Consider the following 53,980-nt stretch of genomic DNA (forward strand, 5'->3'; position numbering starts at 1 on the left):
GCCGACCACGACAAGAGTAAAATCCCGCCCGAAAAGTTTTGTCTGCATAAACTACCTCCATTATTTCAATATTAAACCGACCGTCGGTTTGATATGTGTTTAAAATGAACTGCTCATTGAGAGCAGCTCATTTTAGGGAATTAGGCCGTGTGCTGGGACTTGCAGTAGCTAATATAGCCGTCTATCATTTCGTCGTCCAAAAGTTGGTTGATACCAACGCCTTGTAACAGGTCATTGAATGTTTCGCAACGATTACGCATACCAGCTTCATCCGTCATACTAACCAGCGGATTGAGCCATACATTGGACAAGACCATGATGGCCTCTGCCAGTTCACCGGGATTTGTCGCTTGAATGGAACCATCGTCAATCCCCTGTTGCAAGATTGGCTGGATAAACTTCGGAGCAACAATCTGATAGAGTTGGGCAATCTGCATTGCCAAAAAGCGCGGATTATCCAATAGACAGGGCGTAACAGTCAGCATTAGGCTCTGGTTAGAGTTAAACAAAGCAGCCTTAAAGATTGCTCGCAGCTTTTCCAATCCATTCAAAGATTGGTCGTCCCGTACTTTTGCCAAAGCACTTGTGTTTTCTTCCCCTATACGGTGAAAGATCGCTTCAAAAATTTCTTCTTTGGACGAAAAGTGATGGTAAATTGCGCCTTTTGAAAGATTTGTTTCGTTGATGATGTCCTGCAAAGATGTTGCGTCATATCCTTTTTCAACAAACAGATGGGTGGCAACATCCAAAATCAGTTTCACGGTTTCCTCCGGGTATTTGTTTCTTGCCATCCCGCACCTCCATACAAACCAACGGTCTGTAAAAAATATAGCAGAAATTTATTATCTTGTCAAGTCTATGCCAAAGATTCGTGATCGTGAAAGACTGACTATTGGGAAAAACAATACGCTTTGTTGCCGCGGGTATTTCGACAAGAAAATGTAACAGAACGTAGGCAAGGGCAGCATCGCAAGAATGCTGCCCTTGTCTTCACTTATTCAGCTAAGAAGCTACGAAGCCGGTGAAAGGCTCTCTGAAGCAGAAGCGTGACTGCCGCCGGGGAGCAATCAAGGATGACTGCAATCTCCTTGTACTGATATCCTTCCCAAAAGGCCAGTTCTATGGCGTGCCGCTGCCGGTCTGTCAAGCGGCGCAGACCATAGGCCAGCTTTTCATTTCGGACAGTATCAATAAAGTCCTCCTCCAGCAGTTGCTCGATGAAATCATTCTGGATATGGATAGACCGTTCCCTGTATGTAAGTTCCTCGCTCATGTTCTCCAGAGAGTAGCAGTGATACCGGAACCGGCGGTCAGAATTTTCTATGATACGATCCTCCTCTTTGAGGATCGCAGTCCAATCTTTTTCGGCCATAAGCCTGTTCTCCTTTCTGATGTTTGTCTGCATGGGCTGGAAGACAAACGGAGGAGAACGGCACCCGACCGGAACACATAGTGAGCAATAAAAAGCGTCTGGCTGTTCAACTATCAGCCAGACGCTATCAAATGTATTTTGATGTAGTGCTTTGTACTTGCTTCCCTGTTTAGGGGTTGGGCTTTTTTTGGCAGGTCAATTTCTGCCGGATTGTATCGAAGCAGTGTTCGCTTCACGGCGACTCCCTCCTAAAGCCGCCGTGATCTTTAGCGTGTGGTCATCATTTCTTTGAGAAGTAAAGGACGGCGGCTCTGATTTGTTCAAAGCCGCCGTAAAATGTAATGATGGCATGGTGATTGTCTGCTGAACGACGGCTTTTTTTCTTTTGCCGTCGCCCGGCAGATGAAAAGTTATATTTTGATGTGTTATGGCATTTTTATATGGTTATGAAATCATCTCCATTCAAATTTAGCTTTTCTTCTGAATAAGCGTTTTCCGTTCCCAACCCTTACTTTGAAAATAGAAAAATCCTACAATAGCAGGGAGGATTGGAGAAAGGGCCTGCCCATAATAAATACCAGAAAATCCAATATCGAATGTAAAGGCAAGAAGCCAGCTTACCGGTAGACGTACAATCACCGCATCTAGCAGCGCATTGAGCATAGCGATATTTGCAGCGCCTACCCCAATCGCAAAAGAGTCCAACGTATACATGCCAGCATAAATTAGGCTGTTGACACCACAGCAAACCCGCAGATAGTACACACCGTCATTGATTACTTCAGCACTGGTACTGCCGAAAAGCAGGATCAGTTGTTCGGCAAAAATCTGAACGCCGATTACAACAACAAGGGTTACAGAAATATTCAGCAACAAACCGATCTTAACTACCTTTCGCGCCCGTTTTATCTCCCCAGCACCTATGCACTGGCCTACCATCGCTGTAACCGCTTGTCCGATAGCCCAACAGGGCATACCGGCAAAGGTATTGATCTGCAATCCGACACCAGAAGCAGCAGATACGGAAGTACCAAATTGATTTAACATACCTGTTACAAGCAAATAGGCCGTATTTACTACTACCATTTGAATTGCCGTAGGTAGACCAACTTTAAGGATAGAAACTAGTTTATCCATTTGGAAAGTAAACTTCTTGTGAGCATTAGCAGAGAAAAATACTTTGTGCTTTCTTAAATAGAAAATGGAAATCACAAAAGAAATCCCCTGGGCTGTGATAGTGGCATAAGCGGCCCCGGACGTTCCCATTCCAAAGGGGCCTACCAGTAAAATGTCCAAAACAATATTGATGATTGTGGCGATCCCTACGAAATAAAGAGGGGATTTAGAGTCACCTAAACCTTTGAGCACGGAACACACAGCGTTATATCCAAAGACAAATATTGTTCCCCAGCAAATGATCTTCATGTAATCGCAGGCATCTTGATATGTGTCTGCCGGAACATTTAATACCCGAAAAAGCGGCTGGTAAAATGCCAAACCGATAACAGTTATAAGCAGAGCAGAAACAAAAGAAAGTACAGCCAGCGTTTGAAAAGTTTCAGTTTGTCCTTTTTTATCATTTGCCCCTTTGTATTGAGCAATCAAGACGGCTCCGCCCATTGTCATACCAATACAAATGGAGTTAATAATATAGCATAGCTTCGATGCGTTATTGATGGCTGCCAGTCCCGTATCACCTACAATTTGTCCGACTACCAGCATATCCACTACGTTGTAGAATGATTGCAGGATATTTGCCAGAAGCAGCGGGAACGCAAAAGCAGCCAATTTCTTTGGTACGCTCCCGCTTAATAGATTTTGTTCTTCGGTCATATCAATTCCCCTTTCAAAAAAGAGGACACACAAAACCGTGTGCCCTCTGCATAGTTGCCCTAAAATGGGTATAACAAAAGGCCACAAACAAAACATTGTCTGTGGCCTAAACAGTCAATCTTTTATTGTTGATCCATTAAAAGGGTATAAGAACCAAAGGCAGCCTATATCTGCCTCGGCCTCTCCGTTTATAGACCAACTTTCCGAAAAGGCTCCGCACAATGTTTCGTGGTATAAACTTGTTTGGAGCCGAAATCAATGCCAACTTTTCCGAACAACATCATGCTCACCTCTTTCTTAGTAATACGCTTTTAAGTATAAGCATTTTTGCCCTCTTTGTCAAGTTGGAGTGGGTATCGTTTCCCATTGTAAGGCTTCAAAGAATGGCGTCATTGGCTACTCAAAGTAGCTAACAAAAAGCTACTCATAAATCATTTTGAATACCTCATATTCAAAGTACAATACTATATGTGAGGTGACGGAGCGTGGCTAAGAAAAAGCAACAGACCGTTTATTCCTTTGGTTCCTCGCTCCGGCGTGCAAGAGAAAAACGGGAATATACCCGTGAACAAATTGCCGAACGAGCGGGGATTAGTCCTCGTTTTGTTTCTGCGATAGAGAATGATCGTCGCAAGCCAAGTTTGGATGTGTTAATTCGGCTTGTTCATGCTATTGGAGCATCTTTTGATGAAGTGCTTGCACCGCAGTCGATTCCAGAGGATTATACAACCGATAGGATCAAACGTCTTATTACACAGTGCAGCCAACGAGATCAAGAACTTGTTTTGGCTCTTATTGGAGTTGTTGACAAACCCCATCGAATTTTTCGTCTGACCGACAGAAGATTGACAATTTGAAAAAAGAATAAAAAAGAACGCCATTTCCGGCGTTACTCCAAGCATTTTATCATCCGTTTGAGATTAAAAGCGGTCGCAGACAAGAGACAGTGATCCTCCGCTGCCTCTAATCCTCGCCGATACAATTTTCGCAGATTATGTCTCGCTTTTTGAGCGGCAAAACTGCCCTCGCACCATATCTGGCGCAAATTCAATATATGAGTATGCGCGGGTGTTCCTTCTGTTTGCCGATGTCGCTGCACCGCTTTTTCAAAGATGTTCACGCGAATGGTGCGACTCCGGTGACTACTGCTAACACATCGACTTGCTATCGGACAAGAAATGCAGTCCTTGGGAGCGGCACGGTAGACGCGACAGACATTAAAATTTCCGCGTTCCAGGCTGCGAAGTGGCAGGCCTTTTCCTGTAGGACAGATAAATCGCTCTGTCTCTGCATCATAGTCAAATGCTTCTCGTGTCAGTTCCACCTTACTGGTCGTGCCGCCACTGACACCTGGTGTGTAAAACGTGACTCCCATATCCTCCATCGTCTGACAGATAAGGCTCGTACCATACGCGCTGTCTGCCCCGGCTGTGCGAATATCCAGCCCCAAATGATTGCGCATATAATCAATACGTTCCAGATATGGTACTGAATCGCTGACATCTCCGGGCGTTACCGCTACGTCTACAATCATTCCGTTTGCGGCATCAATGCTTTGATGGTTCAGATAGTGCATTCCTTCCGGCTTTCCGGGTCTGTGCATCATTCCGGCATCCGGATCGGTGGTACTAACAGTCTTTTCTACCATCACTTTTCCTTCTGGGCGTCGGCGTTTCCGTTGCGGCTTGATCATGCCCATTTCTTCCAAACGGCTGCGCTCTTGTTCTTCGTATGCATCCAAACGTTCCAGATAACTCCCGGCCTCCTTTTCCACCATAACTTTGATGTTTTTTCGGGAAGAAGCGTTTGCTTTAATATGTGTAGAGTCAGTCAGGATAGTATGTCCTGTTATAAGCCCCTTGTTCATGCATTGCAGCAACACCTGCTCGAAAAGTCGGCGAAACAGGCCAGTCTCGCGAAACCGTCTGCGTCTGTTCTGCGAGATCGTGGAATGGTCGGGTACCGTATCGTCCAGATCCAGTCCCAGAAACCACCGATAAGCCACATTTACACGGATCTCCTGTTCGAGCCGTCTTTCAGATTCGATTCCATACAGAAAGCCAATGAGCAGGTATTTTATCAAAATAATTGGATCAACGCTTGGTCGGCCGGTCTTTTCGCTGTAACAGCCAGCGGTGTCGTGATAGATAAAAGAAAAGTCTATATGCCGCTCCAGCTTACGCAAAAAATGATCTTCCGGTACCAAATCTTCGATCGTGATCGTGTGAAGCCTGAGTTGCTTACCTTCTGTCCGTGTCAGCATATCCGTCCCACCCTGTCTTTTCTTCTATTTTATCACGCAGTTTAAAAATTGGGTAGGGTTTGTCAACAGCTCCTTATTGACCAAATGTTAGATAGCAGAGAAGAAAAGCAGTAGCACAGGTATGAGTTTGCTCACCTGTGTTGCTGCTTTTCATAATGCAACGGAAATATTGAATTTTGGGGCAGTTAAAGGAAAGCGGAGTATCTATGACCTTTTTTGCAAGCAATGGAAAGGAATATCCTTTCCCGCTTGTTGGGGGGTTCCCCAAACCCCCGGCCCGACAAAAATGTGCGGGCCGAACACCATACGGGGCATGGTGGCTTGCGCGTCCAAAAGGACGCTTCTCTGCCGGAGGCATAGCAAAAGCCGGAGGCCGCGTCAAGGGTAAATAAATGCGCTTCGCGCACCCCTGACACAGCCCCCGGCTTTTCCTTTTGGGCAGACAAGGCGGCAAACCCGCAAAGCGGTTTTACCGGCCCTGCTCCTGATTGTTTTCTTTCTCCTGCTGGTACTCCTGCACCTGCTCAATCCTTAACAGTGCGTCCACATTGGCTTTCACCGTCTGCAATTCCTGGTTCTCTTTCCTAAGCCGCTTATAATCTTCATAGGCGGCCTTTTTCTTCGCCAGCAGGTCGTTGTATTCCGCCTGTAAGGTCTTGACCGTCGGCAGCTTCTTTTCTCCAAATTCATCAAAGGCTCGTTTGGCAGCTTCGTGTAAAAGCAGTTCCGCTTCATGGGCTGCCCGGAACCGTGCCTTTTCCCTGGGGCTAGCTTTCCGGTAGGCCACATAGGTGTCGCGTGTTTTCGCATAATTGATGATGTGCTTTTTCAGATCAGCGATCTGCTCCATCCGGTGTTCGTATTGCTTGATAGCCGTTGCCGTTTTTTCAAAATTCTCTGATACGGAAGCGGTCCGTGCTGCCAGTAAATCATAGTCCGTGATGTTATGCTCGGTCAGATAATTCAGCGTTTTCGCCGCTTCCTTCAGGTTGTGGATTTTCAGCCAGCGTTCATAACCTGGCCCGCGTCCCTGCAAGCGGCTCTGAATGTCCAAAAGCAGATTGACCCGCCCATTCTTTTGAAGCGGTGCGGCTCGCCGGCGTGGGCGTTTTACAGGCTGTCCAATGCGCTCTTTTATGGCCTCCGGCGTGTAGTCGGCTCCCAGCGTTTTTGCACGGGTAAACCGTTCCTGCCCCTCGCTGGCCAGACGAAAACTCAATGCTTTCCGTGTGGTCTGAATCTCATATCCTTCCCGGCGCATGGCCGCCAGAAATTCATCATAGCTGGACACCGTAGGCAGCACCCGGTCAATCGTCCGGCGCAGCTTATCCTTCCAGCTTGTACCGCGCCGTGCGTTCGCCCACTCTGCATAGTGTTTGCCCTTTTCTTTTGGCTGTTCAATCACAGACAGGCCGTGTTCCCGGCATAATCGGTCATTGATTTTCCGGATCGTCTGGTAGGTATTCCGGTAATTATTGAATTTGTGTGTGCAATCCAGAGTAGTGCTGTTAAATTCGATGTGACAGTGGATGTGCTTTTTATCCACATGGGTAGCAACAAGGAACTGGTGCTGCCCGCCGGTAAACTCTAAAGCCAACTGATACCCCAGCTTGTTTGCATCCTCCGGCGTGATTTCCCCAGGCTTAAAGGACTGGATAATCAGATAGGAAATCACATCGTTTTCCGGGGCGCGTTTCCGGCCGGTTTCCGCTTCATAGATCTGCTTGCTGAGAGCAAATTCCTGCCATGCGGTATCTGCGCCGCACTGATAGGAGGACACCAGTAGCCCGCCTTTTGTCTTATCCGGATTCTTGTCATAGTCAATCCGGTCTTTCAAGACTGCCGCAATACTCCGTCCTTCACTGGCGTGGCGCGGTTTGATTTTTGAAATTGCCATCTGCTGGCCCTCCTTTCATACTGTAGTTATGTTTTGAAATTAGAATAGACAGTGTTATTAAATTGCATTAAAATAAGGGCTAAGGACAGGTGATATAATTATGGGAAAAGGAAAAAAGAATCGTAAGGCGAAACGAGCAGAAAAAGCTAAACAGCGCAGGGAAATCAGGATAAAAATGGGAAAACCAACTTATCTTACACTAATTCGTTGTCCTCGGCCAATAACAGAAGTCGCAAATCACTATACATACAAAGCAACCATTTACCGAACCTCCTATAAAAAAGCGAATATTCATAATGTACGTTGGCAGGCATCTTCTTTAACTTATTGTAATTTTAGTAGTTCACATTGTTTAGGTGTTGATTTTTTGAATTCAAACTTGAAAAAGAGTTCTTTTAGAAATGCAGTTTTAGAGGATGTAGTATTTTGCAACTGTAATCTAAAAGACGCTGACTTTACTGGAGCCAAATTTAAACGAGTTGCGTTCATCACCACAAACACAAGTGTTGCCAAAAATCTCATTTTAAACGAAGAATGTCATGTTTATAGAACATATCCAAAGTTAGAACTGATGCCAGAAACTGAAAAGGCATTACTTCAACTTAGCGAATATTCTTCTCTATATAAGTATGGTGTCTTATTTGTCAACAAGAATAAGTTAAACAAGTGGATTCTTCAATTTTTGATTGACATATATGGTTATGCTTCCTTACGAGCGTTGATTGCGCTGAAAGGGAAAAAGAACAAGCGCTGCTTATATTCAGTTCACTCATATATGAAACATATTGAAAACTACTTAAAACTGTGATACACTGACTTTGTCCTGCTCCGGAGCCAGAAATGGTGTATGCTATTTGTATAATCGAGGACATAAAACAGTAGCAAGTATTCGAGGGGGGATGTCTATGATAAATGATGTTTTAGCGTTTGTTTCTTTTGGAGCATTTTTGTTGGAATTATTGTTTAGTAGTAGCGTCCTGCCCCGATTACTCGGGGTTTATTTGAATTTTAAGTCTATGCAATCTGTGTGAACGAGTTGCATAGGCTTTTTATATTAAAAAGGGGCGCAGCCCTCATAAAAAGAACTGCGCCCAATGGAACATGGATTAGATTGATTTTAACATCCGGTTAAAGTCGGCCACCCGCTCTGTCAGCCAGGAAGCTGCCATCGGCAAGCCGTAGGGACTGACCAGCCATGCCAGTATCATAAACCCGACAAAGCCATCCACCCGACCGGCAAACAACACCAGCAGCCCGATCAGGAACAGCAGCACCGCCACGATACCGAGTATCATACCGGAGAACAGGCAGACGAAGCGGCAGAAGGCCACCAGAACCGTCAAAACAAGAACAACAGGGAATAGCAAAATTTTCAGAAGTATTCTCATAGGGCGCGACCTCCTTTGAAGCTGTTTACAGGCTCACTATATCACATTAAAGCGCGAAAGTAAAGGCGTGATTCACAAATCAGACAGTTTTCCCAGGAGGGTACTGACCGCGCCCCAAAGTTCCCGGTATCGTTCCTGCAGGTCGGCTACATCCTCCTGATAAAGATTGCCCGTGCTGTTCACCCGTTTGGCGATCTGGTTTAAGTTATTGGCGCAGTTTCGCAGCAGGGACACCAGGGCTTTGAAGTCGGACATATCCACCTGCACCGCATACCCGTCTACCGCCATTTTCCGTAAGTAGGCCCGCTGGTTGTGAATACCAAGCTGCGCCATCTTTTTCTCAATGATTTTCTTTTCCTCCGGCGACACCTTGAAATAAAGCGGAATGGTGCGCCCACTGCGTGGTTTCATCAGATTGCCACCTCCATATCCTTGCCTTTTTGTGGGGTGGAAGCGGTAGCCGCAGCTTCAACCCCAAGGCGTTTTAACATTCCTTTGATAGAGGGTTTTCCTCCGTCCAGTTCCTCTTTGTCCCGTTCCCGCTTGCCAGTGGATTTCCCATCCATATTCAGAGCAATCCGCAGCACATTCAGGCGGGATGTCTTTTCAGCCAATTCCTGCTCCTGGGGGAAGGGACGCTTCACTTCCAGTTTTGCTTCTTCCATTTGCGCGTTCAGGTTTTCCAGCTTACCACGGTTCTGCTCCAAATGATCCGCGATGGCGGCCAGAGCATTTTCCAGACGGGCGATGTTGCCCACCGGGTCGCTTCCCAACTCAATCGTATGGGAAAGGCTGTGCTTCATTGTCACCTGGAATTTCTGTGTGGAAGTATCGGCCCATAGGGTCATGGGAAAGCCGCGATACTCGCCCAGGGGCACCCGCTCCGCAACATCGGTCATTTTCGTACAGGCATCAATGATGGCCTGACCTGCGGCCTTGCGCTCTGTGTAGGTCTGGCCTGCCACCGTGATGGAGAAATGCTCCTTATCCGGCAGAGGGTGGGCCTGAACGACGGCCAAATCCTGTTCCAATCCCGTGATCTGTTCCTGTGTGCGGCTGATTGCTTTCGGGAAAAACTGAATCAACTGATCTTCCAGTTGATACCGCTGTCCCTCATGGTTGGCTTTCAGAAGTTTCAGCTTCGTCACCTGGCTGTCCAGATCGGTCATCTCAATAATGCGCGGGTCACCGGAAGCCAGGGCCTTGACTTCGGCATAGCTTAAAGCGGCTTCGTCCACGTCCTCACAGGAACGGGAGGGATTTTTGCCGCTCATCAACTGGCCGATGAATTTCTGCTTGTTCTCCAAAATGCTCCAGTTATACGCGTCAAAGGTATTCTCCGTAACGTACTTATATATCTTGACCGTTTTATTGATATTCCCTTGCCGCAGGATACGACCTTCGCGCTGCTCAATGTCGGCAGGCCGCCAGGGGCAATCCAGATGGTGCAGCGCAGCAAGACGGGTCTGGACGTTGGTGCCCGCGCCCATTTTTGCCGTGGAGCCAAGCAGCACACGCACCTGGCCTTTCCGTACCTTTGAGAAAAGTTCCGCTTTCTGAACCTCTGTCTTTGCGTCATGGATAAAGGCGATTTCCTCCGGCGGTACGCCCTGGGCCATCAGCTTTTGTTTCATATCGTCATAGACATTAAAGGAACCGTCCCCCTTTGGGGTGGACAGGTCGCAGAATACAAGCTGCGTCCCCTTGATTTTCTCCGTATCCCGCCATACCTGCAACACATTCCGGACGCAGGTGTTGACCTTGCTTTCCGGATCGTCCGGCAGCGTCGGGTCAGACAATCGCTGATCCAGAGCAAGTTTACGGCCATCCGAGGTGATTTTTAACATATTGTCCTCGCGTGGCTCCACCTCACGATTGCGTACTGCTTCGGCCCGTTCTCCCAGGTCGGCCACCAAATCCCGCTGGAAGTCGCTGGGGGTGGTGACTTCGGTGATTTTCTCCGCCTCCGGAACCGGCAGTCGCAGCATATCCGCCGTTTGAATGTCAGCGGCCTCCCGCCACATGGCCATGAGTTCCGGAAGATTGAAAAACTTTGCGAACCGGGTTTTACTGCGAAAGCCGGTTCCCTCCGGGGCCAACTCAAGGGCAGTGGTGGTTTCGCCAAAGTTTGCCGCCCAGCTATCGAAATGCTCCAGGCCGCTGGACTTTAACAGGTCATATTGCAGGTAGCGCATCATGGTATAGAGTTCCACCATTGAATTACTGACAGGGGTGCCGGTGGCAAAGACTACGCCGCGCCCGCCGGTGATTTCATCCAGATACCGGCACTTTGCAAACATATCAGAGGACTTCTGTGCTTCAGACTGGCCGATACCCGCCACATTCCGCATTTTCGTTGCCAGGAACAAATTCTTGAACCCGTGTGCCTCGTCCACAAACAGCTTATCGACGCCCAATTCCTCAAAGGTAATCACATCATCCTTGCGGCTCTGGTCGTTCAGTTTTGCCATCCGCACTTCCAGGCTCTTTCTGGATTTCTCCAACTGCTTAATGGTGTAGCGTTCCCCATCCTGGGCTTTTGCTTCCTGAATGCCGTCGATCACCTGGTCGATCTGCTCCTGAAGGATGGCTTTCTGACGCTCCGGTGAAAGCGGAATTTTTTCAAACTGGCTATGTCCAATCACGACCGCGTCATAGTCGCCGGTGGCAATTCGGCTGCAAAACTTTTTTCGGTTCGCCGGTTCAAAATCCTTTTTGGTGGCCACCAGCACATTGGCTCCGGGATAGAGCCGCAGAAAATCCGCGCCCCATTGTTCGGTCAGGTGGTTTGGAACCACCACTAGGCTTTTCTTTGCCAGCCCCAGGCGTTTGGACTCCATTGCTGCCGCCACAATCTCAAAGGTTTTGCCCGCGCCCACACAATGGGCCAGTAGGCTGTTCCCTCCGTATAGCATCCGGGCCACCGCATTGCGCTGGTGGGGCCGCAGGGAAATTTCCGGGTTCATACCGGAAAAACGGATATGCTCCCCGTTGTAGCTGCGGGGCCGGATGGCGTTATAAAGTTCATTGTATTTCTGGCACAGGTCGGCTCGGCGGGCCGGGTCTTTCCAAATCCAATCCTTGAATGCCTCCCGGATCTGCTCCTGCTTTTGCTGGGCCAGCATGGTTTCTTTGGCGTTAAATACGCGGGTGGTGCTGCCATCCGGCTCATGGATGGTATCATAAATCCGGGTGTCCCGCAGGTTCAAACTGTCCTCGATGATCGCGTAGGCATTTCGCCGTTTGGTTCCATAGGTCACATAGGCCAGGGAATTATTCAGGCTGTCCCGTGATTTCCCGCTCACATTCCACTCGCCGGTGGCCGGGGAATAGCGTACCTGTATGTCCTTCTTGTAGCTGAACGGGGTTTTTAAGAGTTCATGGACAAATTGGGTGTAATACTTCGGGTCAATCCAGGTAACGCCGATCCGCACGTCGATCTCCGCTGCGGAGAGGTCTTTGGGCTGGGCTTGCTCCAGTGCGGCCACATTCTCTGCAAATGCAGGGTCAATCTCTGCCGCCGCCCGTGCAGCGGCCAGCTTCTTCCGGACGTTGCCGGATAAATACTCGTCTGCCGTTTCCCATCCATCTAACGGGCCGCCACCGGCTTCCGGATTTTTGTAGATGACCCCTTTCAGGTCACGGATGATGCTGTCGGTTTCGCCTGGGGTGCCAAAAAGGGAGGACATATACCCCAAATCCACACGGGCACGTTCTCCAATAGAAACGGCCAGGGCTTCACTGGCGGTGTCCACATGGTCAATCGTCACCTGTTGGTTGATGGTGCGTTTTGTGAACATATCCGCCTTGCGCTCTAGGTTTCCGTCCTCGTCCAATACCTCCAGGGAACACAGCAGGCAGTAGGACGAATCCTGTTCAAAGGCCCGCTTGTTTCCAGTGCTGTTTAAGAGGCCGTACTCTGCGGTATAAGCGTCGTAGGCTTGATTCAGTTTTTCCTGAGCGGCCTTGATGTTCTCATCAGTGCCACCGTGAAGCTGCAACTCAATGAGATTTCGGGTCAGTTCCCGGAGGCTAATCATCCCCCGGATACGCTTTTCGGTGGTGGCGGGAACCTCTACCGGAATCCGTTCGCCGTTCTCCACAAAGTACAGCTTGCCGCTGACCTCCGTGTAGCTGAAATTCCGGGCTTCCGGATCGGCGGTTTCCATCCGTTCTAACAGCTCCGGGACTTCCACCGCACCTTTTTGGGAAAGAAGCTGCTGATCCGGCGGGGAGAGTTTTAACAGGGCTTCCCCAAGCTGGTCGGACAGCACAGCTCCCGGCAGCGGGGCGCAGGTAGTTTCCCGTTCGTTGCCGTACATACTCTTATCCCAGGCCATCATGCCCAGCACCATATCCGGGTGGGTTTCAAAATAGCGGTTGATAGGGATGCCGTCTGCGGTCTGTCCCAACTGCACCCAATCCGGCACCTGCTCCGGCGGCTGCGCCCGTTTTTGCAGGAACAACATATCCGTCGTCACATCCGTACCGGCGTTCCGGGAGAAGGCGTTGTTCGGCAGACGTACCGCGCCCAAAAGGTCGGCCCGCTGTGCCAGATATTCCCGCACGGTGGAATCCTGCTTATCCAGCGTTCCCTTTGAGGTGATAAAAGCCACAATCCCACCGGGCCGCACTTTATCCAGCGTTTTCACAAAAAAGTAGTCGTGAATAAGAAGGTTTTGCTTATCGTACCGGGGATCGGCCAGCTTATAGCTGCCAAAGGGTACGTTCCCCACGGCCAGGTCAATGGAATTGTCCGGCAGGTTGACACGCTCAAAGCCATCCACGGTGATATTCGCCTGGGGATAAAGCTGCTTTGCCAGCCGTCCGGTAAGGCTGTCCAGTTCCACGCCCATCAGGGTTGCGCTCTGCATAGATTCCGGTAGAAGCCCAAAGAAGTTGCCTACGCCCATAGCAGGTTCCAGAACGGTATCCGGATGAACGCCCATTTTCTCCAATGCCTGATACATTCCCTCAATCACGGTGGGGCTGGTAAAATGCGCGTTCAGGGTAGAACTACGGGCTGAAGCGTATTCTTCCGGGGTCAATAACGCTTTTAACTCTGCATACTCTGAAGCCCACTTTTCATTGGCTTCATCAAACGCCTGGGGAATGCCGCCCCAACCTACATAGCGGGATAGGATCTCCTGTTCCTCCGGGGTTGCGCTGCGGCCCTGGGCTTCCAGGTCTTTTAAGAGCCGGATCGCAGCCACGTTGTTCTGGTACTTTGTCTTTTGCCCGCCTGCACCCAGGTCAGGGTCGGTGATGTGGAAGTTTTGGGCGGCAGGGGTGGAAGGGCGCTCTGGTTCCTCAATATGCAGCCGTTCCACAACCACGTCGTAAGGTAAGTGTTTTTTTTCTCCTGGATAAACTTTCTCGGTTTCTGGTGTAGCTTTTATACCCCGGTCAACAATCGCTTCATTTGCTCGCTGCCATTCATCGGCAGATACAATGGGCTTTATTTCAGGTGGAGGGAGCGTTCTGCCACTGGCCTGAGAGGTGTCAGGGGCTTTCCCGGTCTGGTCTGGGATAGCTTCTTTGATACGTTCCCATTCTTCATCAGATACGGTAATATCAACTTCATGGGTAGCGGGGCCATTCCCAACCGTCAGGGTGTCGCCCTCGCGGGTAATCGGCTGCCCGGTCAGGCCAGGCTGCTGCTTTTCGGCATCCGCTTTCTCCAGTTCCTTTATAAATTGAGCGGCGGATTCTGCGTCGGGAAAAACCTTTGCCCAACTGTTCTCGTCATAATAGTAGTCCCATGTTTCTTCATCAAAAATAGCAAAACGGCCTCCATCCGGGACATAGGAATCCGTACTGCTGGCTTCTATCACAGAATAACGATGATACGGTTTTACATCCTCCTGAATAATGGCCGGTTCTCTCTGAGCCGCGTCAAGGCCCGTGCGGATGAGGTGATCAAAGTCAAGCGTGACAAGTTCCTTGAGAATCAGTTTCGAGAGATTTTGGTACTTATCTCGATGTACCAATTCACCGTCCAGCAGGTAACTGATGGACGGCTCTACGAGATCTGCTTCCACCTGAAGGATGTGCTGTTCGTTGTCCGTGGTGGTACAGGCCAACCCGATATGCCGCAGGTCGGTAAAATCCACCTCGGAACCATATTCATACTCACAAAATTCTGTAATCAGCCTTTTGGCTGTATCAAGCTGGGATTGTTCGTAGGCTTCCGAGAGCATTTCCTCTGTGCGTGCAGCCGCAGCCAGGTCTTTTTCCTGCTGGTGTTCCACCCATTCCCGCACGATGGACACCGGCTCATTCCGGAAGATGGGAAATCCAGTTCTGACCCCAAAGGTATCATCCTGCAGGCTGACACGCCCCGCAGCGTAATCGACCTGATCAATGGTATAGATACGGTTTTCCTGCTCCAGCTTCATCCGCAGGGGAATAAAATCAGCCACATCCAGGTTTTTGACAATTCGATACTGACCGTTCTCCCATTCGCCAATGGTGACATTGTGGCCGTGAAGCTGTAACTGCTTTGCCAGATGGGGCCAGCCCAGGTTTGTGCCGGTGACAGTGGTTTCCCCAAGTCCGGGAATCTCCTGAACCACGGTCTTTAGGCCCAGGTCGGCGGCAGCCTGCTTTGCGTCCTCCCCATAGAGCAAAAAATAATCGCCCACCTTGACGCTTACAAAAGAGCCGGGGTGATCGGCCTTTAATTTCATGTACTCTGGCACATCCGGCACAAAGGAAGGAGAAACAGGGGCTTCTGTGGACGGTTTGACCGCTTCGGACGCGCCCGCGCCGGTGGGTTCCGGGGAGGGGACTGGCGGGGGTGGGGTTGTACCCTGGCTGCCCCCGTTTTGGGGTTCTATCTGTCCACGCTCGGCTTCGGTCAGGTCAAAGGATAGCTGCTCATTGGCCGCTGTGCCGGACTGCTCGAACAGTTTCCGGCTGGCTGTTTCCAACTTGTTATCCTTTGGCTGCTCCGGCTTTCTGCGCCGGGAACGGGAAGAAGCAGCCTCCGCTTTCTGGCGAGAAATCTTCTGTACCTGCATTTCTGGCAGGTCAAAAAGAGTAAGTTGCCGGTAGTCCGGCTTTGCAGAAAACGGCGCGTCTATCTCCACAGACGCAGAAACGGCAGGCTGTTCACCTGCCGTTCCCTTCGTGTTTAACTGTAAATCAGGTTGCTTCGGACGATTTCCTCCGCTGACTGCCGGATGTTGTTTATCCGCTGCACCCATTCCATCTGATTGCTGGCTTTCAGGGCTTCGGTCACGCCCTGTTCCTTCGCCATCTCTGCCACCAGACTGTCCATCTGTTCCTGGGCTGTCCGGTCGATCTCGGTCAGATGTGCCCACAGCCTGCCGGTCAGCAGCATCGAGTTGTAAAGTCCCTTGCGGTGTTCCATCAGATATTGTTCCCTGGCCCTTCCGAACCGGCCCAGGGTCTGCGGTTCGTTCTCCCTCTCGTCCATCCGGAGATTGGGAACCTGATACCCGTTCTGTTTCGTGTATGTCAATGTCGCCATGCTCGTCGCTCCTTTCGCGCTTTAATGTGCTAAAGTTTCTGCTATCATTATACGGCTCCCGGTCAGACTTTGCAAGAGGATTTTTGGCCTTTTCCCGTTCGATTTTCCGGATGGTGTCGCCAATCTCCAAAAGCAGTTCCCGGCTTCCCTGAGATACTGCCGTCCCCAGGCAGGCCAGGGCAGCGGTGGTGTTAAAGTTGGTGATCTCCCGAAAATCCTCTGTGTCCAGGTAACGGTTCACATCCAGGCCGCAGCGGGAAAGGACAGCGTACTGGACGCTTGCCCGCAGGGTATTGCGGAACAGCACCTCCACATTGAAATCGTCAAGACCCTCTAAAAAGCTGTCCTCCCGCTCATAGAGCAGGTCGGGAAGATATTCGCCGTAGCTTTCCTGTACCAGCTTATCCGTGACCTCCATCAAGAGGTCGCCCAAATCACCGGCACCGTCAATTCCAAAGGCACTCCGCAGCCGCTCCATGACCGGCTCGCGGTTTTCCTCCGTCAGCTTCCACAGCCACGGGTCTTTGCCGCCCCGTACCGGATGGGTATCTGCCACATCATGCACATAGTCCAGATAGGGCTTGCCGCCGTACCCCTTGCGGATCAGCGCGATAGCAGTGCTGCCCGCATTGACCCACCGGCGCATTTTATTGTTCCAGGTGGACATATCCGCACAGGCTGTCGCGTCCGGCTTCTGTGCGTAAATTAAAAGCTGATCGTCAAAATCGTAGGCTTTATAAAATCGTGCCGCCGTAGTGAGAAAGCGGCACCATTCCTCCGGTGAGTGTGTGACCTTCCGGCTGGTATCGGCGGCCAGTTCCGAAATGGTCTGCCATTTCTGCGCCATAAGAACCTCCTTTCAAAAAGCAGGGCGGCACAGACACCCCATGCCGCCCCGAATGATTAAGTGGATTGCCTGCGTTCCCGATTGCGCTGGTTCATCTCATCCAAAACTCGTTTCTGTGCTTCGGAGAGTGCCCGCGGCGGTGTGATTTTCACCCACTTTTTGGGCAATTCATAGGTCAACCCGCCGTGGCGGTTATCTTCGGTCTGCCGTACCTGGGCCGGATGGGTCTGGCACAGTTCCAGAAGCACCCGCTGTAAGGCGGCGTTATGGGTATAGATGCTGGCCGTGGCCTCCGCTTCGTTGAAAAGGATGATGGTTTCCTGCTCCACCTTCAGTAAGGGCATCCGATCACCGTTCCCTTTCCGGAGCATTGGCCCCAGGTAAGGGCCGTGTCTCCTGCGCCCGACGTAGCTGCTCCCGCAGGGAAGGCGGCCTTTGGGACGGACTTTCTTCCCTGGGGTTCTGCACTCTGGCAGTATCATAGGCCTTTACGGACTCCAGATCTTTCGCACGGATGCGCTCCGGCTGGCGTTCCAGAAACGCGAGGATTTCCCCATCCGGATACCGGATCGGCTCAAAAATGCGCCCGGTCTGTAAAAACATCCCGTCCATTCCGGCCCCGGCCTTATAGTTGCCCTGGCTGTCCCGTTCACTTTCCAGAAGCACCAGGCCGTTGTCCAGCACATACCCCGGCTCCTTGCGCTGGTTCACCCCCGGCAGTCCGATGGTCACAGAAAAATCGGTGATGGCGGCAAACTGTTCACGGGGGCCGACTTCGGAAAAAGCGTGGGGCTGCATTTCATCCCCTTCATAAACGGGGACAAACAGCTTTGGGGCTGCCGGTTCGCCGGTAACCGTGTGGTCGGCAGACTCGTACACGCCTGGAGCCTCCTCCATGAAGTAGAGCAGCGTTCCATTTTCCAAAATGTACTCCACACCGGGGATATTCTCATAACGCGGCCCCAGGTATCGTTCAAAGGTGTCAAAGGGCACCACAGCATATTGGTTTCGTTCCTCACTCATGCTTTGCACCTGCTTTCTTCTGGTCAAATTCCAGCTTGTAATTCACATACTTGCCGGTATCGTCGAGTACTACGGTGGCATCGTAGGCCACGCCCTTTTTCTCGCTGAATAGGCCGGTCATTTTGACACGGCCCTTTTTCAACAGTGCGCTTGCCACCGCTTTGGTCAGTTCTTTATGCTTGTCGGCAAAGAAGCGGCTGTTCTTCCACATGGTAAACCCACAGGAACGGTCAATACACTGAAAACTCAGTTTGCTTTCCACCACATCCTTGCCGCAGCGGGGACACCTGCCAATCGGTTCCCGCTGGTCAAAGAGGGAGGTGTCTGCCTGGATTGCCTGGTAGCCCTCCACCAGATCAGCAGTCATCCGTTCAATGCCGGAGAGAAAATCATCTGCGGAACGCTCCCCGCGCTCCACCTCCTTTAAGGCTGCTTCCCATTCTGCGGTCAGTTTGGCCGACTTGATACTATCCGGCAGCACCACAATCAGGTTATGGCCTTTTTTCGTGGGGAGAAGCTGACGGCCCTTACGTTCCAGAAAACCACCGCGCACCAGCTTCTCAATCACACCGGCACGGGTGGCCGGTGTCCCAAGGCCCGTGCGTTCCACGCCCTCAATCTCTGCAAATTCCTCCGCGCTGGCGTGTTCCATTGCGGAGAGCAGCAGATCTTCCGTGAAGTGTTTGGGCGGGCTGGTGGTTCCCTCGCGCACCGTCGCCTTGCAGCCGGGAAGGGACTGCCCTTCGGTGATGGATGGCAGAGCAGCCGGTTCTGGATCATCCTTTTCCGGTTTCTGTTTCAGGGTGGAGAGGAAGGCTTGTTCCACGGCCTTCCAGCCGGGGGTTGTCACCACGCGGCCCTTTGCAAAAAAGGAAGTGCCGCTGCAATCCAGTATTACCGCTGTGTCCTCATAGCCCTGCTTTTCGCTGACCGCGCACAGAAGCCGAACCATCACCAGGGTAAGGATGTTGCGCTCCCCGGCGGGCAGCGCAACAAGTGCATCCTGCTTTACCTGCATGGTAGGCAGCAGCGCGTGGTGGTCGCTGACCTTTGAAGCATCCACCACACGGGACACATCCGTTTGCCCTATCTCCACAGAAAACGGCAGGCTGGAAACAGATCGCTCCAAAAGCTCCGGCACTGTGGCGGCGGTGTCCTCTGTTAGATAATTGGAATCAGTACGGGGATAGGTCAGCAGCTTCTTTTCATAGAGTGCCTGGGCATAGTCCAACACCTGCTGGGCGGTGTAGCCAAACAGCCGGTTTCCGTCCCTTTGGAGGGAAGTTAAATCATACAGCTTCGGCGGGCTGGCGGTACGCTGCTTTTTCTCCATACTTTGGACAGTGGCGGGCTGGCCTGCACAGGCAGCTTTCAGTTTTTCCGCTGCCTTTTTTTCTGCCATCCGGTCGCTTACGGCAGAAAAACCGCAGTCCAGTTCCACCGTGTAAAACTTCTCCTTTTTGAAGCTGTCAATCGCAGTTTCCCGTTCCACTACCAGGGCCAGTGTGGGTGTCATGACGCGCCCCACATTGAGCGTTCTCCGGTAGAGGGTGGAGAATAGTCGGGTTCCGGTAATCCCTACCAGCCAATCCGCCTTTGCACGGCAGAGAGCCGCTGCATAGAGAAGGTCATATTCGCTGCTGGGGCGCAGGGCGGAAAACCCCGCTTTGATTGCATCCTCCTCCATCGACGAAATCCACAGCCGTTCTATCGGCTTGCGGCACCCTGCCTGCTGATACACCAGCCGGAAAATCAATTCCCCTTCACGGCCCGCATCGGTGGCGCACACCAGGCTATCCACATCGGCACGGTTCATCAGGTCGGAAAGCACCTTGAATTGTTCCTTTTTCCCTGGGTCAACAGTAAACTGCCATTCCTTCGGGATAATCGGTAAATCCTCATACGTCCACTCGGAATACTTCGGATCGTAGGCGTCGGCAGGGGCCAACCCCACCAAATGCCCGACGCACCAGCTTACCAGAAAGCCGCCGCCCTCCAAATATCCCGGTTTTTTCTGTTTGGCCCCCAGCACAGCGGCCAGACTCTGGGCCACGCTGGGTTTCTCAGCCACCACTAATTTCAATCGTGTTTCCTCCTTCCTTTCAAAAGCTGCTTATAGCAGACCCCTATACAGCGCCTTCCCATGCCATAGTTGCAGCCATAGCAGGGATGATCGGGCGGGAGCGCCGGAGGTTCCGGCACCCGCCGCCCGGTGGGTTTCTGCTGCATCATCCGTTCCAGCCCTGGATTGTTACTGAACAGGGGCATCCTCGTCATCGTCCGGAAGTTCCTGTTCCTCCTCATAAAGCCGGCGCTGTTCGGCTTCTTCTTCGGCAGTCAGTTCCGGCGCAGGTTCTTCCATATCTTCTTCCCGAATTGTCGGTTCTTCCGGCCCTGCAAATTCAAATTCATCCAAATCGGCAGCATCGTCCAATTCATGTTTGGGTTTATAAATCTTGAAGTAGTAGCCCAGGCCGCCTACGGCAAGTACCGCCACGCCAATCAAAACCAGCATAATGGGACTGGTTCCGGTTTCCGGAACAGGCTCCGGTTCAGGTTCCACTATTCCCTCGGCAGGTTCCTCCGGCTCTGGCGAGGGTGTGGGTTCCGGCTCCGATTCCACCGGTTCGGCGGTTTCCTCTGCGTCCGGCTCGGCAAGGGCCATCAGGTCGGACTCCGTGACCGCATTGAGGAAGTAGACATTTTCCGTATCGCGCTGCTTGTCAATGACCAGATAAAAGACGTTTTCATTTTCGGTGACGATGGTATAAAACTCCTTTTCGTCCTCACTGGTGGCGTTGTCCAGGACAGTTCCGGTTCCGTTTGGCGTGAAGGGGTTCGGGGTAGCAGTTTCTTCCGGCTCCGTGGTTTCTTCCACCGGCGCGGTTTCCTCCTGCGGTTCATTACTCTGTGCATAGGCGGTAACAGAAAAAGTACCAAAGCACATCGCAAGTGCAGTCAGCACCATGAAATAGCGCAGCTTATTCTTCATCATCCATTTCCTCCTGTTCCTCCGGATTTTGTGCGGCCACAGACAGGCCGCCGGTATTGCCGCTGCGAATAGCCTGAATGATGGTGGCCAGTTCCTCCGGCGTGACCTCCAGGCCGCGCACCATGCCAACGATCTCGGTATTCTCCAGTTCGGTTTTCTGCTGCTCCAGTTCCCTAAGCCTTGCCTGCTGGGTTGCAATCTTGCTCTTGACCTTCTCAATCTCGGTCACGATTTTCTGAATTTTCTGGTTCATCAAAACTCCTTTCCGGGCGGTCAGAGCCGCCCAAATGCGTAAAAGTGCTGCTGCCAATAGGACGTGTTGATATTGGCGTACTGGATGGGTGAGCCACAGTGGATCATCATCCCGTCGCCTACATAAATCCCCACATGGGACACTGGCCCCGCGCTGTCATAGGTTCCCGTGAAAAAGATAATGTCCCCCGGTTTGGCTTCGGAGGACGGGATAATCGCGCATTGATTGTAAATGCCCTGCGCCGTGGTACGGGGCAGGTTGTGAACGCCGCTGTTGGTAAAGACCCAGCAGACAAATCCGCTGCAATCAAAGCTGGTGGACGGATTTGAACCGCCCCAGACGTAGGGGTAGCCTAAGTATTTTTCCGCTTCGGTAATCAGTGCGGCAAAAGACGGGTCGGACAGGGCTTCGCCGGGGATTTCGTAATGCTCCCCTTCAGAGGGGTTCGCATAGATGTTGTCCCCGAACAGATAGGGCTTGTTGCCCTTCAGTTCCAGGATGGCGGCATACCGGCCTTTTTCATCTTCGGTCAGGTTTTCCACCGCCACCGTCCCCAGGGAATGGTTCCGCAGGGTTACATGGAGAATGTAATACTCATACGCTTCCTCGCTTTCATATTCGTTTCCTTCCTCATCCGTCCAGGTCACAGTCCGGTAGCGGATCTGTACTTCCTCACGGGTGGTAAGGGTATATTGCTGGTCGAACAGGGCTTGCAATTCCGCTTGTACCTGGGCCGGGGTAAAGGCATTGAATTTTGCGGTCAGGTAGGAAATCAGTTCGTTGGGGTCATGGCCGATAGTGTCCACATCGTACCGGTATTCGTCATAGCCTGGAAATTCGCTTTCAATATTGGCCATCCGGCGTTCCAACTGCTGCTCCAGCGCGATGTAATCGTCCTCCACCTGCAAAATGTCCGGATCTTCGGAAGTATAAGAGGTGCCAAGTACAGCCCCCATCGCCCCTTCCATCGTCACAGAACAGGAGGACAGGGAGGAAAACACCAGGATAAACAACAGGGCCACGCCGCCGACAATCACCAAAATCCCCTTATTGTTTTTGACCAGGGCAACAGCGGCCTGTCCTGCATTGCTGATTGCTTCCTTTGCTTTTTTGGCGACCGCAGCCCCACGGCTCCCCGTTCTCTGGGCTTCCCGATAGGCTTTGGCATACTCGCGCTTTAGTTTCCGCTTTTGAAACATGGCGGAAAGAGAATGCTTTTGCAGTTGGGGATTGTCCCGGATGGCGGCACGGTAGTTAGCATTGACTGTGGCGCGGGCACTTTTGACTTCCAGGCGTTCCACCCTGCGATAGGGCGCGTCCTTTATCGAGTGGTAGCCCTTCCGGATCGCGCCCGTCGCCAGATTTTCTGCTGCAAACTCGGTTTTGTGGGCCGCTTCGGTGCCCACATTTTCCTTTTCCACCTGCCGGATTTTACTGTGGGCCGCCAAATCCACCGACCGTCCAGCCTTCAGCCCCGCCTGCGTCACCGGGTTTTTCCGGCTGCGCGGTTTTACCTCGTCCTCAAAACTCAGCGAATGCCGTACCTTGCCAGTCATGGCGTCAAACTCCCGGTTGATCCGGGGGCGGCGCTTCTTTGGCAGGTCTGCTTTGGCCTTTTCCAGCTTTTCGCCCAGGATTTCCGCCTTTCTCTCTGCATGGGCTGCCCGTTCCTCCGACGAAAAATGCAGACGCTTACTTTTGGCTGCATCATCCGCGTCATAGATATTGCGCTTTCGCTTCATAGGCCACCCCCTTATGCCGCCAGGTCGGAGGGTTTCGTGGTCATTACCCGGTAAAGCTGCGTATTGCGCGGGAATTTGTCCTCAAAGGGAATAATCTTATCCCCAAAGAACAGAAGCCCTTCGCCCTCGCCGCTGTTGGTCACATGGTTTAGCTCCTGGGGGGAAATGCCAAGCCGCTGGGCCAGGATATTCCGGTCGCTGGCACCCTGGTTCAGCATCAGCACAAAATCGCTGTTTTCCAGGATGTTTTCGATCTCGGAACTGTCCAAAAGGTCTTTGACATTCTGTGTTAGGGATGTGGGGATGCCATTCCACTTGCGGAACCGCTTATAAATCTCGGCGGTGTAGGCTGCTGTCTGCGGCTCCTTTAAGAGCAGATGAAATTCATCCAGGAAAATCCGGGTGGTGATACCGGCGTAGCGGTTGACCGCTGTGCGCTGCCAGATATGTTTCTGCACGTTGGACATGACCAGCTTTTTTAAGCCCTGGCCCAACTTGCTGATGTTGTAGCAGACCATGCGGTTATTCAAATCCACGTTTGTCCTGTGGTTTAGATAGGACAGGCTGCCGGTAACGTAAATCTCCATTGCAGTTGCCAGATCATCCGCCCGCGAATTATGCTGCTCCCGCAGGCATTGGTATAAATCTCCCAGGATTGGCATATTCTCCGGCCTGGGGTTCTTCAGGTAATCCCGGTAAACCAGGCTGATACAGCGGTCAATCAGGGACTTTTCAATGGGCATGAGCGGATTGCCGTAGGAGGCCATCATCAGTTCGCACTGTGAAAGCAGGAAATCCGCCTGCATGAGCATGGGGGATTCGCCCACATCAGTGGATAAGTCCAGATCCATAGGATTCAAATAACTTTGGCTATCCGGAGCCAGGTAAATGGTCTGACCGTGAAGCTGTTCCGTCAGGGCGGTATATTCATTTTCCGGATCTAATATCAGGATGTGGTCGGGTGTGGCAAAAAAGGCATTGGCCATCTCGCGTTTCGCAAAAAAGGACTTGCCGCTGCCCGGTGTGCCCAGCACGATCCCGTTGGGGCATTTGAGAGTTTTCCGGTCTGCCAGGATGATGTGTTTGGTCTGTGCATTTACGCCATAATATAGGCCACCCGGCTGGAATACCTCACAGGAACGGAACGGCAGAAAGATTGCCGTTCCGCTGGTGGTAAGGCCACGTTGGACTTCCACCTGGTTCACGCCCAGGGGCAGGGCCGACACAAAGCCCTGTTCCTGCTGATAGTCCAGCCGGATCAGGTTGCAGTTGTTGGCGTTGGCAATGCCGTTCACCGAATAGATGATATTTTCCAGCTTCTGTTTGGTGGGCGCGGTATGCACCAGAAGGATGGTGACCATGAACATCTTTTCATCATGGTTCTGCAAATCCTCCAATAGCTTTTCCGCTTCCTTCCCGAAGGTTACAAGGTCAGGGGGAAGAATGTCCATGTCAAAGCCGGAGCGCACTGCCCGTTTCTGCTCGTCGATTTTGGCCTTATCCAAGTCACTCAACTTCCGTTTGACGGTCTTGAGCGCGGCCCCCTGATCGAGCGCCTTTGCGTGGATACTGACGATCTGGCTGCTCTCTATATTAAGAAGTGCGTTCAGCAGCGTGTCATACAGTTTGGTGGCCTGGATCTGCAAAAAGGAAACCGCGCCGACCGACGGGCCAACGCGGAAGTACCGGCCCTCCTTAAATAAGAAGGAGCTGGGAGCAATGTAGTCCTTACTGGAAAGGCCGGTTCCCACCAGCGAATCCCAGTTGAATTTGAATTTTTGCGGTTCATCCAGGTGTAGGCAGTGATGCAGCAACAAGAGCCGCTCATAGCCGTCCATCCCGTGTGCCTGGGTGCCAATGCCTTTGAACCTCTCCAGCACATCGGCTTCGATCTGCTCTAAGCGGGAAGTGGCCTGATTCACATCCTCGGCCTCCACCGTGAAGGTCAGACAAAGGCTGCGTTCCGTCTTGCACAGGCTGGCTTTGGAGAGCAGCATATCGGAAAACTCCTTGCGGATGGGGTCAAAGCTGTCGCCGGTGGGCAGAATCCGCAGGATTTTCCGGTATTCCACCATATCCGGATAATAGCAGACCACCGATAGCTGAAAGCCCACTGTGGGGCCGAAGTAGTTGACCAGGCGGCAGTACAATTCAAAAATTACCGCCTTATCATCGTCGGACGCTTCCGCATAGCTGCGATCCTCAAACGCAATGCTTTTGCTGTAAAGGCGGTTCCCCAGGCGGCACACCCCATTCTCATACATTTCCTCATAGGGAATGGTCTGTTGGGCGGTGGCGGCAATCTTACCGTCGCGTTTTGCCCGCTTGATGGCCTTTGCCAGTTGCTTTTTCTGCGCGGCATTCAGCGGTGTGTCCGGCCGGATGATCAACTCGTCGCCCCAGCCCACGGCCCGTTTCGGCTCCCGTCTTTTCAGTATTGGAAACAAGCTGTTTCACCTCCTCGTCAAAATAGGCTTGCCGCTCCAGAGCGGCAAATCGGTTCTCTGTCCGGTAGGGACGCGCTTGCTGCGTCAGGAACCGGACACGAAAATAATTTCTAAGCATCTTTTCCGGTGTCTGCCCGTTCTTTTCGTAAAGGGCGAAGAAGAAAAAGGGCAGAGCCGTAACAATCAGAAGAATCAAGGCAATATCGTTGCCCAGGCTTTTCCGGGTCAGAAAGTAAGTAGGAACAGCCACCAGTGCAGCCAGTGCAAAAAAGATAAGCTGTCGCTGGGTCAGACCAAACACGACCTTGCTCTTGACCTCGGTCAAGTCCTTTGTAATGTTCACATGGGCCAATCAACTCACCTCCCGTAAGTTCTCTCGTGGCGGCCACCCCTGAATGGAGGCAGCCGCTTCGTTGCCCCACACATCCCATCCCGGCGCACGGCTGCGGGCAAAAAGCTCAATCCGGGGCACATCACCCATCAGCCGGACAATGCGGCTGCGGGCTTCCTCCGGTTTCTTGCTGTGTTCCTCGATATGGGACAAAATCACCTGATGTACCCCGGCATTAGCACGCTTTGGGTGCCCTCTGGTAGCCAGCAGGCAGATTTCCGCATTGGCCCGTGTCCAGTAGCCCATGCCCGTAAACAGGGTGGACGCTTTCCGGTTTAGCTTCACCCAAACAAAGGCGACGGATTTATAGGTAAATCCCCAGGCATCCAATACCGGCCACGCTTCTTTTAACAGCGGGAACGTCACCCAAAGAAACAGGGTGCAATCCTTTGCTGCCAGCAGATGAACCGGCAGCGCCTTTATATCCTCCAGTGACATAGTGGAATAATGGCTTTCCGCAGAGCGGCCCGTGCCCTTTTTGCTCCACACCCGATAATGCCAGGGTGGATCGGCATAGATTACAGAATATTTTCCAGGTTCACTCACTCGTCCACCTCCTTTAATGGGCGTTTAGAATACTTTTTGCTACGCTGCCTGACTTAAACAGGCTGAAACAGAGCAGGACGGTGTAGGCAACACAAGTCCAGATGGCTCCGTGAAGGTCGCCGCCGGATATGGACAGGCTTTTGACCAAAATCGCATATATTCCGGTAATGACCATGATTAAGAAGCCTTGCAGCCCCAGGGCAACCAGGCCCCGGATGTAGTTGGTGCCGATATTTCCCCACTCATGGTTGGCAAGGGTGGCAAAGGGCAGCGGCCCCACGCTTGCATAGATGTATATTTCAATCATTCTGCCGTAGAGGATGATCGTGATGAGTGCGCCCATCACCGTCATGGCGAAGCTGACCACCCAGGTTTCCAACATCAGGGCAAAGAGTTCGCCAAGCCCCTTTGCTTCCAGTTCAGTGGTAATGGAAGCCAGTGCCGACGAAATATCAATGCTGGCGTTTGCGTCAATGACCCCGGCACTTTGCTGCACCATTGTCTGTGCCACCTCGAAGATGGCGATGATAAAGTCGAATGTATGGCTGACGACGTAGGCCGCAATCCCGGCTTTGATAATCCACTTAAAGAAGATGAAGGTATCAAAATCGTGCATATTGTTCCGATCTATGACCATGCGGATCAGTTCATAAGACAGGACTGCGGCAATCACAAGGCCCGCGATGGGGACGATTACAGACTCGGACAGGCTGTGAATCATGGAGAAGACGCCGGAGTTCCATTGCTCCGGCGTCTTTCCAACTTCCCCTGCGATAGTAGCGACCTTTGTATTTACATCACCAAACATATTCGACAGGTTTCCCGTGATGGCTTCAATCAGGAAATCCTTAATCCATTCTGTTATTGCGTCGATGATAAAATCCATAGGCCGTTACCCATACATTAACCGAGCAGACCAGACAGCAGGGGAACCACCTTCAGGCCCAGCAGAATGACACCACCTCCGGCCATAAGTTGCTTGACCCCTTGTGATTTGGAGGCTGGATTATCTCCCCCATATCCTTCCATGAGGTTGATAACGCCCCACACGCCGACACCGGCACCGATGGCAGTCACGACAGTAGACAGAGAAGAAACAGCAGTAGTAAAGAATTCCATAGGAACCTCCTTGTAATGTAAAAAATAGATTGGTAGAAACAAAAAAGCCCACACCGTTTGAAAGAGTTCGCTGCAAACGGTGTGGGCGGTTAAGCCGCAGAAATCGAGTCGGCTTCTCCCAGGTCATAGACCTCAAATTCATCTTCCGGCTTTACCTTCAGCCGGTGGGCTAAGTACCCCTTCACATCCAGGGTGTACTTCGGGTTGGCATCGGCGGTGTACCGATACATCGGGTGGCGGGTCAGGTCATACTTGCGGGAATAGAACGGCCGGACGCCCTGTACCTGCAAAATGCAGCGGCTGGAGGGCATAACTGCCAGTTCATCCACGCTTTTTAATTCCTTTCCCAATTTTTGATAGTTTAGGCCATAGCTGCGGGAAGTGCCCCGCGTGTCGCTGGTGTTATAGGTGTCGATAGTTTCCTTTCCAAGCATAGTGGCCACCATCTTTAGGCTGCTTTCCTCTTTTCCGCCAAGAAACAGCAGTGATGAGCAGCAGCCCGCAATGGTTTCTGCGTTGTCCCGGTACATCCCTTTAAGCTGGCTGTATGTCTGGAGGACGATATGTGCCGAGATATTCCGGGAGCGGATAACGCTGACCAAATGCTCCCAATTCGGGATCTTCTGGTTGGCAAACTCGTCAAACAGGCAGGTCACATGAACAGGCAGCCGCCCGTGATAGACGGTCAGCGCACGGTTGCATAGGACGTTGAACATCTGAGAGTACATCATCGCTGAGATGAAATTGAACGTGGGGTCGCTGTCGGACACCACCGCAAACAGGGCGATTTTTTCCTCCCCTAGCTTTTCCAGTTCCAATTCATCGTACTCCATCATTTCCCGCACTGCCTGAATGTCAAATGGAGCCAGCCTTGCGCCGCAGGAAATTAAGATCGACTTTAGAGTTTTGCCCGAAACGAGTTGTCAAGGACTTTTTAATCAAATTCACAAAAAAGCCACAAAAAAAGTGCCAGGAAGCACTTTCATGCTCCTGACACTCAGGCAGGCGGGTCACTTGCGGCCACTTAATAGCTCATCGCAAAGGTACGCATATTCCGGCAACTGGTCGATATAGGGTTTCCATCGCCGCTTAATCTCGGCCAGTTCCAGCGGGTCGGCGTCCTCAAAGTCATGGTCGTTTCCGGTCATTCCGAAAACATCCAGTGCTATATCATTCAAGCACTCATAACAAAGACCGGCAGCGGACTCTATCCAGTTGCCGGTGTCGATATAGACCGGGTCGATAGATATTGCCAGCCACACATAGCCGACCTTGTCCGACCAAACCAAATCATAAGCGGTCATCTGCTGGATATGTTTCTCAAACACTTTGCGGACGCGCTCAATCTCATTTTTCTCTTTTTCTGTGTACAGCATTTTCATGTCCTCCTTGGCTAAAAGTTTTGGTGTGTACCATCATCAGTTTAACACAAGGCGGCTGGCTTTATCAGCCGGTCACATCTGCTGTATCTCGTTTTTAAGCATACGCTTGATTTTGTCGCTCATGGTTTCGGTGCTGGTGTCGCTGAAATGGACGCGCACCTTGTAGGTGGTCTTGCCGATTTTCTTTACCAGCGCGGGGGCGTCCTCCGGCGCTCTGGCCGGAGTGGTGTCTGCGGTCTGCATGGTACGGGTTTCTTCGTTCATGGCGCTCCTTTCTCCGGGCGGGGCTGCGCCGTCCGGCAAAACAATCAGTCGCTCTTACGGTTCACAATGTCTTTCGCCGCCTGCTTGGTGGCCCCGGCGTTTTCCTCTCGGAAGTTTTTCCCGGCAAAGAGGATCGGGGCGCACCGTTCCAGGATACGGTCATAGATACGGGCGTGGGCCAGGTCGGGCGGGTTCTTGAGTTCGGCCAGTTTCAGGTTGGTGGTGATTATCATGGGCCTGCGGCTGCGGTAGCGGCTGTCAATGACGAAAAACATCTGCTCCATCGCATACTCGGTACTGCGCTCCACACCCAAATCGTCAATGATGAGCAGGTCGTACTCGTCAAAGCTGGCGATAAAGTCGGCCCTGTCCTCGGAGAACATCCCCGTCAGGCGGTTCAGGATGGTGGGAAAGTTCGTCATCAGCACCGGCACATCCCGGTCAAGCAGGGCGTTGGCGATACAACCGGCGAAAAAGGACTTGCCGGTTCCCACATCCCCAAACAGCAGCAGGCCGGTGTTGTTCTTGTAAGCCTCCTTCCAGTTCTCCACATAGGCGCGGGCCTTGTCCATCAGAGGATTTTGGCCGTTGTCGTTGGCAAAGGTGTAGTCGTACAGATAGCGGTCTTGCAGGCCCTGGGCCTTCCGGCGCTTGATGCGCTCCATGCGGCGCTGCCGTTCCTCGGCGGCCTTGCGCTGTTCCTCGGCCTCCCGCTGGCACTGGCAGATACAGCGAGGCATGAAGCAGCCCGGTTTCCCAAAGCATGGCACAACGGTCTGCCTCTGGCCGCCGCACTTTTTACAGTGAATGAGGCCGTCTGCCGGGTCTATGTACTCGTCCCCGGCCAGCTCCACACCGGCGGCTGCCTTGTCGATCAGCGCCCGGATTTCTGCGGTAATCTCCATCATACGGTTTCATCCTCCTTTACGCTGTAATCCCGGTTGCGGGTGGGCGGGGCTGCTTTCTTCGCGTCCTCACCGGCCCAGCGCCGGATGGTGGCGGCGTGGCTCTGATACCGCTTGCCGGTAGAGGCCATGTACTCGGACAGCTTTTCGATGTATTGGCCCCATACGGTGGGAAAGCTGGCCTGCAAGTCTGCCAGTTCCTCGTCCGTCAGGAAAACATTCTGGTAACGGCCATAGGCGCGGGCGGTGCGCCCCGGTTCGGGGCGTCCCTTCTCTATCTCTCTCTTTATCTCTATCTCTTTCTCTAACTCTATCTCTATCTCTGGTGGACGAATGTCGGACAAATGTCCGCCGTTTGTCCGGGGCGCGGAAAGAGCCTTGTTTTGGAGCCTCGCCGCCCGCTTTCGCTCGGCCTCGGTGGAGGACTGGCCGATCAGCAGTTCGATATTGCTCATGTAGAAGGTGCCGCTGTCCAGCACTTCCACAAGGCCCAGCTTCAGGAAGATTTGCAAGGCCCTCTCCACAGTACCGATCTGCTGGCGGGTGATGGTGGCGATCATCTGCGCCGTGTAGGGGATATTCTCGTCAAGCTGGAGCCGCCCGCCGTGTTTCAGGGATTTCAGATACAGCTTGAGCAGGATGTTGGAGTACAGAACACCGTCCTGCATACTTTCCAGCAACACGATGGAGTCATCGTCAAAATAGTTCTCTTTGAGTTTCAGGTAGTAATATTTTCGATTGTCTGACATGGGTTCCTCCTTGGGGTTCGTTTTGGGCTTCTGTACGCATTTAGAGGGCTGTTTTGGGGGCCAAAGGATAAATCTATCAGGCCCCCGCCGACACCCTCGAAAAAGTCCTTGATTTACAAGGGGTTTTCGGCCCCTAAAGCGTGACACTTAGCCCTCTGTTTGCGCTTGCGCTGGGCGGCCTTGATACGCTTCATGCGTCCGGCACATTCCGGGCAGTATTTGGCCCGGTTGGAGCCGGGGGTGAACAGCGCCCCGCAGACGGCGCACCGCTTGGCGTCCAGGCGGTGGAACAGGGCCGTTTCCAGTTCCCTGTCCAGCGGCAGCACCGCCGCCCGGAACCACCGGCACAGTAGGGAGTAGGAAATGGACTGGACGCAGACACATTCCTCCCCATCGTCCAGCGCGATACAGTTGCCGCCGTCATAGTTGCAGCACTCATGTACCAGCCGCCGCGCTCTGCGGTACTGGCGGTAGTCCATGACGGGGATGGGTTCAGGCTTGCTTTTCTTCATGCTGGCACTTCCTGCACCCGCCGCAGTTACCGCATCCCTGGCAGGCATGGGCCTCCGGCTCCGGGCCGGTGGGCGCGTCTGCCGGTTCCGGCTGCAAGAGGGCAAGGGGCAGGCGGATATTCAGGTGGACAGTGACGGGTAAAATAATCTGCTTCATAAGGCAATCTCCTTCCATGAGTGAATGTTGACAATTCTGTGCAAAGGTGTGTCGTGAAACGCGACGCACCGCAAGGGGTCGGCAAAACGCCGTACCCTTTACCGCTCCGGCCCCCGGTCGCGGGGCTTGTCCCGTTCCTGCCGGGCCAGTTGGTCGGCAGCCTTGCGGAGCCGTTCCACGGCTTTCAGTTCCTCCCGCATGGCCTTCATGTCGATGCTGTCCACCTGCTTCTGGGCGGTCAGCAGGTCGATCTCGCGCCGCCATTCCTTCGGAGAAAGTTCCTCGCCGCTGGCTTTCAGTTCTTTCAGATACCGGGCCGCCGCGTCATAGAGGATCAGTTCCCGGCTGTGGCGCTGCTCGAATAGTTCCCGCTTCTCCGGCTTTACCCTGGCAAGCTGCTTGTGGACAGTCTTATACTCGTTGTACTGCGCCCACATCTCCCCGCGCTCGGTGAGGACAGCGATCCGGCGCTCAGCCTTGACGATCTCTCGCCGCAGGTCATAGTAACGGGTGTTCATATCTGCGATTTTTTCATGGAGCTGCTGCATGGATTGGATGCCGTTTGCCTGCAAAAAGCTGAACAGGGCGGCGCTCTCCTGTAAAGCCCGGATTTTGCCGGTGCGGGTGTCGGGCCGCTTGAGCTGCTGCTGGGCCTCCCACAAGTCAATCATGCTGGGCTGCTGGCCCTCCGGCTTCTCTGCCTCGGCCTTAGACCAGTTGTAGAGGCGGGTAATGCGGGCCTTGATTTCTTTCAGCAGCTTATTGTCGGCGGCGATCTGCCGGTTGACTTCCCCCTTGTCGGTGCGGATGCCGCGCTTCTCCATCTGGCTGGCCGCTGGCCCCAGGTGGACAGAGGGGATTTTATCAATGCCCTGGCGCTTGTAGCTGCGGTGGTCTACCAGGGCAGGCTGACCGGCGGCCTCCAATGCCCGGTTGGTATAGGCCGCCCATGCCGCCCGCCAAATCTCCACATTCCCTTTGTCGTTCCAGTCTGTGGTGTCCTCCCGGTGGTTTTTCCAGCCGCCTCTCCCGTCCGGGATGCGCTGGCCGTTCTCGTCCAGGTCGTATGCCTTGCGGCACTTTGCGCCCCATGCGCCGTTTTCTTTCAGGGGCCGGACGGTCAGCATGATATGAACATGGGGGTTGCCGGTTCCCTTGTCATGGATGGCAAAGTCGGCGCACATCCCCTTGTCCACAAAGTTGTCCTTCACATAGGCCCGGACAAGGGCAAGCTGCTGTTCCCTGGACAGTTCGCGGGGCAAAGCCGCTTCAATCTCGCGGGCAAGCTGGCTGTCCCTGGCTTTCTCGATCTGCTCCACACTGTTCCAGAGGGTAGAGCGGTCTGCAAACTCTGGCGGGGCGTGGGCGGGCAGCATGATTTCCGCATGGACAACGCCGCCTTTCCTTGTGTAATCATGGGTCAGGCCGTCCCATTCATTCGTCAGCTTGGTTCCGCTTCGGTAGGCGGCTGCGGCAACAGCGGAACGGCCCTCGCTGCGCTTGATGATACTGACGGGGATATGGCAAAAATCTATGGGTGGCACCTCCTTTCGGCGGGGATATTTCAGGCTCCGTGGAGCCGAACAGACGCGAAGCGGATGTTTGGCTGCGCGGGGCGCACAAGGGGTTTGGGGAGTGTAGCTCCCCATCGCGGACGAAGTACGCAACAGCCCCCGGCAGGGCGCACGACACCGGCAACGGTGTATAAGTGCGCCCTATCCAAGAACTCGGATAGGGCGCATTATCCGAGATATTCAACTATTCGAGGAAATTTTCAAATAGTGGCCATATAATAAGGATTTCAAAGAAATTTCCTCGGATAATCTTTCTCTACATGATACAGTTAAAGCCACCAAAGAAAATAGGAGGCTTTAACCATGATGCAAAAAACAAATGAAAACAAACCAATACCTTGTATGTATCAGGAACTGAATCCAGAGATGGAGGATTTCCTTGCGGCGTATCTTGAAGATGGGCGGCGTAGAGGTTTGCAGGAAAGCACTATCCATCTCCATGACAAGATTGGCCATTACTTTTTATCTGCTGTAACTGAATCAGGCTGTTTGAAGCCACAGGAAATGAATGCCCAAAGTATAGGGGCTGCCTGCCTGAAAATCAGCAGCAGGTGGTATCTCTCCCATATCCGGACTTTCCTCCGGTATGCTTATCATTCCGGATATATTGGCAGAGATTACAGCAATGTAGTCCCTCTATTTAAAAGGCCGCAGCCGTACCCCTCTGTTTACACGGCAGAGGAAATCCTGAAGATTGAAAACGGTGTTGATCAGAATTCTTCGCATGGGAAGCGTGACTACGCTGCCTTGCTCCTTGCGACACGCCTTGGAATCAGGAGCGGCGATATTTCCTCCATGACGTTTGAGGAACTGGACTTTACAGGGAATTTAATCCGGCTTACACAGCACAAAACCGGTATTGCCATTGAACTTCCCATGGTTTCAGATGTAAAAGACGCTTTGAAGAGATATTTACAGGAAGAACGTATCCGCTGTGACAGCCCATATGTGTTTCTGCGCACTGTCCCGCCTTACAACCACATCTCTGTTCAGGCAATCACTAAGATTGTAAGAACTGCCATTGCGGCAGCCGGGATTGACCCTGACGGGCGAAAACAGGGACCTCATGCTTTCCGCTCATCCCTTGCAAGCTCTATGGTCAATGACAGCATCCCTTATGAAGTAGTAAGGAAAACTCTTGGGCATACAGATCAGAACGCCATCCGTTCCTATGCCAGGCTGGATTTAGAACAGCTTCGGGGATATGCCATCCCGGTCATGGAGGCAACGGGCACATTCGCTGCTTTCCTTGAGGGGAGGTATTCCCTGTCATGAAGGAATTTCAGTCTGTTTTCAAAAACGAGTTGGAGGAATACCTGAAAATCAGCCAGGGTACTGTCAATAGGGATACTTTGCGGAATACGCGCAGAGTATTGCTTTCTTTTGATTCATCACTGGCAGAAGAAAACGCAAACGTGATTTCAGAATCGGCAGTTAATCGCTGGATCAGGAAAATCCGCCAGATAAACGCTGCTAAGACAGTCAGTGACAAGGTAAGCTATCTCCGTAAATTTCTGCGGTATCTCCAGTATAAGGGTTACTGTGTTTTTATGCCGGACTGCCCCAAAACAGCAGACAGCTATATCCCATATATCTTTTCAGACGAGGAGATACAGACTCTTCTGGCCAGCGCCGACAGTTGGGCCAACAGGCATACTGACCCGAAAACCCGCCAGACAGACATTGAGTTTTGCATGCTGCTGAGGATGCTCCTTGGGTGCGGGTTCCGGCTGGGCGAGCCCCTCGCCGCCAAAGTAAAAGATATAGATTTTCCCAATGGAACCATCCTGATCCGCCATGCTAAAAATCACAAACAGCGTATCGTCCCAATGGATGTGACCCTGACGCAGATGCTGGAAAGATACTGCATCGCTATGGGTATTAAAACAGAGCCGGAAAGCTACCTGTTTCCGTCATCCAAAAACGAAGGGGCTGCCGTCAGCAAAGGGACCTTTGATCTACGCTTCCGGAACCTTTTGATGGAAACCGGCCTGTATGTGCCTGGGAAGGCCCATTCAAGGGGGCAGTGCCTTCATTGTTTCCGCCATTATTTTGCCATCCATTCTTTTGCTCAGGCAGAAAAGAATGGACGCCCTGTAGATGACTCTGTACCCTTCCTGTCGGTCTATCTCGGCCACCATGACATGGATGAGACAGAAAAATACCTGAAATTCAGCGGCGACATGTTTCCGGAATATATAGAGCTGTTTGAAGATTTTGCTTCCGGCGTATTTACGGAGGTGGCATATGAGAAATAAAAAACTACCCGAATTCACGCTCCTTCTGGAACAGTTTTTCATTGAATATATGCCGCTCTCATCAGGGCTATCCCATAACACTGTCAGATCATACAAGCATTCTTTCCGGCTCCTGTTTCGGTACATCCATCAGGTTAAAAAGAAGGAGACCGGGGAGATACTGTTCCGGGATCTGGATTATGAAACGGTTGATGGATTCTTAAGGTGGATTGAAGTAGAACGGGGATGCTCGGTATCCACAAGGAACCTCCGGCTTTCAGCGCTTGCTTCTTTTGCCGCTTATGCACAAAACAGGAACTTTGAAGTGGCAACTGTGTTTGCCAATGCGGTCAGGATGGTGCCCGTAAAAAAGAAAGCCATTCAGCCGAGGACTACCTTTACCCTTGATGAGGTATCAGCCCTGCTCCGGCTTCCTGACCCTGAAAAACGCTTGGGATTCCGTGATCAGGTTCTTTTAAACCTGATGTATGCCAGTGGGGCAAGGGCGCAGGAAATCTGCGATCTCAAGGTCAGAGACTTCTTCAAAGAAAAGAATCTATATAAAATGACGATTACTGGCAAAGGGAATAAAACCCGCAGGCTTGTGATTGCAAGTCCCTGTGGAATCCTCCTGGAACGGTATCTGGAAGACACAGGACGTGCCGGACAGGCAGACGCCTATATCTTTTCCAGCCAGACCCATCCGCAGATGACGATTTCCTGCATTGAAGAGATTTATAAAAAATATGTTGCCATTGCGAGGGCTGCGAATCCGGGAATGTTTTTGGAGAAACGCTATACCCCACATACCATGCGTCATACAACCGCCACACATATGTTAGAGGCCGGGATTCCGATGATGGCGATCAAGAACTTCCTCGGGCATTCCTCAATCTCCACAACAGAACGGTACGCTGAACTTTCACAGGGGACTGTGAACAGACATATCCGAGATTGGAACGAGAAATGGTTCTCCCACCAGAAGGAAAGTTCCGTAAAACGAGAAAAAGAGAATCCGTTGCCGGATTTTCTAAAATAGCTGTTACATTATCCGAGGAAATTTCTTTGAAAGCCTTTTATATGGGCTCTATTCGAAAATTTCCCCGGATAATTGAAAATCTCGGATAATGCGCCCTATCCAAGAACTCGGATAGGGCGCACTTATACACCCTTACGGGTGCGTGCGCTCTGCCGAGGGCTTGTCGGCACAGAGAGAAAGCCGCTTGCTTCCCTCTCTGACCGACATTGGCGGCTTTGCCGCAACAAGGGGCTGCACCCCTTGCGCCGCTTACGCGGCTATCCCTGCACACCCACAAAAACAGTACACCCGCCGTTGGCGTCTGTACCATTTTTGCGGGTTTTATTATCCTATCCGGGAGGTGATACCCATAGCCATCTACCATTGTAATATCAGCATTGTCAGCCGGGGCAAGGGCAAATCAGCCGTTGCCGCAGCCGCCTACCGAAGCGGCGAAAAGTTGACAAATGAGTGGGACGGAATGACCCACGACTACACCCGCAAAGGCGGTGTTGTCCATACGGAAATCCTACTGCCGCCCAATGCCCCGCCCTCTTTCTCTGACCGTTCAACCTTGTGGAACAGCGTGGAGCTTTACGAGAAAGCCGGGAACGCCCAGCTTGCCAGAGAGATTGACGCGGCGCTTCCCATAGAGTTATCCAGAGAGGAACAGATCCGGCTTGTCCGGGAATACTGTTCCTCTCAATTTGTTTCCAGAGGAATGTGCGTTGATTACGCCATTCACGACACCGGCAAGGGCAATCCCCATTGTCACATCATGCTTACCATGCGCCCCCTTGACGAGCGCGGCGCATGGGCGGCGAAGTCCAAAAAGGAATATGACCTTGATGAAAACGGCGAGCGTATTCGCTTGCCAAGCGGCAAATACAAGGCCCGCAAAGTTGACCTGACCGGCTGGAACGACAAGGGCAACGCGCTTTTATGGCGCAAGGCATGGGCGGATATTTCAAACGCCTACCTTGAACGCGCCGGAAGCCCGGAGCGCATCGACCACCGCAGCAACGCCGAGCGCGGCATTGACGAGCTGCCCACCGTCCACATGGGCGTGGCGGCCTGTCAAATGGAGAAGAAAGGCATAGCCACCGAGAAAGGCGAGCTGAACCGGAATATCCAAAAAGCAAACCGCCTTATCCGGGAAATCCGGGCGCAGATTGGAAAGCTCAAAGAATGGATTGGCGAACTGTTCAAGGCGCGGGAAACCGCCCCGGAGCAGCCCCCGCAATCCCCCGGCCTTGCAAATCTGCTGATGAAGTATTTAAGCGTTCAGAGAGAAAAGAGCCGGAAGTATTCGCAGAGTTGGCAAAGGCAGCACACCGCCGACGAACTGAAAACCGTTGCAAAGGCGGTCAACTATCTTTCCGAGCATGGCATTTCCACCCTTGACGAGCTGGACGCTGCCCTTTCCTCTGTCAGCGACCAAGCCGACGCTATCCGGGAGGGCATGAAAACCGCCGAGAAGCGCATGAAAGAATTGCAAAAGCTGATTGAATACGGGAAGAACTACACCGAGTACAAGCCCATTCACGACGAGCTGAAAAAGCTGAAAAATGGCTGGACGAGCAAGCGCGACAAGTACGAGGAAGCCCACCGCGCCGAGCTTACGCTATGGAACGCAGCGAGCCGCTATCTCCATGCAAATCTGCCGAAAGGGACAAAGACCTTGCCTATCTCTGAATGGGAAAAAGAGTACGCCACTCTCAGCGGGCAGAGAACAGCGGAATATACCAAGCTGAAAGAAACCCGCGCCGAGGTTGCCGAGCTGCACAATATCCGCAAGTGTGTTGACATTGCGCTGAAAGCCGACCAGCCGGAGCAGACCCGCGCCAAGCGGCACGACTTAGAACGATGAAAGGAGTTGAGCTTTTTGTATTACACCCAAGAACAGATAGACCGGGCGAACCAAGCCGACCTTGTTTCTTTCCTGCAATCACAGGGCGAGCAGCTTACCCGCGCCGGGAATGAATACCGCTGGAAACGGCACGACAGCTTGACCGTCCGGGGAAACAAGTGGTACAGGCACAGCCAGAGCAAGGGCGGCGGCCCCGTTGATTTTGTTATGGAGTTTTTCGGCAAGAGCTTCACCGAAGCCGTAGAACTTCTCACAGGAGAAAAGGGAGCCGCACCGCCGCCGGACAGACCTTGCCCCGCGTCCCTATCCGACTTCCGGCTACCACCCCCAAACAGCGACAACCGAACAGCGAGGAACTACCTCACAACAGCCCGCCGCATTGATGAAGATGTGACGGGCTTTTTCTTTGCCCGCGGCGATATTTACGAGGACGCAGCCCACCACAACGCCGTATTTGTGGGGCGGGACGAGGACGGAATACCGCGCTACGCCCACAGCAAAGGAACGGCGGGAAACTTCCGGCTTGATGTGAAAGGCAGCGACAAAGCCTTTAACTTCTGTTACCGGGGCGAGGGCGAAAGATTGTTTGTCTTTGAAGCACCCATTGACCTGATCTCTTTCCTCTGCCTGTTCAAAAAGGAATGGCAGAAGCAAAGCTACCTGTCATTGGGCGGCGTGGGAGAAAAAGCCCTGCTCCGCTTTCTCTCTGACCGTCCGAACATCAAGACCGTTTACCTCTGCCTTGACAGCGATGAAGCCGGGAACGACGCTTGCAGCCGCCTTGTAAAGCTCATGCCGGAGGGCTATACCGTCCACCGGCTTATCCCTCTTTTCAAGGATTGGAACGAGGTATTGCAGCACCGGGCAGAAATCACAGACGGGAAGTATATCCGGGAAGCTGTTTACGGCTTGAAAGAGCCGCCGCAGGAAGAAACCGTCGAGATTATCCGCATGAGCGAGGTTGACACGCAGACCGTTGAATGGCTATGGGAGCCGTATATCCCGTTTGGGAAAGTAACCATTGTGCAAGGCAACCCCGGCGAGGGCAAGACCACCTTTGCCCTACGCCTTGCCGCCGCTTGTACCAACCGCAAGCCGTTCCCCCACATGGCAGCGCATGAGCCATTCAATGTGATTTACCAGACCGCCGAGGACGGTTTGGGCGACACCATCAAGCCCCGCCTTATGGAAGCCGAAGCAGACCTTGACCGTGTTCTTGTCATTGATGAGAGCAAGCAGGGGCTTTCCCTTTCCGACGAGCGCATAGAGAGAGCTATCCGGCAGACCGGGGCGCGGCTGATTATCCTTGACCCCATACAGGCGTACATGGGCGAAAAGACCGACATGAACAGGGCAAACGAGGTGCGCCCCATGTTCCGCCGCCTTGCCGATGTTGCCGAGCGTACCGGGTGCGCCGTTATCCTTATCGGACACTTGAATAAAGCCGCCGGAGGACAGAGCGCATACCGGGGCTTAGGTTCTATTGACTTCCGCGCCGCAGCAAGGAGCGTCCTGCTGATTGGGCGCGTGAAGCGGGAGCCAAATGTGCGCGTTATCGTCCATGACAAATCTTCCCTTGCGCCGGAGGGCAAGCCCGTTGCCTTTTGCCTTGACCCGGAAACGGGCTTTTCGTGGATAGGCGAGTATGACATTACCGCCGACGAGCTGCTATCCGGCGCGGGCGGCAACACGGCCACCAAGACCGAACAGGCGGAACGGCTGATACTTGACCTGCTTGCAGACGGGAAAGAGCTTGCCAGCGAGGAAATTGTAAAGGCCGCAGCCGAAGCCGGAATATCTGAAAGGACGGTGCAGAACGCCAAGCGCAACATGGGCGGTGTTTTGGATGCAAGGCGCGTCGGCGGTCAATGGTACAACTTCATCAAGAAGAAGCAGCCGCCCGAACCCGCAAGCTGAAAACGCAAAGTGCAGACCCTTTGCGCTTTGCACTTTCGCGCTTTCACTTTGATTGTGCGTCAATAACTCAAAATAGCACTTGACAAAACGCTTCATGGGGCAACGAAAAGGATATAGCGCCGTTCATCAACTCCGATTTCTCCCAAAATATCCTATTGACCGATACGGAGCGGTTGACCCTTGGGAAGATTGCCGATCCGGAGAAGCGGAATGTCAACCTCAACGTCCTGGTCATCGGGGGCAGCGGCAGCGGAAAAACCCGCTACCACATCAAGCCCAACTTACTTCAAATGAATGCCTCCTATGTCTGCTCAGATCCGAAAGGAACCGTCGTGGAGGAAGTAGGCCGTGCATTGGTGCAGCAAGGTCATTATAAGCTGAAAATCCTGAATACCATCGACTTTAGCTGCTCGATGCACTATAATCCCTTCCACTATCTCCACAGTGAAACCGACATCCTCTCATTGGTGACGGTTATCATGGAGAACACACAGAGTAAGGAAAGCAAGGGTGGGGACGATTTCTGGAGCAAGGCCGAGGCCCTGTTGTATCAGGCGCTAATCGCCTACATCTACTATGAAGCGCCGGAAGAAGAAAAGAACATGACCACCCTGCTGGATATGCTCAATGCCTGCGAATGCCGGGAGGATGATGAGAACTTTAAGTCTGCGGTGGATCTGCTGTTTGAACAGTTGGAGCAGCGCGACGCAAATCATTTCGCAGTGCGCCAATATAAGAAATTTAAGATGGCTGCTGGAGATGTATGCTCTAAGTGACTTCTTAATCATGGTTTTTTGTCATGGTTAGTGAAGCAGTCACTTAGAGCATTTTCATTTCAGGAGGTACAGCCATGAGAAACGAGAAAATCACCCCTCTGTATGAGCGTTTGAGCCGCGACGATGAGTTACAGGGCGAGAGCAACTCCATAAGCCATCAAAAGCAGATGTTAGAGGAGTTTGCCCGCCGGAATGGGCTGCCGAACCCCACCCACTTCACCGATGACGGCGTATCGGGAACCCGTTTTGACCGCCCTGGCTTTCTGGCGATGATGAAGGAAGTCGAGGCCGGACGGGTGGAGGCCATCGTCATAAAGGACATGAGCCGCCTGGGGCGCGACTATCTGAAAGTCGGTCAGGTCATGGAGATTTTGCGGCAGCGCGGTGTCCGGCTGATTGCCATCAATGACGGTGTAGACAGTCTGAAAGGCGATGATGATTTTACCCCTTTCTGCAACATTATGAACGAGTTTTACGCCCGCGACACCAGCCGGAAAATCCGCTCCGTGTTCAAGTCCAAAGGCATGAGCGGCAAGCACCTGACCGGCACCGTTATCTACGGCTATCTGTGGAACGAAAAGCGGGAACACTGGCTTGTGGACGAAGAAGCCGCCGCTGTGGTACGCCATATTTTCGCGCTTGCGATGGAGGGCTACGGCCCCTATCAGATCGCAACCAAGTTGTCAGAAGAAAAAATCGAAATGCCCGCCGTTCACCTTGCCCGCTATGGCGAAGGAGTAAACAAGAACAAGACCTTTGCGGATATTTATCGTTGGAGTGCCTCTACTGTTGTTGAAATCCTAAAAAAGCGTGAGTATTTAGGTCATACGGTCAATTTTAAGACCCGCAAGCACTTTAAGGACAAGAAAAGCCACTATGTTGACGAAAGCGAATGGACGATTTTCGAGAATACCCATGAGGCCATCATCGACCAGGAAACCTTTGACAATGTGCAGCGTATCCGGGGAAACGCCAGACGCTACCCGGACGGCTTTGGGGAGGCCCATCCCCTGACCGGCCTGATGTACTGCGCCGATTGCGGCGGCAAGATGTATGTTCACCGTACCTACAACGGTAAGCGCGTCCCGCAGTACACTTGCGGCCAGTATGGGAAGTACCCTATCGGCTCCCTTTGCCCCACACAGCACCGTATCAAGGCCGAAGCTGTTCTGACCTTGATTGCCGATATGCTCCGGGCCATCGCGGAGTATTCCAGGAATGACCGGGCCGAGTTTATCCGCACCGTACAGGAAACGCAGGCCGCCCAGCAGACCGCCGACATCTCCAAGAAGCGGAAACGGCTGGCCGCCGCCCAAAAGCGGGCCGGGGAACTGGAACGGCTGATTTGCAAAATCTATGAGGACAACGCCCTGGGCAAGCTGCCGGATGCCCGGTATGAGGCTCTGGACGCACAGTATGCCAAAGAGCAGGACGCCCTCAATGCGGAAATCGCTGAACTGGAAAAGGCCGTTACCGGCTATGAGCAGAGCCGGAAATCTGCGGAGAAGTTTATTGCCCTGATTGATAAGTACGAGAACTTCGACACGCTGACAAACACCATGCTTAACGAGTTTGTAGAGAAAATCCTTGTCCATGAGCGCGCCCGGAAAGGCAGCCAGGACACCACACAGGAGGTTGAAATCTACTTCAATTTTGTGGGCCGGTATATCCCGCCTGCCTTGCAGCCTGTTCCCCTGACCCCGGAGGAACAGGAAGAACTGCGGAAGAAGGAGGAACGCAAGGACAGGCTTCACCAGAACTACTTGCGCCGCAAGGCTAATGGCAAGCAGAAGGAATGGGAAGAACGCTACAACGCCAAGCGCAAGGCGAAAATGGAGGCAGCAAAGGCCGCGATCCGGGCCGAGGATATGGAGAAGGGCATTTTTACCACCGTCAGCCAGTTACCCAGGCAGGAGCCGCGCAAGGCCGCTTTACCGGCCAGCGCCGCAGTTTAACTATCACAGTGTAAAGGAGGACGAACATGAGCAAATTGACTTACACCCGCTGCGGGGATTACTACATCCCCGACCTGAAACTGTCCGAGCAGCCGGAGGCCCCCATCGGCAAGTATGGCCGTATGCGGCAACGCTACCTGAAGGAACACCGGCCCGGCCTTTACAGCAGCTTGATTTTGAGCGAAAAGCTGTACCCGCACCTGTTGGAGATTGACCGGGCGGCGCGGGAGCGCATGGACGCCATGCTGCCCCGCATGATGGAGGCGGCGGGCGTCACCGAGGAACTGAAAGCCCGTGACCCCATGCGCTGGGTGGGGCTGATGAACACGCTGAAAGCACAGGCAGAGGAAGTTATACAATCCGAGTTGATATTTCAATAATAGGGTGAGCGCCAGAGAACAATCCCTGGCGCTCATTTTACTTTCGCTGTGCTGTTTTTCTGTACTCTAACGGCAACAACCCAGTGCTTTTGCGAAACAGTTCCGCAAACCTGCTTGAAGTGGAATATCCTACGGTCTGAGCGACTTGTCCCACCGTCAGCTCTGTATATGCCAGCAGATACTCTGCCTGGCTCATTCGTCGCTGCTGGATGTACTCGGTGATAGTGCAATCGTAGTATTTTTTGAAACAGGTTTTCAGCTTTGTTGTTCCCATACAAGCGATTTGCGTCAATCTTTCCAGTGGAATATCAGAAGCATAATGATCGCTCAAATAAGAGGCAACTGTCTGAACACTCGCTATATCTTGTTGCGAGAGTTTGTGGGCTGTTTTTTCAGGATGTTTCTTTTGGTATTCAACGACCATTGAAACGGCTTCTGCTACTTTGCCTTCATAAAAAAGTTTTGCGGCAATTCCTTCCCCGCGATAGTCTTTGATTTCTGTGAGCAACCGCGACATTTCTGGAAAATCAGAAGTCTGGTCGATTTTCCGAAAAGCGTCAACTGGATTGATTTGCGCCTCCGGGTACAGCTTCTTCAGGTAATCTTCATAATACGCCGGTGCAATCTCAATCCCAATCGAACGGATCGGAATATTCTTGTGGATCAATGCTTTATAGGGTGTGTAGCCTCCAATAAAGGTTTTGATACAACCAGCAGACAATCTGCGGTATGGAGATAGTTCTTCACCGGAAATCGAGTCATAGCGTGTAATGCTCAAACATTCCGGCAAAGAAAATTCCAGCATGAAATCCTCATGGAATGAAAAGTTGTGTATCTTAATGTCATAAAGGTCTTTCTGTCCATAAGTCCAGTAGGTGCCTTCTCCGACTTCGGGAGAAAGTTTCCAGCAGACACCCAATGCCCCATATTGCTGGTCGTCCGGGTCACGGATAAAACCGTGTCCAATCAGCAGAGGTGTATAAAACTGGTCGATAATTTCAGACATGAAAACAGACCGCCTCCTTTTTGCAACGATTGGACGAACTTTTGAAAGGAACGGACGAACATCGCCGGAACCTATTGAATGTTGTTCGACACAAGCGTACTGTATTAGATGACGGTTAGCAGCATCTAACCAAAGAATATCACAAACCACTTGTCGAGTCAAGACAACGAAAGGTAGGAGGATCAAAATGAGTAATCAAGTAAATTCTATGAACAAGGGTCTGACGGTGAAAGATCTGGTAACGACAGGTATTTTTACTGCGCTGGTATTTGTTTTCGTCTTAGTAGGCGGTATCTTTTTCGCCCCGAACCCGGTGCTCACATTTTTCACGCCAGCCGGGAGCGGCCTGCTTGCCGGGCCAGTCTTTTTGTTGATGATTGCAAAGGTTCAGAAACGGTGGAGTCTCTCCATCATGGGCGTTGTGATTTGTATTATCTGGTTCGTGACCGGTATGCACTGGGCCTTTGCGCTGGGCTATTTGATTATGGCGATTGTCGCTGACTTTGTTGCGGGTGCGGGACAGTACAAGAGCAAAAAATTGAACAGCATTGCATACATTCTGTTTTCTCTCGGCGGCACTGGGTCGTATATCGTTTTCTTTGCCGACCCCAATGGCTGGGCGCAGACCATGCTGGGAAATGGAACCGAGCAGAGCTACATTGACACCATGCAGGCAACCGCTAACACTGGAATCCTGATTGCCATGTTTGCCGCCGCTATCATTACATCTGCGATTAGCGCCTTTGTGGGCTGCAAAATGCTGAAAAAGCAGTTTGAAAAGGCGGGTATCACAGCATGAGCGGTGAACGCCATAAGAAAGGGCTTTGGCTCGACCCACGAGCCAAACTCTTTCTTATCCTTTTATGTGTTTTATCTTCCATGTTCGCCCCTTCGCTTACATATCAATTTACCCTTGTTGTGCTGATCGCGGTATTGGGGGCCTTCTTTGGAAAATGGAAATATGTCATTAAGGCAGTATGCTTTTATGCGGTTATCTGTGTCCTGACAGTCTGGATTATGGCTGAACTGACAGGAACGCTGCGAACTATGTTCATCGCCTTTTTAGGTTTGTTCCATAAGGTCTATGCGTGCGGAACCCTGGCCGGAATTGTTCTGACTACCACAAAAGTCAATGAGTTCCTGTCAGCGATGAACCGTGTCCATGCGCCGAAAAAGTTAGTTATCCCCCTGGCAGTCATGCTGCGGTATATCCCAACCATTCAAGAGGACTGGCGTTATATCAAGGACGCTATGCGGATGAGAGATGTTTCCCCTTCTCTGGCGGGCTTTCTGGCTCATCCGAGTATGACGGTTGAGTGTATCTATGTGCCTTTGATGATGGCGGCCTCAAAAGCGGCGGATGAACTTTCCATCGCCTCTGTCACTCGTGGAATTGAAAATCCCCATCCCCGCACCTGTCTTGTCCAGATAAAATGCGGAGCTGCTGATTGGGGCGTTATGGCTGTTGCCGTAGCTTTTCTGATTTTCGAATTGTGTGTGCGGGGAGGTGTGATTGGGTGATCGAGTTTGAAAATGTATCGTTTGCCTATACCGGGCAGGAACATGATGGGCTACGCGACATCAATCTGAAAATTTCGGACGGAGAATGCGTCCTGTTCTGCGGCCGTAGCGGGTGCGGAAAAACAACGATCACAAGGCTGGTGAACGGGCTGATTCCTCAGTTTTACCAGGGAGAGCTTCAAGGCCGTGTGCTGGTAGACGGCCAGGAAATCAGCAGCCTCCCCATGTATCAGATTGCCGCAAAGGTTGGTTCGGTTTTTCAAAATCCACGGACACAATTTTTCAATGTGGACACCGACAGCGAGATCGCCTTCGGTATTGAGAATGAGGCCCGCCCTCCCCAGAAATTGGCCGAGAGGGTAGAACAGACAACAGAGGATCTGCATATCCAGAAGCTGCGAAGCAGGAACATTTTTGAATTGTCCGGCGGTGAAAAGCAGAAAATCGCTTTTGCTTCTGTCTACGCTATGAACCCGAAAATTTATCTGCTGGACGAGCCATCTTCTAACCTGGACATGACTTCCATTCAGGAATTAAAGGAACACCTGCGGCTGATAAAAAGCCAGGGCAAAACGATTTTAATTGCGGAACACCGGCTGTACTACCTGATGGAACTTGCAGACCGCATTGTTTATCTTGAAAAAGGGCAGATCAGAAAAATTTATACGCCGGAGGAATTTCGCAAGCTGCCAGAAGCCGAGCGTGAACACATGGGGCTGCGGGCGGTAGATTTGACAGAGGTACTTCCTCCACAGAAGTGCCTGCCTGTTTCAGCACCCATACTTGAACTTCAAGATGTAACACTCCGCTACAAAAAGAGGACGATTTTACATCATATCGCCCTCTCCGCCGCGAAGGGAGAAGTTATCGGCGTGGTTGGTCATAACGGAGCAGGCAAAACGACCTTTTCCCGCGCCTTGTGCGGGCTACATAAGGATTGCGATGGACAATTCCTGTGGGATGGCAGACCGATGGACCGAAAGACAAGGCTGAAGAAGTCTTACATGGTCATGCAGGATGTGAACTACGAATTGTTTGCTGACAGTGTGGAAGCAGAATGCTCCTTTGGTATTCGCAATCCCGATCAGAAATTAGTGACAGAAACACTTGAAAAATTGGGGCTTGTTGCTTACCGGGAACGACACCCGAACACCCTGTCAGGCGGTCAAAAACAGCGGGTGGCTGTGGCGGTCAGTATGATCTGCAGAAAAAATCTTCTGGTATTTGATGAACCGACCAGCGGCCTGGATTTTGACAGTATGGCACAGGTGGCAGGGCTGATCCGGCGATTATCTGATATGGGAAAAGTTATTTTCATCGTTACCCATGATTTTGAGTTTGTTTGCCGAACTTGTTCCCGCGTACTCCATTTTGACGAGGGTGAGATGCCCGATGATTTATCTATGGAAATGAACAATCTCCCCAAACTGAGAGAATTGTTTGCTGTTTCAACAGGAAAGGACTGGTAAGAAAAAATGAAACAGAAAAAGAGAAACAGAGTAGCTTTGCTACTCCATTGGGCCGGAGGACATAAATTCTGGCTGTTCCTGGCTGTTCTGTTGTCGCTGATTAGCGGCCTTTGCACAATGATTCCCTATATTGGCATCTATCAGCTTATGGATGCTGGATTTGCGGGAACCTGCACAAAAGAGCTTGTCATGCGAGTGGCAATTATGATCGCTGTGGCGGTTACGCTGCGCTTTGCCTTGTTCGGCTGCTCCGGTGTTGCATCTCATAAAGGTGCTTATGGGGCGCTGTTTAAGGTTCGCTGCATGGTGGCCGATCACATGGCGAAGGTTCCGCTGGGCGCACTCAATGAGCGGCGGACAGGTGATATTAAGACCGTCTTGAATGAAGATATTGAAAAGCTGGAGCTGTTTTTGGCGCATAACCTACCTGACTTGGTTTGCTATCTGGTAGGTCCAGTAGTCATTTTCATTTATCTGCTGACAGTCAATGTGCCTTTGGCGTTTATATCTCTGATTCCTCTTGTGGCTGCTGTTCTTGTCATGGGCATTATGTTCCGCAATACGGATGAGTTGATGGACAGAGCGAACCGTTCTATTACTTCTCTTAATTCCGTGATGATTGAATATATCAGCGGCATGAAGCTGATTAAAGCATACAACATGGGAAGTAAGTCTTTCCAGAAGTATTCCGATGCCATCCACGAAGAAAACGATATGTGGAATTTGATGTCCCGGCGTATGGGGCCTCCCTATGCGGCCTTTGTGGTTATCATTGAATGTGGGATGCTGCTGATGGTGCCTTTTGGCGGTATGTTCTTTTTAAAAGGCTCCCTAACGGCCAGCGCCTTGCTGCTGTTTGTTTATGTCGGTTCTCTGTATCTGACGGAGATCCGCCCGCTGCAAGAACTGGGGACTAATTTTGCCAATGTGCTGAACGCTGTTACTAAAACCAAAGAGATACTGGATATTCCGATTTATGAGGGTGGAACGGACTTTCCCCAAAATCATGATATTGAACTTCGGAATGTTCGGTTTTCCTATGATGGCAAGACCGATGTACTGCAAGGCGTTAATCTCAAAATTAAAGATGGTGAACGCATGGCCCTTGTGGGACAGTCTGGTGCCGGTAAAAGTACCGTGATTGAGCTGATCTCCCGGTTCTATGATGTGCAGGAGGGCGAAGTGCTGATTGGCGGGAAAAATGTAAAAGAGCTGAACTATGAGACGATCTTGAAGAATGTTGCCATTGTCTTTCAGAAAACTTTCCTTACCCGTGACAGCGTTCTTGAAAATATCCGTATGGGCAGCAATGCCAGCCTGGAGGAAGTACGGGCGGCGGCAAGAGAGGCACAGATTGATGATTTTATCATGTCTTTGCCGGACGGTTATGATACAAAGGTTGGTAGCTTCGGTTCCCGTTTCTCTGGTGGTGAGAAACAGCGAATCGCTATCGCAAGGGCAATCTTGAAAAATTCTCCGATTCTGATTCTTGACGAGGCCACAAGTGCTTCCGACCCTGAGAACCAGATGGAGATTGATAAGGCCATCCAAAATCTGTGCAGGGGCAAGACCGTAATTGTGGTTGCCCACCGTTTGAGTGCCTTAAAGATGTGTGACCGGGTGGCCGTGGTCGAAAACCATACAATCACCTGTGTTGGAACCCATGAAGAAGTGCGGAAGAAAAATGAGTATTACCGCAAATCGTGGGCTGATTATGAAGCGGCCCGTAACATTACCTATCAGTTGGAAGGAGGGGAACGCCATGACGGGTAAAGAGGTGTTGAAGAAAAACAAAAACTTTTACATTGGTGTAATTGCAACGGTTCTGGAGGGCCTGCTTTCCGGCAGTCTGTTCATGCTGCTGTATTTTACGATGCTGTCCCTTTGGTCTGGAGAATTTAATATGAATCGCTCCCTGATGCTCACGGGAGTGCTTGCAGTCATTTTTCTGCTTCGTATCCTGATTTACAGCTTCGGTTATACACGGGCGCAGATTGGCGGTGCGGAAGTAAGCAAAAACATCCGGCTGTTTATGGGTGATAAGATCAAACGGATTCCTCTGTCCCGGTTTACCCAGGGGCAGACAGGCGATTACATCAACACGATCACCAGCGATGTCAATAACTACGAAAAAATACTGACCCATAAAATCGGGGATCTGGCAAAGAGCATTTCCCTGTCCCTCATGCTGATTGTGTTTGTTATGACCTTCTATGTTCCGGCGGGTATTGTCCTTCTGGTAGCCGATCTGCTGCTCATTCCGGCGCTGTGGCTGTCTTTCCGCATGGTACGCAAATATGGCAACGAAAAAAATGATATTTGCGCGGAAAATGTCAGTAGCATTGTGGAATATGTTTCCGGCATTCAGACCTTCCGGGCCTATGGTGTCGGAGGTACAAAGAATAAAACTGTCACTAAGGCAATGAAAGACTTCTGCGACATCAGCTTTGTGTATGAGGCAAAGGTATTGCCTATTGGCGCTGTTTTAGGCATCCTGATCTGGCTGAGTTGCCCTCTTATCATTTGGATGGCTTATGGCCCGTGGGCAGCCGGAACATTGGACACGGTTTCCTATCTGCTGATTTGTATGCTGCCGATATTCTGTGCAAAGCTGGCAAACAGCATCTTTATTGATTTGACCAGCTATAAAAACCTGATGATCTCCAAAAACAAAATCCTGGGTGTTATGAACGAACCAGAGGAAACTGGCAGTATGGAGCCGCTTCAAACGGCCACCCATGAAATCACCTTCGACAGTGTGGACTTCTCGTATGTACCCGGAGAGCCGGTGCTGAAACACGCCACCTTTACGGTGCCAGACCAGAAGCTCACGGCCATTGTCGGGGACTCCGGTTCCGGCAAATCCACCATTCTGAACCTGATTGCAAAATACTACGAGGCGAATGGAGGAACCATTTCAATCGGAGGCAAACCGATTAACCATGTGGCCGCAGAGCGTGTACTGGAACAAATCTCTATGGTAGATCAGGATGTATTTCTCTTTGATGATACCATTCGTGAGAACATCCGGCACGCTCGTCCCAATGCCACGGACGAGGAAATCGAGGCTGCCTGCCGGGAGGCTAATTGTGACGGCTTCATCCGCAAAATGGAAAAAGGATACGATACGCCGACTGGCGAGAACGGAAACCTTCTTTCTGGCGGTGAGCGTCAGCGGATTTCAATCGCCCGCGCTATTCTGAAAAACAGCCCGATTCTGCTTTTGGATGAAGCAACGGCGTCCCTTGACATCGAGAACGAGCTGGCAGTAAAGCAGGCCATCGCCAATCTGCTGAAAGAGAAAAAGACTGTGGTAATGATTGCTCATACCCTTTCCATCGTCAAAAATGCAGATCAAATCCTTGTGGTATCTGACGGAAAGATTGCTGAAGCCGGTACTCACGATGAATTGCTGGCTAAAGGCGGAAAGTATGCGGCCATGTGGAACGCCGAACAAAAATTATCTGCATAAGGGAGGTCTTAATGAAACTTCATGCGTCCGGGGAGGACTACCTGGAAACCATCCTTGTTCTCCAAAAGAAACTCGGTATGGTGCGCTCCGTAGATGTAGCCCGGCACATGGAGGTGTCAAAGCCCAGTGTGTGCCATGCAGTGGCTACCTTGCGGGACGGCGGCTTTCTTACGATGGACAAGGATCACTTTCTCCATCTGACCGATGTGGGCCGCGAGGTAGCCGAAAAAATCTACGAGCGCCATTGCTTTTTTACCGAGCAGCTTATCGCCGCAGGCGTTGATCCAAAAACTGCGGAGGCTGACGCCTGCCGGATTGAACACATCATCAGCGATGAGAGCTTTTCGCGGTTGAAAGAGGCAGCCGCACAAGAGCAAGAATAAACCGAATAAGCCAAGCTATCCTGCCCCGCCAGACGGGGAAAGAAAAAACCGTTGCAGGGCAGATAGTTTTGTGCGCCCATAATGGATTTTCGGGGTACTGCGGCGGTTTTGAGTAACATCAAGGCCGCCGTTCCTTATGCCCTCGACAAAGGAGTGACGCCCATACGCTGACACGGCGGCTTTAGGAGGGAGCCGCTATGAAAGAACTTGCCCGCCGACAAATTCAGACGATATTTGCACTATCGTCAAAAAAAGCCCAGCCACCGAACCGGCCCCGTCTGGCAGCCAGTGCGAAAATTGTCACAATGTAACTGAATACCGTGTTTTTTGCGCTCGAATAGCTTCATGCTGTCCGGGCGTTTTTTCATACCTATGGGGCCGGAACATCGGGCCAACATGGCCCGAACCCTGTCCCCGGTGCCGTTCCCCGCCGCCCCGTTCAGATTTTCCCGCAAAAATCTGAACGGAGGAAAGGCAGATGGAAGTCACCATCAATTACAACGGACAAGCTGTGGCCGTGGAGGTCACGCTGGAAGTCTATGAATTTCTTGACCGGGCCGACCACAAAGCCGAGAACCTGTCCCATGAGCAGCGGCGGCACTGGGATGGCCGGGAGTTTGACGAATACATAGTTGCCACCGAGGGCGTGGGTATCTACGGCGAAACGCCGGAGGATTACCTGTGCCGCATGGAAACGCTGGGCGAGCTGATGGCCGTCCTGGACACCTGCACCGAGACCCAGCGCCGCCGGTTCCTGCTCTATGCCCTGGACGGGCTGAGTTTTTCGGAGATCGCTGCCCTGTGCGGCTGCTCCAAGAGTTCGGTGCAAGGCTCCATTGAAGCGGTCAGAAAAATTTTCAAAAAAATTTTGAGAAACCACCCATACGAATGACCCCTTTTCGGGCTACCAAGTGAAAGGGATTGTTTCCCTTATCCCAGCGGGAGGCGGACAGCGGACAAGCTGCCCGCCTCTCCCATTTTCAGGAGGTAAGCCTATGAAAACCATCAATCTGCGGTGGATTTATCCCCACTACCGGCACAACGAGTTTGTGGAGGTCAGCGATGAGGTCTGGGAGGCCATACAGCAGGCCCAGCGCGAGATGAACAACTATGAGCGCCGGAAGGTCTACCACCGCGCCTACTACTCCCTGGACGCATATAGCTGGACGGAGAACTACGCGCTGGAACACGGGAGATCGCCGGAGGAAATCCTTTTGGAGCGCGAGGAACGGGCCGCCCGCTTGCGGCTGGTTGCCGCCTTGCCGGAGGCACTGTCTCATACCACTCCAACCCAGGCCCGCCGTGTCCGGGCCTACTACATCGCCGGTATCAACCAGCCGAAAATTGCCCGGATGGAGGGCGTACACAGCAGCAAGGTCAGCATTGCCATCCGGCGGGGCCTGCGGAATATGCGCCGCTGCTATGACGGCCTTTTCCCGTCAGAATGAGGGCGGGCCTATGCAGACCATCAACCTCAAGCAATATTATCCGTTCTGCACTGAGGACACCTTTGTGGAGGTGTCGGATGAAATCGCCGAGGCGTTCCTGCTGGACAAGCGGGCCGAGGCCGCCAGGGAACGCAAGATGTACCGCTACAAGGCGTTTTACTCCCTTGACTGCAATGATGGGATTGAGAACGCCGCCATCGGCTGGGCGCAGCCATCGCCGGAGGATTGCCTGATGGAAAAGGAGGCGCAGGCCGAATATGCCGAACTGCTCCGGCGGCTCTATGAGGCCATTTCCTCTCTGCCCCCAACGCAGGCCCGCCGCGTCCATGCCCGGTATATGCTGGGGATGAAAGTGAAGGACATTGCTGCGATGGAGGGTATTACCCCATCCCAGGCGGGGAAGTCCATCCATGCGGCGCTCCGGCGGCTGCGCCGGTACTTCATACGCCGGAAATGGACAAGCGGCCTATGAAAACCCTCAACCTGAAAAAATACTACTACCCGATTTGTAAGAAAGACACCTTTGTGGAAGTGCCGGACGAAGTGGCAGACGCCATTGTGGAGGCAAGCCGCGCAGAGGATGCGAATGACGCCAAACAGCACTATCACTGTTACTCTCTGGACGCATCCCCCGGCATGGAAAACCATTTCCCGGAGCAGGCTGTTTCCCCGGAGGATATTCTGATGGAGAAGGTAACGGAACGGGAACAGGAGGCCGCACGCGCCCTGATGATGGAACGGCTCCGGGAGGCCCTTGCCACCCTGACGCCCCGGCAGGCGAGCTGCCTTCACGCCCGGTTTTGGGAGGGCAAGCAGTTTAAGGAGATTGCCGAGGCCGAAGGCTTCACGACATCAGCAGCCATTGTCACGGTTCGCAACGCCATTATCAAGTTACAGAAATATTATATCAAGCGCGGCTGGATGAAGCCGCCAAAGGAGAAAACGATATGCACAAAGAAATCACCACCCAAGCGAAACAGAAAAAAGACGAGCGCGAAGAAGTCCTGAAGGAAATCCGGCAGCTTGAGAACCGCCAGAAGATTTTGGAGAACAAGCAGCGCAATGAGGAACGCAAGGCCCGCACCCGCCGCCTGATTGAGCGCGGGGCCATTTTGGAGGGCATTTTCCCTCTGGCCCCCGGCCTTCCCGGCGTAGAGGTCAAGGCGTTCCTGATTGCCCTGTCCCATCTTCCGGGGGCGGCGGAACTGGCCGCAAAACTGCCGAAATCCGGGGACAAGCCGTAAGTCCCTTGTTTACAAGGGCGCATTATCCGAGATTTTCAATTATCCGGGGAAATTTTCGAATAGAGCCCATATAAAAGGCTTTCAAAGAAATTTCCTCGGATAATGTAACAGCTATTTTAGAAAATCCGGCAAC

48 protein-coding genes and 2 pseudogenes (1 of these 50 running past the window's edge) are annotated in these 53,980 nt (G+C 52.2%); 21 read left to right on the forward strand and 29 right to left on the reverse strand.

Annotated elements, in window-relative coordinates; all coding sequences use genetic code 11:
- The 4 genes from B5E84_RS08215 to B5E84_RS08230 form a co-directional block, all read right to left on the reverse strand.
- A protein-coding gene (locus tag B5E84_RS08215) for an MFS transporter (RefSeq protein WP_087221627.1) crosses the window boundary here: on the reverse strand, positions 1-48 show its start. 1,191 nt of this gene lie to the left of the window's left edge; only the first 48 of its 1,239 coding nucleotides appear in the window; its start codon is at positions 46-48; the stop codon falls past the left edge of the window.
- 92 nt (positions 49-140) lie between these two features.
- Complete coding sequence (locus tag B5E84_RS08220) at positions 141-791, reverse strand: TetR/AcrR family transcriptional regulator (protein WP_087221629.1); 651 nt, start codon at positions 789-791, stop codon at positions 141-143.
- 203 nt (positions 792-994) lie between these two features.
- The gene (locus B5E84_RS08225; RefSeq protein ID WP_087221631.1) at positions 995-1,372 is read right to left on the reverse strand and encodes an RNA polymerase sigma factor; all 378 of its coding nucleotides are present in this window, start codon (positions 1,370-1,372) and stop codon (positions 995-997) included.
- 468 nt (positions 1,373-1,840) lie between these two features.
- The gene (locus B5E84_RS08230; protein ID WP_087221633.1) at positions 1,841-3,205 is read right to left on the reverse strand and encodes an MATE family efflux transporter; all 1,365 of its coding nucleotides are present in this window, start codon (positions 3,203-3,205) and stop codon (positions 1,841-1,843) included.
- A 485-nt stretch (positions 3,206-3,690) separates the two neighbouring features.
- On the opposite strand from B5E84_RS08230, the gene B5E84_RS08235 reads away from it, so the two are divergent.
- On the forward strand, positions 3,691-4,062 hold the full coding sequence (locus B5E84_RS08235) for a helix-turn-helix domain-containing protein (protein ID WP_087221635.1): 372 nt from the start codon (positions 3,691-3,693) through the stop codon (positions 4,060-4,062).
- 32 nt (positions 4,063-4,094) lie between these two features.
- Here B5E84_RS08235 and B5E84_RS08240 read toward each other — a convergent pair whose 3' ends face one another.
- On the reverse strand, positions 4,095-5,468 hold the full coding sequence (locus B5E84_RS08240; protein WP_087221637.1) for an IS1182 family transposase: 1,374 nt from the start codon (positions 5,466-5,468) through the stop codon (positions 4,095-4,097).
- Positions 5,469-5,937: 469 nt separating this feature from the next.
- Positions 5,938-7,365, reverse strand: coding sequence for a relaxase/mobilization nuclease domain-containing protein (locus B5E84_RS08245; RefSeq protein ID WP_087221639.1), 1,428 nt, complete (start codon positions 7,363-7,365; stop codon positions 5,938-5,940).
- 100 nt (positions 7,366-7,465) lie between these two features.
- On the opposite strand from B5E84_RS08245, the gene B5E84_RS08250 reads away from it, so the two are divergent.
- Positions 7,466-8,173 (forward strand): pentapeptide repeat-containing protein, encoded by a 708-nt coding sequence (locus B5E84_RS08250; protein WP_087221641.1) that lies wholly within the window; start codon positions 7,466-7,468, stop codon positions 8,171-8,173.
- A 298-nt stretch (positions 8,174-8,471) separates the two neighbouring features.
- Here B5E84_RS08250 and B5E84_RS08255 read toward each other — a convergent pair whose 3' ends face one another.
- The 22 genes and pseudogenes from B5E84_RS08255 to mobQ (B5E84_RS08360) form a co-directional block, all read right to left on the reverse strand.
- The gene (locus B5E84_RS08255) at positions 8,472-8,753 is read right to left on the reverse strand and encodes a CD1845 family protein (protein ID WP_087221643.1); all 282 of its coding nucleotides are present in this window, start codon (positions 8,751-8,753) and stop codon (positions 8,472-8,474) included.
- Between the two features lie 72 nt (positions 8,754-8,825).
- A complete protein-coding gene (locus B5E84_RS08260) occupies positions 8,826-9,164 on the reverse strand; it encodes a plasmid mobilization protein (RefSeq protein WP_087221645.1) in 339 nt (112 codons plus the stop codon).
- Positions 9,164-17,095 carry a helicase-related protein gene (locus B5E84_RS08265; RefSeq protein WP_087221647.1) on the reverse strand — a complete coding sequence of 2,644 codons (7,932 nt, stop codon included), beginning with the start codon at positions 17,093-17,095 and terminating at the stop codon, positions 9,164-9,166. The genes B5E84_RS08260 and B5E84_RS08265 overlap by 1 nt, the downstream gene beginning before the upstream one ends.
- Before the next feature lie 56 nt (positions 17,096-17,151).
- Positions 17,152-17,439, reverse strand: coding sequence for a hypothetical protein (locus B5E84_RS08270; protein WP_087221724.1), 288 nt, complete (start codon positions 17,437-17,439; stop codon positions 17,152-17,154).
- A gap of 4 nt (positions 17,440-17,443) precedes the next feature.
- The gene (locus B5E84_RS08275; protein WP_087221649.1) at positions 17,444-18,118 is read right to left on the reverse strand and encodes a hypothetical protein; all 675 of its coding nucleotides are present in this window, start codon (positions 18,116-18,118) and stop codon (positions 17,444-17,446) included.
- Positions 18,111-20,201 carry a type IA DNA topoisomerase gene (locus B5E84_RS08280; protein WP_087221651.1) on the reverse strand — a complete coding sequence of 697 codons (2,091 nt, stop codon included), beginning with the start codon at positions 20,199-20,201 and terminating at the stop codon, positions 18,111-18,113. Before B5E84_RS08280 ends, B5E84_RS08275 begins: the two co-directional genes overlap by 8 nt.
- Before the next feature lie 168 nt (positions 20,202-20,369).
- On the reverse strand, positions 20,370-21,113 hold the full coding sequence (locus B5E84_RS08290) for a DUF4366 domain-containing protein (RefSeq protein WP_087221655.1): 744 nt from the start codon (positions 21,111-21,113) through the stop codon (positions 20,370-20,372).
- Entirely contained in the window at positions 21,100-21,363 is a 264-nt protein-coding gene (locus tag B5E84_RS08295) for a DUF4315 family protein (RefSeq protein WP_087221657.1), read from the reverse strand. Before B5E84_RS08295 ends, B5E84_RS08290 begins: the two co-directional genes overlap by 14 nt.
- Before the next feature lie 20 nt (positions 21,364-21,383).
- Positions 21,384-23,105 (reverse strand): C40 family peptidase, encoded by a 1,722-nt coding sequence (locus tag B5E84_RS08300; protein ID WP_087221660.1) that lies wholly within the window; start codon positions 23,103-23,105, stop codon positions 21,384-21,386.
- 11 nt (positions 23,106-23,116) lie between these two features.
- Positions 23,117-25,513: a VirB4-like conjugal transfer ATPase, CD1110 family gene (locus tag B5E84_RS08305; RefSeq protein WP_442911395.1), complete on the reverse strand. Its 2,397-nt coding sequence runs from the start codon at positions 25,511-25,513 to the stop codon at positions 23,117-23,119.
- Positions 25,410-25,895, reverse strand: coding sequence for a PrgI family protein (locus tag B5E84_RS08310; protein ID WP_242963327.1), 486 nt, complete (start codon positions 25,893-25,895; stop codon positions 25,410-25,412). The genes B5E84_RS08305 and B5E84_RS08310 overlap by 104 nt, the downstream gene beginning before the upstream one ends.
- 9 nt (positions 25,896-25,904) lie before the next feature.
- Positions 25,905-26,489, reverse strand: coding sequence for an MT-A70 family methyltransferase (locus B5E84_RS08315; protein ID WP_087221665.1), 585 nt, complete (start codon positions 26,487-26,489; stop codon positions 25,905-25,907).
- A gap of 13 nt (positions 26,490-26,502) precedes the next feature.
- Positions 26,503-27,375, reverse strand: a complete 873-nt coding sequence (locus B5E84_RS08320) for a VirB6/TrbL-like conjugal transfer protein, CD1112 family (RefSeq protein ID WP_087221667.1) — start codon at positions 27,373-27,375, stop codon at positions 26,503-26,505.
- A gap of 17 nt (positions 27,376-27,392) precedes the next feature.
- Complete coding sequence (locus B5E84_RS08325) at positions 27,393-27,608, reverse strand: Maff2 family mobile element protein (RefSeq protein ID WP_002592981.1); 216 nt, start codon at positions 27,606-27,608, stop codon at positions 27,393-27,395.
- A gap of 89 nt (positions 27,609-27,697) precedes the next feature.
- Positions 27,698-28,531, reverse strand: a pseudogene (locus tag B5E84_RS08330) (VirD4-like conjugal transfer protein, CD1115 family); the annotation flags it as partial.
- An 87-nt stretch (positions 28,532-28,618) separates the two neighbouring features.
- On the reverse strand, positions 28,619-28,984 hold the full coding sequence (locus tag B5E84_RS08335; RefSeq protein WP_087221669.1) for a hypothetical protein: 366 nt from the start codon (positions 28,982-28,984) through the stop codon (positions 28,619-28,621).
- 78 nt (positions 28,985-29,062) lie between these two features.
- Positions 29,063-29,254: a transposon-encoded TnpW family protein gene (locus tag B5E84_RS08340; RefSeq protein WP_087221673.1), complete on the reverse strand. Its 192-nt coding sequence runs from the start codon at positions 29,252-29,254 to the stop codon at positions 29,063-29,065.
- A 44-nt stretch (positions 29,255-29,298) separates the two neighbouring features.
- Positions 29,299-30,162: an ATP-binding protein gene (locus B5E84_RS08345; protein ID WP_087221675.1), complete on the reverse strand. Its 864-nt coding sequence runs from the start codon at positions 30,160-30,162 to the stop codon at positions 29,299-29,301.
- On the reverse strand, positions 30,159-30,908 hold the full coding sequence (locus tag B5E84_RS08350; protein ID WP_087221677.1) for a phage replisome organizer N-terminal domain-containing protein: 750 nt from the start codon (positions 30,906-30,908) through the stop codon (positions 30,159-30,161). Before B5E84_RS08350 ends, B5E84_RS08345 begins: the two co-directional genes overlap by 4 nt.
- Before the next feature lie 113 nt (positions 30,909-31,021).
- A complete protein-coding gene (locus B5E84_RS08355) occupies positions 31,022-31,420 on the reverse strand; it encodes a cysteine-rich VLP domain-containing protein (RefSeq protein ID WP_087221679.1) in 399 nt (132 codons plus the stop codon).
- Complete coding sequence (locus tag B5E84_RS20825; RefSeq protein ID WP_164706778.1) at positions 31,401-31,577, reverse strand: hypothetical protein; 177 nt, start codon at positions 31,575-31,577, stop codon at positions 31,401-31,403. The genes B5E84_RS08355 and B5E84_RS20825 overlap by 20 nt, the downstream gene beginning before the upstream one ends.
- Positions 31,578-31,675: 98 nt before the next feature.
- The gene (gene mobQ, locus B5E84_RS08360; RefSeq protein WP_087221681.1) at positions 31,676-33,121 is read right to left on the reverse strand and encodes a MobQ family relaxase; all 1,446 of its coding nucleotides are present in this window, start codon (positions 33,119-33,121) and stop codon (positions 31,676-31,678) included.
- Positions 33,122-33,454: 333 nt separating this feature from the next.
- Between mobQ (B5E84_RS08360) and B5E84_RS08365 the strand changes: the two genes are divergently transcribed.
- The 8 genes and pseudogenes from B5E84_RS08365 to B5E84_RS08400 all read left to right on the forward strand — a co-directional run bounded on the left by B5E84_RS08365 (position 33,455) and on the right by B5E84_RS08400 (position 43,304).
- Positions 33,455-34,426, forward strand: coding sequence for a tyrosine-type recombinase/integrase (locus B5E84_RS08365; protein ID WP_087221683.1), 972 nt, complete (start codon positions 33,455-33,457; stop codon positions 34,424-34,426).
- Positions 34,423-35,409 carry a tyrosine-type recombinase/integrase gene (locus B5E84_RS08370; protein ID WP_087221685.1) on the forward strand — a complete coding sequence of 329 codons (987 nt, stop codon included), beginning with the start codon at positions 34,423-34,425 and terminating at the stop codon, positions 35,407-35,409. Before B5E84_RS08365 ends, B5E84_RS08370 begins: the two co-directional genes overlap by 4 nt.
- Complete coding sequence (locus B5E84_RS08375) at positions 35,399-36,427, forward strand: tyrosine-type recombinase/integrase (protein ID WP_087221687.1); 1,029 nt, start codon at positions 35,399-35,401, stop codon at positions 36,425-36,427. Before B5E84_RS08370 ends, B5E84_RS08375 begins: the two co-directional genes overlap by 11 nt.
- A 340-nt stretch (positions 36,428-36,767) precedes the next feature.
- Positions 36,768-38,276, forward strand: a complete 1,509-nt coding sequence (gene mobQ, locus B5E84_RS08380) for a MobQ family relaxase (RefSeq protein ID WP_005930696.1) — start codon at positions 36,768-36,770, stop codon at positions 38,274-38,276.
- A 15-nt stretch (positions 38,277-38,291) separates the two neighbouring features.
- On the forward strand, positions 38,292-40,193 hold the full coding sequence (locus tag B5E84_RS08385) for an AAA family ATPase (protein ID WP_035393622.1): 1,902 nt from the start codon (positions 38,292-38,294) through the stop codon (positions 40,191-40,193).
- Between the two features lie 86 nt (positions 40,194-40,279).
- A pseudogene (locus tag B5E84_RS08390) lies at positions 40,280-40,951 on the forward strand (type IV secretory system conjugative DNA transfer family protein); the annotation flags it as partial.
- 92 nt (positions 40,952-41,043) lie between these two features.
- Positions 41,044-42,924: a recombinase family protein gene (locus B5E84_RS08395; protein ID WP_087221691.1), complete on the forward strand. Its 1,881-nt coding sequence runs from the start codon at positions 41,044-41,046 to the stop codon at positions 42,922-42,924.
- 26 nt (positions 42,925-42,950) lie between these two features.
- A complete protein-coding gene (locus tag B5E84_RS08400; RefSeq protein WP_087221693.1) occupies positions 42,951-43,304 on the forward strand; it encodes a TnpV protein in 354 nt (117 codons plus the stop codon).
- A gap of 37 nt (positions 43,305-43,341) precedes the next feature.
- Here B5E84_RS08400 and B5E84_RS08405 read toward each other — a convergent pair whose 3' ends face one another.
- Positions 43,342-44,310 carry an AraC family transcriptional regulator gene (locus tag B5E84_RS08405; RefSeq protein ID WP_087221695.1) on the reverse strand — a complete coding sequence of 323 codons (969 nt, stop codon included), beginning with the start codon at positions 44,308-44,310 and terminating at the stop codon, positions 43,342-43,344.
- 187 nt (positions 44,311-44,497) lie between these two features.
- On the opposite strand from B5E84_RS08405, the gene B5E84_RS08410 reads away from it, so the two are divergent.
- The 11 genes from B5E84_RS08410 (at position 44,498) to B5E84_RS08460 (ending at position 53,847) form a co-directional block, all read left to right on the forward strand.
- Positions 44,498-45,109 (forward strand): MptD family putative ECF transporter S component, encoded by a 612-nt coding sequence (locus B5E84_RS08410; RefSeq protein ID WP_087221697.1) that lies wholly within the window; start codon positions 44,498-44,500, stop codon positions 45,107-45,109.
- Positions 45,106-45,831 carry an energy-coupling factor transporter transmembrane component T gene (locus B5E84_RS08415; RefSeq protein WP_087221699.1) on the forward strand — a complete coding sequence of 242 codons (726 nt, stop codon included), beginning with the start codon at positions 45,106-45,108 and terminating at the stop codon, positions 45,829-45,831. Before B5E84_RS08410 ends, B5E84_RS08415 begins: the two co-directional genes overlap by 4 nt.
- Positions 45,828-47,300, forward strand: coding sequence for an ABC transporter ATP-binding protein (locus B5E84_RS08420; RefSeq protein WP_087221701.1), 1,473 nt, complete (start codon positions 45,828-45,830; stop codon positions 47,298-47,300). Before B5E84_RS08415 ends, B5E84_RS08420 begins: the two co-directional genes overlap by 4 nt.
- Positions 47,301-47,306: 6 nt before the next feature.
- Positions 47,307-49,073 carry an ABC transporter ATP-binding protein gene (locus tag B5E84_RS08425; RefSeq protein WP_087221703.1) on the forward strand — a complete coding sequence of 589 codons (1,767 nt, stop codon included), beginning with the start codon at positions 47,307-47,309 and terminating at the stop codon, positions 49,071-49,073.
- A complete protein-coding gene (locus tag B5E84_RS08430; protein WP_087221705.1) occupies positions 49,063-50,772 on the forward strand; it encodes an ABC transporter ATP-binding protein in 1,710 nt (569 codons plus the stop codon). Before B5E84_RS08425 ends, B5E84_RS08430 begins: the two co-directional genes overlap by 11 nt.
- Before the next feature lie 11 nt (positions 50,773-50,783).
- Positions 50,784-51,155, forward strand: coding sequence for a metal-dependent transcriptional regulator (locus B5E84_RS08435; protein WP_087221707.1), 372 nt, complete (start codon positions 50,784-50,786; stop codon positions 51,153-51,155).
- A 478-nt stretch (positions 51,156-51,633) separates the two neighbouring features.
- Positions 51,634-52,047 (forward strand): RNA polymerase sigma factor, encoded by a 414-nt coding sequence (locus B5E84_RS08440; protein WP_087221709.1) that lies wholly within the window; start codon positions 51,634-51,636, stop codon positions 52,045-52,047.
- Positions 52,048-52,150: 103 nt separating this feature from the next.
- A complete protein-coding gene (locus tag B5E84_RS08445; protein WP_087221711.1) occupies positions 52,151-52,603 on the forward strand; it encodes an RNA polymerase subunit sigma-24 in 453 nt (150 codons plus the stop codon).
- Positions 52,604-52,613: 10 nt separating this feature from the next.
- The gene (locus B5E84_RS08450) at positions 52,614-53,075 is read left to right on the forward strand and encodes a sigma factor-like helix-turn-helix DNA-binding protein (protein ID WP_087221713.1); all 462 of its coding nucleotides are present in this window, start codon (positions 52,614-52,616) and stop codon (positions 53,073-53,075) included.
- Entirely contained in the window at positions 53,072-53,611 is a 540-nt protein-coding gene (locus B5E84_RS08455; RefSeq protein WP_087221715.1) for an RNA polymerase sigma factor, read from the forward strand. The genes B5E84_RS08450 and B5E84_RS08455 overlap by 4 nt, the downstream gene beginning before the upstream one ends.
- Positions 53,551-53,847 carry a DUF3847 domain-containing protein gene (locus tag B5E84_RS08460; protein ID WP_087221717.1) on the forward strand — a complete coding sequence of 99 codons (297 nt, stop codon included), beginning with the start codon at positions 53,551-53,553 and terminating at the stop codon, positions 53,845-53,847. The genes B5E84_RS08455 and B5E84_RS08460 overlap by 61 nt, the downstream gene beginning before the upstream one ends.
- The last annotated feature ends 133 nt before the right edge of the window (positions 53,848-53,980 follow it).

Origin of the sequence: Lachnoclostridium sp. An14 (genome assembly GCF_002160755.1) — a bacterium.
Lineage (GTDB): Bacteria > Bacillota > Clostridia > Lachnospirales > Lachnospiraceae > Lachnoclostridium_A.

Coding starts and splice junctions, on each gene's coding strand:
- B5E84_RS08300 (WP_087221660.1), bottom strand. CDS start 23,105: ATGAAGCGAAAGCGCAATATCTATGACGCGGATGATGCAGCCAAAAGT.
- B5E84_RS08375 (WP_087221687.1), top strand. CDS start 35,399: ATGAGAAATAAAAAACTACCCGAATTCACGCTCCTTCTGGAACAGTTT.
- B5E84_RS08430 (WP_087221705.1), top strand. CDS start 49,063: ATGACGGGTAAAGAGGTGTTGAAGAAAAACAAAAACTTTTACATTGGT.
- B5E84_RS08270 (WP_087221724.1), bottom strand. CDS start 17,439: ATGCCCTTACTGAAGGTGGAGCAGGAAACCATCATCCTTTTCAACGAA.
- B5E84_RS08220 (WP_087221629.1), bottom strand. CDS start 791: ATGGCAAGAAACAAATACCCGGAGGAAACCGTGAAACTGATTTTGGAT.
- B5E84_RS08240 (WP_087221637.1), bottom strand. CDS start 5,468: ATGCTGACACGGACAGAAGGTAAGCAACTCAGGCTTCACACGATCACG.
- B5E84_RS08230 (WP_087221633.1), bottom strand. CDS start 3,205: ATGACCGAAGAACAAAATCTATTAAGCGGGAGCGTACCAAAGAAATTG.
- B5E84_RS08255 (WP_087221643.1), bottom strand. CDS start 8,753: ATGAGAATACTTCTGAAAATTTTGCTATTCCCTGTTGTTCTTGTTTTG.
- B5E84_RS08400 (WP_087221693.1), top strand. CDS start 42,951: ATGAGCAAATTGACTTACACCCGCTGCGGGGATTACTACATCCCCGAC.
- B5E84_RS08450 (WP_087221713.1), top strand. CDS start 52,614: ATGCAGACCATCAACCTCAAGCAATATTATCCGTTCTGCACTGAGGAC.
- B5E84_RS08295 (WP_087221657.1), bottom strand. CDS start 21,363: ATGAACCAGAAAATTCAGAAAATCGTGACCGAGATTGAGAAGGTCAAG.
- B5E84_RS08245 (WP_087221639.1), bottom strand. CDS start 7,365: ATGGCAATTTCAAAAATCAAACCGCGCCACGCCAGTGAAGGACGGAGT.
- B5E84_RS08415 (WP_087221699.1), top strand. CDS start 45,106: ATGAGCGGTGAACGCCATAAGAAAGGGCTTTGGCTCGACCCACGAGCC.
- B5E84_RS08265 (WP_087221647.1), bottom strand. CDS start 17,095: ATGGCGCAGAAATGGCAGACCATTTCGGAACTGGCCGCCGATACCAGC.
- B5E84_RS08355 (WP_087221679.1), bottom strand. CDS start 31,420: ATGAAGAAAAGCAAGCCTGAACCCATCCCCGTCATGGACTACCGCCAG.
- B5E84_RS08460 (WP_087221717.1), top strand. CDS start 53,551: ATGCACAAAGAAATCACCACCCAAGCGAAACAGAAAAAAGACGAGCGC.
- B5E84_RS08340 (WP_087221673.1), bottom strand. CDS start 29,254: ATGAACGAAGAAACCCGTACCATGCAGACCGCAGACACCACTCCGGCC.
- B5E84_RS08425 (WP_087221703.1), top strand. CDS start 47,307: ATGAAACAGAAAAAGAGAAACAGAGTAGCTTTGCTACTCCATTGGGCC.
- B5E84_RS08370 (WP_087221685.1), top strand. CDS start 34,423: ATGAAGGAATTTCAGTCTGTTTTCAAAAACGAGTTGGAGGAATACCTG.
- B5E84_RS08260 (WP_087221645.1), bottom strand. CDS start 9,164: ATGAAACCACGCAGTGGGCGCACCATTCCGCTTTATTTCAAGGTGTCG.
- B5E84_RS08325 (WP_002592981.1), bottom strand. CDS start 27,608: ATGGAATTCTTTACTACTGCTGTTTCTTCTCTGTCTACTGTCGTGACT.
- B5E84_RS08435 (WP_087221707.1), top strand. CDS start 50,784: ATGAAACTTCATGCGTCCGGGGAGGACTACCTGGAAACCATCCTTGTT.
- B5E84_RS08250 (WP_087221641.1), top strand. CDS start 7,466: ATGGGAAAAGGAAAAAAGAATCGTAAGGCGAAACGAGCAGAAAAAGCT.
- B5E84_RS08335 (WP_087221669.1), bottom strand. CDS start 28,984: ATGCTGTACACAGAAAAAGAGAAAAATGAGATTGAGCGCGTCCGCAAA.
- B5E84_RS08225 (WP_087221631.1), bottom strand. CDS start 1,372: ATGGCCGAAAAAGATTGGACTGCGATCCTCAAAGAGGAGGATCGTATC.
- B5E84_RS08405 (WP_087221695.1), bottom strand. CDS start 44,310: ATGTCTGAAATTATCGACCAGTTTTATACACCTCTGCTGATTGGACAC.
- B5E84_RS08410 (WP_087221697.1), top strand. CDS start 44,498: ATGAGTAATCAAGTAAATTCTATGAACAAGGGTCTGACGGTGAAAGAT.
- B5E84_RS08290 (WP_087221655.1), bottom strand. CDS start 21,113: ATGATGAAGAATAAGCTGCGCTATTTCATGGTGCTGACTGCACTTGCG.
- B5E84_RS08455 (WP_087221715.1), top strand. CDS start 53,072: ATGAAAACCCTCAACCTGAAAAAATACTACTACCCGATTTGTAAGAAA.
- B5E84_RS08445 (WP_087221711.1), top strand. CDS start 52,151: ATGAAAACCATCAATCTGCGGTGGATTTATCCCCACTACCGGCACAAC.
- B5E84_RS08350 (WP_087221677.1), bottom strand. CDS start 30,908: ATGTCAGACAATCGAAAATATTACTACCTGAAACTCAAAGAGAACTAT.
- B5E84_RS08275 (WP_087221649.1), bottom strand. CDS start 18,118: ATGAGTGAGGAACGAAACCAATATGCTGTGGTGCCCTTTGACACCTTT.
- B5E84_RS08395 (WP_087221691.1), top strand. CDS start 41,044: ATGAGAAACGAGAAAATCACCCCTCTGTATGAGCGTTTGAGCCGCGAC.
- B5E84_RS08345 (WP_087221675.1), bottom strand. CDS start 30,162: ATGATGGAGATTACCGCAGAAATCCGGGCGCTGATCGACAAGGCAGCC.
- B5E84_RS08440 (WP_087221709.1), top strand. CDS start 51,634: ATGGAAGTCACCATCAATTACAACGGACAAGCTGTGGCCGTGGAGGTC.
- B5E84_RS08365 (WP_087221683.1), top strand. CDS start 33,455: ATGATGCAAAAAACAAATGAAAACAAACCAATACCTTGTATGTATCAG.
- B5E84_RS20825 (WP_164706778.1), bottom strand. CDS start 31,577: ATGAAGCAGATTATTTTACCCGTCACTGTCCACCTGAATATCCGCCTG.
- B5E84_RS08320 (WP_087221667.1), bottom strand. CDS start 27,375: ATGGATTTTATCATCGACGCAATAACAGAATGGATTAAGGATTTCCTG.